Origin of the sequence: Microbacterium sp. cx-55, from assembly GCF_021117345.1 — a bacterium.
Lineage (GTDB): Bacteria > Actinomycetota > Actinomycetes > Actinomycetales > Microbacteriaceae > Microbacterium.
Window position 1 is genome coordinate 3,081,323 of record NZ_CP088261.1, and the last position, 56,860, is coordinate 3,138,182.

Below are 56,860 nucleotides of genomic sequence, written 5' to 3' on the forward strand. Positions count from 1 at the left end.
TCGCGGTTCACCGGCACACCGGTCAGCTGCGTGCCGTAGAAGGAGAAGTTCTCGTCGACGAACTCGTCGGGCAGGAACGCGGCGGCGGCGTGCACCGCCTTGAACCGCAGCCACGCCTTCCAGTCGTCCAGGCGCTCCTCCTGGAGCAGCGCGCCCAGACCCTCGATGAAGCTCGGCTGCGAGACGACGGCCTCGGCGAACGCGCTCTCGTACCCGGGGGCGACGCCCTCGAGCCACGGCTGCAGGTCGATTCCGGAAAGGGCGACGACCTCGTCCCAGCTCTTCAGGTTGTACGTGGCGACAGCGTCGCGGTTTCGGACGTTGTCCCAGTGGTGCGCGGCGAGCTCGGTCTCGAGCGCGATGATCCGATCGGCGGATGCGGCCGCATCCGCTACTCCGGCCAAAGTCAGGATGCGCTCGATGTGCCCGCGGAACGCCGCACGGGTCTCTTCGAACGAGTCGAGCCGGTAGTAGCTCTCGTCGGGCAGCGAGAGTCCGGACTGGGTGAAGAACGGCACGTAGCGCGTGGGGTTGCCCGGGTCGGGCTCGATGTAGAGGTCGATGATGCCGCCGACGCCGTCGCGCTCGAGAGTGCCCACCAGCCGGAGCAGCGAGGGCACGTCGCCGACCGCGTCGATGCGCGCCAGCTGGTCGCGCAGGGGCTCTGCGCCGAGCTCGTTGATCGTCGCGGTGTCGAGGAAGCTGGCGTAGAGGTCGCCGATCTTCCGCGCATCCGTGCCCGACTCGGCACCGAGCGACTCGTCGATGATGGCGCGGACGTCTTTCTCGGCCTGCTCGGCGAGGAGGTGGAACGAGCCCCAGCGGGCCTTGTCCTCGGGGATCTCGGTGCGGTCGATCCAAGCACCGTTCACGTAGCGGAAGAGGTCGTCCTGCGGGCGGATCTCAGCGCTCAGTTCGTCGAGCGCGAGACCGGAACGGGGGGATTCGGTCATGGCGACCAGGATAGGCCTCGGCGCTGGGTACCGTCTCCTCCCACGACGATCAATAGGCTCTGAGAGTGGCAGCGGCACCCGCGACTCTCAACCGGCAGATCCTGGCGCTCGCCGTGCCCGCGCTCGGCGCGCTGATCGCCGAACCGCTGTTCCTGATCGTCGACGCGGCTCTCATCGGACACCTCGGCGTCGTCCCCCTCGCGGCCCTCGGTATCGCTGGCGCGGTGCTGCAGACGATCGTCGGGCTCATGGTGTTCCTCGCGTACTCGACGACACCCGCCGTCGCCCGCCGGTTCGGGGCCGGGCAGCACGGCGGCGCGGTGTCGGCCGGCATCGACGGGATGTGGCTCGCGCTCGGCCTCGGCTTCATCCTGGCGCTCGTCGGCTACCTGACGACGCCCGTGCTCGTCGGCCTGTTCGGGGCGGCGCCGGACGTGACGGCGGATGCGGAGTCCTACCTCGGCATCTCGATGTGGGGGCTGCCGGCGATGCTCATCGTGTTCGCCGCGACCGGGCTCCTCCGCGGGATGCAGAACACGGTCACCCCGCTGTGGATCGCCGGGCTGGGGTTCGCGGCGAACGCCGGCCTGAACGTCCTGTTCATCTACGGCTTCGGCTGGGGGATCGCGGGCTCCGCGGTCGGAACGGTCGTCGCGCAGTGGGGCATGGTCGCGGCCTACGTCGCCGTCGTGGCGCGCCTCGCGCGGCGGCATTCCGCATCCGTCGGCATCCGCCGTGACACGGTCTCGTCGACCGTCCGGGCCGGCGGCTGGATGTTCCTGCGCACGGTGTCGCTGCGCGCCGCGCTGCTGGCGACGGTCGCCGTCGCGACGACTCTCGGCACCGCCGAGCTGGCGGGATGGCAGGTGGCCTTCACCCTCTTCTCGACCACCGCGTTCGCCCTCGACGCGTTGGCCATCGCCGCGCAGGCGCTCGTCGGGCGCGGACTCGGCGAGGGCGACCCGGCGTTCGTGCGGCGGGTGCTCGGTCGCACCGTGGCGTGGGGGGTGTGGTTCGGTGTGATCGTCGGGCTGATCGTGGGGGCGACGTCCGGCGTAATCGGACTCGTCTTCACCTCGGACCCCGACATCGCCGCGCTCGTGCAGCCGGCGCTCATCGTGCTCGCCGTCGCACAGCCGATCTGTGCCGTCGTCTTCGTGCTCGACGGCGTGCTGATCGGTGCCGGAGACGGCCGCTACCTCGCTCTGGCCGGGGTGCTGAACCTCGTGCCGTTCGTGCCGGCGCTGCTGATCCTCGTGTGGATGGGCGCGGCGGGAGCGCCCGGTCTCGCCTGGATCGCCGTGGCCTTCTTCGGCGTCTACATGCTCGCCCGCCTGGCCACTCTGGGGTACCGGGTGCGCGGCGGGAAGTGGATGACCGTCGCCGTCTGACCTGGGCGAGCGGGGTGGGGCCCGGCGTTCGCGGGGTTGCCCGTGCGGGCGGATGCGGGGCGCCCGCGAGCCTCGGATCAGGCCTTTTTCTCGCCCGCATCCAGGAACCGTCCAGAATCGACCGGCAGACTCGACGTTTTGTGTCTGGATTCCCGGCCACCGCACCTCGTCTCCCCCGGCGTAGATTCTTGATACGGAACTGGTTTTATGCTCTCTGATTCATCGTCTTCACCCACCCGCAGAACCCGTCGCCAGGCCGCCCGTCGCAGCCGTCGCCGCCCCGCTTTCCTCACCACCTCGCTGGCGTTCGGGGTCGTCGTCGCCGCGTGCGTCACGGGCATGGCGCCCGCTCAGGCCGGCACCGCCGCCGCCCCCACGTCTTACGCTCTCGCGTCCTACGACACCTCGATCGAATCGATCGGCACGTCCGTCGACACCGCCATCGGCGACGCGCACTCCGACGCCGACGCCGCGATCACCCAGGCAGACACCGCCGTCAGTGCCGCCGCATCCGTGACGGCCGATGTGGCCGCATCCGGACTCGACGTGGGAGACCCGAACCCGACCGTCGACACCACTGCCCTGCAGACCGCGCTGACCGAGCTGCGTGAGGCCGACACCGTCAACGCACCGCTGCTGCCTGCACTCACCGAGCACGTGACCGAACTCGTGGGGCCTGTCGACGAGCGCGCCAACCAGCTGCGCGGCAGCCTCGACGGAGCGAAGGCCAAGGCCGCAGAGGAAGAGGCCGCCCGCGTCGCCGCCGAAGCCGCAGCCGCTGCCGAGGCGGAGAAGGCCGCCGCCGCGGCAGCCGCGAAGCCCGCGTCCTCCGGCTCGTCCGCCCCGCTTCCCGCGCCCTCGGGCGGCGGCAGCGGCGACAACAGCCCGGCCGGCGCCCAGGCGACCGCCCGCGGCATGCTCGCCGGTTACGGCTGGGGCGACGACCAGTTCGGCTGCCTCGTGTCGCTGTGGAACAAGGAGTCGGGCTGGAACTACCGCGCCAGCAACGGCGGCAGCGGTGCGTACGGCATCCCGCAGGCGCTCCCGGGCAGCAAGATGGCCTCGGCCGGCGCCGACTGGCAGACCAACGCCGCCACCCAGATCGCGTGGGGCTTGGGCTACATCTCCGGCCGATACGGCTCGCCGTGCGGCGCGTGGTCGCACTCGCAGTCGGTCGGCTGGTACTGATCTCCCACCGGAACGCCCCGCGGCTCGAGCCGCGGGGCGTTCCGTGCGCGCGGGGTCAGTGGGCCCGGGGTGAGCGGGTACGGGGCGAGCGGGTAAGCGGTTAGTGGGCCCAGCGTGAGCGGTTACGGGGTCAGCGGGCCCAGCGGCGGCACCACTCGTACATCACGACGGCCGCGGCCGCGGCGGCGTTGAGCGAGCGCGTCGAGCCGTATTGCGCGATTTCGACGACGCCGGATGCGGCCGCCAGCGCCTCGGCCGACAGCCCCGGCCCCTCCTGACCGAAGACGAGCACGCAGCGCTCGGGAAGCTCAGCCCGGTCGACCGCGACGGAGCCGGGCACGTTGTCGACCGCGATGAGCGGCATCCGCTCCTCCGACGCCCACGCGGCGAACGCGGTGACGTCCTCATGGTGGAAGACGTGCTGATAGCGATCCGTGACCATGGCGCCGCGGCGGTTCCAGCGTCGGCGCCCGATGATGTGGACCGCCGCCGCACCGAATCCGTTCGCGCTGCGCACGATGGAGCCGATGTTCATGTCGTGCTGCCAGTTCTCGATGGCGACGTGGAACGGGTGCCGGTGGGCGTCGAGGTCGGCGACAATCGCCTCCATGCGCCAGTAGCGGTAATCGTCGACGACATTCCGGGTGTCTCCCGCGGCGAGCAGCTCGGGGTCGTAGTGCGCGTCGGCCGGCCAGGCCGCCGGCCCGCCCGGCCACGGCCCGACGCCGTGCGCGGGTGCCGCATCCGCGCCATCGAGCTCGCCGTCGGGGTCGGCGGGGTAGGCGGGGTGCGGGGCGGGGTGCCCAGCGGGGTCGGCAGGGCGCACGGCTGGGTCGGCAGGGTGTGGAGCGTCCGGATCGGCCATCCGTCCAGGCTAATCGGGCGCACTGTCGCTCCGCGTGGGCGCGCTGCCGCTCGGCGTGGGCGCGTACTGGCCCTGATGGCGCACGAGTCGTCGGATCGAACGCACGCGGGGCGCCTCATCTGCCCCAACCGTGCACATCTGCCCCACCGGTCCGACGACTCACGAACCACCCAGGCAAACTTCGCCCATCTCACGAACCACACGGCCGAATTCGCCCAGCTCACGACCCACACGGCCAGAGCTCCCACAACTCATGACCCCCTCGCCCCCGCCCTGCCGAGACCCGGCACACCCCCGCGCGGCACTTTTCGGCCCACCGAAAACAAGCTAGGTTTTCGGTATGCCGAAATCTCCCCTGGCGCCCCCGGCGAGCCCCCCTGCGACCGGCCGCCGACTGATCTGGCTGCTCGGACCGGCGCTCGTCGCGGGCGTCGCCTACCTCGATCCCGGCAACGTCGCCGCGAACATGACCGCCGGGGCGGCGTTCGGGTACCTCCTGGTCTGGGTCGTCGTCCTCGGCAACCTGATGGCCTGGCTCATCCAGTACCTGTCCGCCAAACTCGGCATCGTCACCGGGCAGAGCCTGCCGCAGGTGCTGGGCGACCGCATCCGGAGTCGTTGGGGCCGGCGCGCGTACTGGTTGCAGGCGGAGCTCGTCGCCATGGCGACGGATGTGGCGGAGGTCATCGGCGGCGCGGTCGCGCTGAACCTGCTCTTCGGCCTCCCGCTCCTGTGGGGTGGTGTGATCACCGGCATCGTGTCGATGATCGTGCTGACGGTCCAGACGCGCCGCGGCGCGCGCGCGTTCGAGTCGGTCGTCGTGACGATGCTGGTGGTCATCGTCGTCGGTTTCTGTGCGGGCATCATCGCTTCGCCGCCGGATGCAGCGGCCACCCTCGGCGGGCTCGTGCCGCGATTCGAGGGCACCGAGTCTGTGCTGCTCGCCGCATCGATCCTCGGCGCGACGGTCATGCCGCACGCGATCTACGCGCACTCCTCGCTCGTCCGCGACCGGTTCCCCCTGACGGCCGCGACGGCGACGGTCGGCGGCGTGCGGGAGCGCCGCCTGCTCCGCGCGACCCGCTGGGACGTCACGATCGCCCTCGCGATCGCCGGCACGGTGAATCTCGTCATGCTGCTGCTGGCGGCGTCGAGCCTGGCGGGAGTGCCGGGCACCGACAGTCTCGAGGGCGCGTACGCGGCGCTCCGTGACGGTCTCGGCCCGGTCATCGCCACGCTCTTCGCCGTGGGCCTGCTCGCGAGCGGGCTGGCCTCGAGCTCCGTCGGAGCGTACGCCGGGTCCGAGATCATGAGCGGGCTGCTCCGCATCCGGGTTCCCCTGCTCGCGCGACGGGCCGTCACCCTCATCCCCGCGCTCGCGATCCTCGGCGCGGGAATCGACCCGACGCTCGCCCTCGTGCTCAGCCAGGTCGTGCTGTCGTTCGGCATTCCGTTCGCGCTGATCCCGCTCGTGTGGCTGACCGCGCGGCGCGAGGTGCTGGGCGATTTCCGCAACCGGATGCTGACGACCCTCGGGGGCGTGGCCGCATCCGTGTTCCTGGTGACGCTGAACATCGTGCTCATCTGGCTGACGGTCACCGGCGGGTAGCCTGGTCGCGTGCCTTCTTCCGCCGCGGTCGACGACTATCTGAAGGTCGTGTATCAGCACACGGAGTGGCAGGACGAGCGCATCACGCCGTCGCAGCTGGCGCAGCAGCTGGGCCTTGCCCCGTCGAGTGTGACCGAGATGGTGCAGAAGCTCGCCGCCGCCGGGCTCGTCGATCACCGCCGGTACGGCCCGATCCGGCTGACCGAGGGCGGCGCGCACCGCGCGGCCGCGATCGTGCGGCGGCACCGACTCGTGGAGACGTGGCTCGTTCGCGAGTACGGCTACACCTGGGACGAGGTGCACGACGAGGCGGAGATCCTCGAGCACGCCCTCAGCGACCGTCTGCTCGATCGGATCGATGCGCAGCTGGGTCGTCCGCGGTTCGATCCGCATGGCGACGCGATTCCGGATGCGGCGGGCCGCACCGAGCGGGTGCCGTTCATCATGCTCGGCGACGCCCCGGCCGGGCATTTCGCGCGGGTGCTGCGGGTCAGCGACCGCGACCCGCAGTTGCTGCGCGAGCTCGACCGCCTCGGTGTCGATGTGGGTCGAGAGCTGACTGTCGTGGATGCGACCGCCCCGGCCCTCGATGTGCGCTTCGCCGGCGACTCGGATGCGGTGGCCCTCCCGCGCGAGGCGTACGACGCGATCTGGCTCTCGGCCTGACCTCCCGCGCGGGCCGACGACTCTCACCCGCGAGACGGGATCTTCGCGCCGAGACAGAGGGGTAACCCCACGGTCTCGGCGCGAAGATCCCGTCTCGCGGTTCGGCAGGGGGCGGGCAAGGGGCGCGGGTCAGCGGCGGGCGGCCTCGAACGGCCACCGCATCCGCGTCGCGTTCTCGCACATGACCCACAGCCGCTCGCCGATGGCGGGATCGCGCGTGAGTTTGGCGGGCTGCGCGCGGCGCGGGGTGCCCCGCGCGATCAGGCGCGGACCCCAGAACTCGCCGCCCTCGATCGCCGGGTCGACGAGCGCGCGCACGAGCGACCACGCGCCGTGCTCCTTGGACTGCGTGACCGGCGCCTGCAGGTTGTCGGTGAAACGTCCGAGCCGCGACGGCTCGTTGATGCCCCGGATGCCGCGCGTGCGCCCGCTCGGTGCGTACCCCGGATGGGCGATCACGCTCGTGACGGGCACGTGGTGCGCGCGAAGCCGCCGATCGGCTTCGAGGCCGACAGCCGTCGTGACGGTCTTCGACTGCACGTACGCGCGCCACGGCGTGTAGCCCTCGGTGAGCTGTACATCCACCGGATCCTTCGCGCCGAGCGATGTCGACATGCTGCCGAGCCACACCATCCGTCCGCGCCGCGCCGCCAGCGTCGACAGCAGCGCCCCCGCGAGCGCGTAGTGGCCGAGGGCGTTGGTGGCGAGCACGAGTTCGTTGCCGTCGCGCGTCGTCTGCCGGGTGGCCGGGGCGTGCACCATCCCCGCGTTCAGCAGCAGCCCGTCGAGCCGGCCGCGCTGTCGCACGGTGGCCGCGGCGGCCCGCACCGAACCCAGGTTGCTGGTGTCGAGCAGCAGTGTCTCGACCGAGCCCGCTGCATCCGGAAGGTCGGCGGCCAACGCCTTCCGCGCGGTCGCGAGGCGGTTGGGGCTTCGGCCCGTCATGATCACGTGAGCGCCGGCGCCGACGAGCTGGCGGCTGGAGAAGAAACCGAGTCCGGCGTTCGCGCCCGTCACGAGGTACGTCCTGCCCCGGAGGTCCGGCAGGCGGCGGGGATCCCAGTCCTCGGCGCTCGAGCTCACGGGTTCGAGACTAGTGCCGCCCGGATGCCCCGCGGCGACCGTGCCGCAACGCCGCGTCGACGCCGTCCGGTGGCGTGCCCCGGGGAGGCGCGAGCGCACGGTGCGCTCTAGGCTGTGGCCATGCGCACGCGTGATGACATCGAGTGCTGGCTCACCGACATGGACGGCGTTCTCGTCCACGAGAACCAGCCCATTCCGGGAGCGGCGGAGCTCCTCCAGCAGTGGCAGTCGCAGGGGGTGCCGTTCCTCGTTCTGACGAACAATTCGATCTTCACGCCTCGCGACCTCAGCGCCCGCCTGCGCGCGTCGGGACTCATCGTGCCGGAGGAGTCGATCTGGACGTCGGCGATGGCGACCGCCGAGTTCCTGCGCGGTCAGCGCTCGGGCGGCTCCGCGTTCGTGATCGGCGAGGCGGGGCTTACGACCGCACTGCACGAGGCCGGTTTCACTCTGACCGAGACCGACCCGGATTATGTCGTCGTCGGCGAGACCCGCAACTACTCGTTCGAGGCGATCACGAAGGCGATCCGCTTCCTGATGACGGGCGCGCGATTCATCTCGACCAACCCCGATCCGACCGGCCCCTCGGCCGACGGCCCCCTGCCGGCGACCGGGGCGATCACGGCGCTCATCACCAAGGCCACCGGCAAGGAGCCGTACGTCGTCGGCAAGCCGAACCCGATGATGTTCCGCTCGGCGCTGAACCGGATCGGCGCGCACTCCGAGACGACCGGCATGATCGGCGACCGCATGGACACCGACATCGTCGCGGGCATCGAGGCGGGCCTCCACACGGTGCTCGTGATGACGGGGATCAGCGACGAGAACGAGATCGTGCGGTACCCGTTCCGCCCCGACGAGATCCTCGCCTCGGTCGCCGATCTGGTCTCTCCCGAGCCGCTCGAATCAGAGATGCCCGAGGGCATCTGACCGTGGACGACCGCACGCTCATCCTGATCGTGTCCGCCGTCATCCTGCTCGGCACGCTCGCCGCGTTCCTCGTGCAGTACTTCCGTCGCGACCGCGACTGAGTTTCCGCCGCGGATGCGGGGGCGTGGCGGGGGCGGCGGATGCGGGGGCTTGCGCGGCCGGCGGATGCGGGGGCTTGCGCGGCCGGCGGATGCTGCGGCCTGCGCGGGCGAACGCTGACGCGCAGCCACCGGCGCCCGAGCCCGCGGCCCTACGGCTGCCGTATTACTGCGGCTGCAGACCCAGGTCGTCGAGGTCGATCGCGGCGAGCCACTGGAGCCCCTCGGCCTCGACCGCGGCCTGCGCACCCGTGCGTCGGTCGACGATGACGGCGACCGCGACGGGCTCTGCTCCCTCGCGGCGGAGGGCTTCCACGGCCTTGAGCGCTGACTGGCCCGTGGTGGACGTGTCTTCGACGACGACGACGCGCTTGCCGGCGACATCCGCGCCCTCGATCTGGCGTCCGCGGCCGTGGTCCTTCGGCTCCTTGCGCACGACGAACGCGTCGAGCGGCGTGCCCGCATGCACGGATTCGTGCATGACCGCGTTCGCGATCGGATCCGCGCCGAGGGTGAGACCGCCGACCGCGACGACGTCGTCGACCCGGTTCACGAGGTCGAGCATGATGCGGCCGATCGCGGGGGCGGCGCGGTGGTCGAGGGTGAGCTTGCGCATGTCGACGTAGTACGTCGCCTTCTTACCGCTCGAGAGCGTGAAGTCGCCGTGGAACACCGCCTCGTCGCGGATCAGGGCGATGAGGGCCTGGCGGTCGGCTTCGATTTCGGGCGTGGATGCGGCGGTCACGACGTCGAGTCTACGGAGCGTTGCGCCGGCGCTCCGCCCGAGCACGGGTGCGGGGCGCGGGTCACGGACGCGGGCGGCAGGTCGCGGGGTCGCGGATGCGGGGTCGCGGGCACGGGCGGCGCGGCGCGGGGTCGCTGCAAGGCGCGGGGTCGCGGCACGGTCGGCGGCGGGGCACGCGCGGCGGTCGCGACGTCGGGTCGCGGCACGGTCGGGGGCGGGACGCGGGCGTCGGTCACGGTCGCGGGCGGAGGCGGCAGCATCCGGTTGCGCGATGCACGTCGCACCCTCGTCTTAGGCTGGTGCCCATGCGCCTGGCCACCTGGAACGTCAACTCCATCCGCGCGCGCGTCGTGCGCACTGTCGAGTTCGCGGTGCGCGAGAACATCGACGTGCTCGCGATGCAGGAGATCAAGTGCAAGCCCGAGCAGTTTCCGTACGCGGCGTTCGAAGAGGCCGGGTACCACGTCGTGGCGCACGGGCTCAACCAGTGGAACGGTGTCGCCATCGCGAGCCGCGCGCCGATCGAAGACGTCGAGTTCGCCTTTCCGCAGATGCCCGGGTTCCTCAAGGGTGCCGAGGGTCCGGATGTGCCACAGGAGGCGCGCGCGATCGGCGCGACCATCGACGGCGTGAAGGTGTGGAGCCTGTACGTGCCGAACGGGCGCGGGCTCGACGACCCTCACTACGTCTACAAACTGGACTGGCTGTCGGCGCTCACCGAATACACCCGCGCGACCCTCGCCGCGCAGCCCGATCTGGCGCTCGCGCTCGTCGGGGACTTCAACATCGCCCCACTCGATGACGACAACGGCGACCCGACGCTCGTTCCGGGTGTCTCGACCCACATCTCTCCGCCGGAGCGTGAGGCGTTCCGCGCGCTGGAGGCCGCCGGGCTGCAGGACGTGGTCCGACCGCTCGTGCCCACCGGTTACACGTACTGGGATTACAAACAGCTGCGCTTCCCGCGCAACCAGGGGCTGCGCATCGACTTCATCCTGGGTTCGCACGCGTTCGCGCAGGCGGTCTCGGGCGCCGCGATCCACCGCGACGAGCGCAAGGGCGAGATCCCGAGCGACCATGTGCCCGTGGTGGTCGACCTCGACCTCACCTCCCCCGAGGACGACGACGACCGCCCGATGATCTTCGGCTGACCCCCGGCCCGCGCCGCCGCTCCCGCCCCGCCACCGCCACCGCCACCGCGAGACTGCACTCGCGCCGCGAGACAGCTGTCCGCGACCGACGTCTCGCCGCCAAACTGCAGTCTCGCGGCCACCCGCGGGCAGCGCCCGCAGCGCCCCGCCCGGGCCGACCGGAGCGGGGGGACCGGATGCGGGCGCTGGCATCGGGACTGGCGGGAGGCGGCCGAAGGCCGCCGGGGGCATGCGTCCGCATCCGGTCACCCCGCGCAGCACCGAACCTCGCGGATACCCGCGGCGCATACTCCCCCGCGCGGGGGATGCCACCGCATCCGCTCGTCCGTAACGTGGAAGGATGCTGCCGCTCACCGCCTCTCAACAGCGCCGCGACGTCGCACTCGCGGCGGTGCTGTTCGTGGGCGCGCTCATCAGCGCGACCCTCTCGTCGGTCTCGGGCATCTACGGGGTCGGGGAGGACGCCGGGATGCTGTCCGCGGTCGTGTACTCCTTCGTGCTCGCCGTGCCGCTCGCGTTCCGGCGCCGCTTTCCCGGGATCGTCGCGATCGTCGTCGCGACGGCCTACTTCGTGGCGGTCACCATCCGGATCCCCGAGGTCTACGCCGGCAGCATCGCGATGTTCATCACGATCTACACCGTCGGGGCGTGGTCGACCGATCGGCGCCGGGCGCACTGGGTGCGGATCGGCATCATCACCGGGATGTTCGTGTGGCTGCTCACCGTGATGTTCATCGACGCGACCCAGCCGACGGATGAAGGATTCTCGCGCGCGGGGGCATTCTCGCCGTACGTCGCCTACACATTCCTGACACTGCTGATCAACGGACTCTTCTTCGGCGGGGCGTACTACTTCGGCGAGCGCACGTACGCGGCGATGCAGCAGCGTCGAGTACTCGAAGAGCGGACGGCCGAACTCGAGCGGGAGCGCGAGCTGACCGCGGCGCAGGCGGTCGCGCTCGAACGGGTACGGATCGCGCGCGAACTGCACGACGTCGTCGCGCATCACGTGTCGCTGATGGGGGTGCAGGCGGGCGCCGCGCGCACGATCATGGCCCAGGATCCGGATGCGGCGAGCGCCACGCTCGCGGCGATCGAGGGATCGGCGCGCTCGGCACTCGCGGAGCTGCGGCACCTGCTGGAAGCGCTCCGAACGTCGCCCGAGGCGCCCGACACGGCCCCGACCACGCTTGGCCTCGAGGCGCTCCCCGGCCTCGTGGCGGAGGCGGAGGGTGCCGGGCTTCCGACGGAGTTCCGCATCGTCGGCGAACCCGGGGTCGTGCCCGAGACGGTGCAGGTCAACCTGTACCGGATCGCGCAGGAGGCGCTGACCAACGCCCGCCGCCACGGCGGCACGAACGCCCGCGCCGACGTGCGGCTGCGCTACACGGACGACTCGGTCGAACTCGAGATCGCCAACACGGGCCGCGCCGTACGCGACCCGAAGCCCGGCATGGGGCACATCGGGATGCGGGAGCGGGCCGCTGCATCCGGGGGCTCGGTCGAACTGCTGCCGCGTTCGAGCGGCGGGTTCCTCGTCCGGGTGCGCGTGCCGCGCCAGGCCGCCCCGGCGGCCGGCGACCGCGTCGAGGCTGGAGCGTGAACGGCCTCGTGGCGACGCCGATCCGCGTGCTGCTCGTCGATGACCACGCGATGATGCGCGCCGGATTCCGGATGATCCTCGAAGCGACCGGGAACATCGCGGTCGTCGGCGAAGCCGCGACCGGCATCGAGGCGGTCGCGCAGGTGCGGGCGCTGCATCCGGATGTCGTCTGCATGGACGTGCAGATGCCCGACATGGACGGCCTCGAGGCCACCCGGCGCATCGTGGCGGATGCTGACACCTCGGCCGCCGTCCTGGTCGTCACAACCTTCGACCGCGACGACTACCTGTTCGCGGCGCTCGAGGCGGGGGCGAGTGGGTTCCTGCTGAAGAACGCCGGCCCCGAGGAGCTCGTGGCCGCTGTGCGGGTCGTCGCGGCCGGTGACGCGCTGCTCGCCCCGGAGGTGACGCGGCGCGTGATCGCCCGCTTCGCGGCCGGTGCGGGGGCGCCGGGGTCGTCCGCTGCCGGAGGGACCGGCGCGTCGCACGTGGGGGTTCCCGGCGATGCGATCGGCGAGCGCGCGGGGCTCACGGAGCGCGAGACCGAGGTGCTCCGCCTGATGGCGGAAGCACTGTCGAACGGCGAGATCGCCCACCGCCTCTTCATCGGCGAGGCCACCGTCAAGACGCACGTGTCGAACGTGCTGCAGAAGCTGGGCGCCCGCGACCGGGTGCAGGCCGTCGTCCTGGCGCACCGCAGCGGCCTCGCGTAGCCCGGGCGCACCGGGGCAGCCGCGCCGAACCCCGGTGCCACCGCCGCCAACTCCTCCAGATCGGCTCGGAACCCCCGTTAGATGCTCCGGGCGCCGGTTTTGGAGGAGTTATCGACGCCCGACCGAGCCGAACAGGGCCCGCGCCCCGCTGGCGGCGGCCTGACTCAGCCCAAGCGCACCGCGTCGCCCTCGCCCCGGGCACACCGCGGCGGCCGCGGCGAAACCCGGCACACCGCCGCCAACTCCTCCAGATCGGCTCGGAACCCGCGCTGGATCGCTCCGGGCGTCGGTTTTGGAGGAGTTATCGACGCCCGACCGAGCCGAACAGGGCCCGCGCCCCGCTGACGATGGTCTGACTCAGCCCGAGGGCACCGCAGCGGCCTCGCCCCGGGCGCACCGCGCCGGCTGCGGCGAACCCCGGCACACCGGCGCCAACTCCTCCAGATCAGCTCGGAACCCCCGCTGGATCGCTCCGGGAGCCGGTTTTGGAGGAGTTATCCACCCCCGACCGACCCGAACGGGGCCCACGCCCGCCCCGCGGCGGGCACAACTGCGGAGTTCCGGGCCGAAACGGCCGATCTCCGGCCCACCCGCACCACCCCACCCGCACCACCTGACCCGCGCCGCGCCACCCCACCACCTGCGGCACGCGGCTCTCCCCCGTCAGGAGGAGCGGCCGCACCTCCCCCGGCGGGGGGAGGTGCGGGCGAGCCCCGATCCGTAGCGTCGAAGCACGGACGAAGGAGGATCCATGCTGCACCTCAGCGGGGTGACCAAGAGCTACGGCGACCGCCGCGTGCTCGACGATGTCGGGTTCACGGTCGGAGACGGCCGGCTCACCGGTTTCGTCGGCGGTAACGGCGCCGGCAAGACCACGACGATGCGCATCGCGCTCGGCGTGCTGGCCGCGGATGCGGGGACCGTCACGCTCGACGGCACGCCCGTGACGCCCGAGGACCGGCGCCGGTTCGGCTACATGCCCGAGGAACGCGGCCTGTACCCGAAGATGAAGGTCGGCGAGCACATCGCCTACCTCGCTCGGCTGCACGGGTACAGCAAGGCGGATGCGACGGCGAAAGCCGAGACGCTCCTCGACCGGCTCGGCTTGGGTGAGCGGCTCGGCGACACGGTCGAGACGCTCTCGCTCGGCAACCAGCAGCGCGCGCAGATCGCCGCAGCGCTCGTGCACGAGCCGGAGATCCTGATCCTCGACGAGCCGTTCTCGGGCCTCGACCCGCTGGCGGTCGAGGTCGTTGCCGGAGTGCTGCAGGAGCGGGCCGCGGCCGGCGTCGCGGTGCTGTTCTCCTCGCATCAGCTCGATGTCGTCGAACGGCTGTGCGATGACCTCGTGATCATCGCGGCCGGCACGATCCGCGCGGCGGGCACCCGCCAGTCGCTCCGCGATCAGTACGCGTCGCCGCGCTACGAGATCGTCACCTCCGGCGACCTCGGATGGCTGCGCGACGAGCCGGGCGTGGAGGTCGTCGAGTTCGCCGGCGGCCAGGCCGTGTTCGATGCGGCCGAGCCCGACGTCGCCCGGCGCGTGTTGACGCGCGCCGTCGCCGGCGGAGACGTCGACTCGTTCGCTCCGCAGCATCCGTCGCTCGCTCAGATCTTCCGGGAGGTCATCCGATGAACGCTCACACCCCCACCGCCCCGTCGGCGGCGCAGAGCGTCTGGCTGGTCGCCGAGCGCGAAATCGGCTCGCGACTGCGCAGCAAGACGTTCATCGTCTCGACGGTGATCCTCTTCCTCATCGCGCTGGCGGCGGTCGTCTGGGGCGGGTTCTCGGCGAGCCAGTCGAATGCCATCACGGTCGCGGTCACCTCCGACACGTCATCCGCGGTCACCGGCGTCGACGGCCTCGAGGTGACGGATGCGGACTCCACCGACGCTGCCCTCGCCCTCGTCGAGGACGGCACGGTCAGCGCGGCGCTGATCCCGAGCGATCAGGTTCCGGATGCGGCGGCGCCCGCATCCGGTCCATTCGATTACACGATCGTCGCGAACGACGAGGTGCCGTCGGGCCTCATGCCGCTGCTCAGCCAGTCGCCCGCCGTGCACCTGCTCGACCCGTCGAGCACGGACTTCCTGCTGCGTTACTTCGTGGCGCTCGGGTTCGGGATCGTCTTCTTGCTGGCCGCGTCGACGTTCGGCGGAACCATTGCGCAGTCGGTCGTGGAGGAGAAGCAGACGCGTGTCGTGGAGCTGCTGATCTCGGCGATCCCGGTGCGGTCGCTGCTGGCCGGAAAGGTGCTCGGCAATACGATCCTCGCGATGGCCCAGATCGTGGTGCTCGCGGCGATCGCGGTGATCGGGCTCTCGGTCACCGGGCAGGATCTCGTGCTCACCGGGCTCGGCGGGCCGGTCGTGTGGTTCGCGGTGTTCTTCCTCTTCGGCTTCATCCTGCTGGCGTCGCTGTTCGCGGCGGCAGGGGCGATGGTGTCTCGTCAGGAGGACATCGGGTCGACCACCGCGCCGATCACGACGCTCGTGATGCTGCCGTATTTCCTCGTGATCTTCTTCAACGACAACTCGCTCGTGCTGACGATCATGTCGTACGTGCCGTTCTCGGCTCCGGTCGGAATGCCGCTTCGGCTCTACCTCGGTGAGGCGATGTGGTGGGAGCCGCTGGTGGCGCTCGTGATCCTGATCGCGACCTGCATCGCGGCGATCGTCCTCGGCGCGCGGATCTACTCGGGTTCGCTGCTCCGGATGGGTGCGCGGGTGAAGCTGTCCGAGGCCCTCTCGCGCCGCTGACCCCCACCCCACCCACAGCCCGCGAGACGGGATCTGGGCGCCGAAACCGAGGGGTAACCCCCCAGGTCTCGGCGCGAAGATCCCGTCTCGCGGGCTTGTGCGGCGCTCAGCGGCGGTGGGCGGCGCGGCCACTGTGGCCGTGCAGGGCGTCGGCCGCGCGGACGAGCGCGAGGTGCGAGAACGCCTGCGGCGTGTTGCCCACCTGGCGACCGGCGACCGGATCGAACTCCTCCGACAGCAACCCGACGTCGTTGTGCGCGAGGCAGGCGAGGTCCATCAGCTTCTCCGCATCCGCCACCCGACCCGAAGACGCGTACTGCTCGACGAGCCAGAACGAGCAGGCGAGGAACGGATGCTCCGTCCCGGCCAGTCCGTCGACGCCCGACGCGGTGCGGTACCGGTCCACGAGTCCGGTGCCCATGAGCTGCCGCTCGATCTCGGCCACGGTCGCGAGCATCCGCGGGTCATCGGGCGCGCAGAACCCGACCTGCGGCAGCACCAGCAAGGACGCGTCGACCTCGTGGGAGTCGTAGTGCTGGATGAAGTAGCCGCCCGTCGCATCGACGCCCCGCGCGAGGATCTCGTCGCGGAGGTGGTCGCGCAGCATCCGCCACCGATCGACCGGGCCGTCGAGCCCGTGCTCCTCGACGGCGCGCACCCCCCGGTCGAACGCGGCCCACATCATCACGCGGGACTGCGTGAACAGGCGCGGTTCGCCGCGGATCTCCCAGATGCCGTTGTCGGGCCGGTCGAGGTTGGCGGCCACGCCGTCGAGCAGGGCGCGCTGCAGCGCCCAGGAGAACGGCTCATCCGGCAGGCCCGCGACGCGGGCGGCTTCGAGCGCGACCATCACCTCGCCGACGACGTCCGCCTGATACTGGTCGACCGCGCCGTTGCCGACCCGCACGGGCGCCGCCCCCTGATATCCGGGCAGGCTGGTGAGCTCGCGTTCGGCGAGGTCGCGTTCCCCGGCGATGCCGTACATGATCTGCATCTCGGCCGGATCCCCCGCGACCGCGCGCAGCAGCCACAGCCGCCACGACTCCGCGACGTCGAGGAACCCGTGATTCACCAGCGCCTCGAGGGTCAGCGCCGCATCCCGGAGCCAGACGTAGCGGTAGTCCCAGTTGCGTGCGCCGCCGAACTGCTCCGGCAGCGACGTCGTCACGGCCGCGACGATTCCGCCGGTGTCCTGGTGCGAGAGGGCGCGCAGCACGAGCAGCGAACGCACGACCTCGTCGCGGTGGGGTCCGTCGTGCGCGATCGACGCGGCCCACTGCGTCCACCAGTCGCGCGTCTCCGCGAGCGCGGCGTCGACATCGAGCGGCTCGGGCGTCGGCGCGTACGACGGAAACCAGGTGGCGGTCAGGTCGCGGGTCTCGCCGGCCGCGACGGTCAGTCGGCCCCGGTGCGCGTGTCCGTGCGGGGCGAGCGCCACGCCGCGCACGACGAGGGCGTCCGGGCCCGCGGTCGCGTGCAGCGCCGGAGCCGTCAGGTCGCCCATCTGCCGCACCCACGGAAGGGCGCGGGCGTAATCGAAACGGATGCGGAGGTGCGTCGTGAACTCGACCTCGCCCGACACCCCGACCACCCGGCGCACGAGATCCACGCGTCCGCCGTCGACCGGGAGCAGGTCGTGCACCTCGGCGACCCCGGACGGAGTCTCCCAGCGCGTGATGAGCACGAAGGTGTCGCCGTCGTACCGACGGGTGGCGCGCGCCGCCTCGTCGTGCGGGCGGAGGCGCCAGCATCCCTGCTCCGCCTCCCCGAGGAGCGCACCGAAGACGGACGCGGAATCGAACCGCGGCGCACAGAACCAGTCGACGCTCCCCTCGCGCGAGACGAGGGCGGCCGTGCGGCAGTTGCTGAGGAGGGCGTAGTCCTCGATCGGGGCACTCACCCCCTGATCATGCCCGTTCGTCAAGCCCGGTGTTCACCTGCTCGACGAGTCGCAGCGAACACTAACGTGGCTGTCGTGACCGATGACACCACGCTCGTGATCTTCGGGGCGACGGGCGACCTGACGTCGCGCCTCGTTCTGCCCGCCCTCGCCCAGCTGCTCGAACGCGAGCCGCAGCGCAACGTGCGGCTGATCGGCTGCGGTCGCCGTTCGCTCACCGACACGGCCTGGCGTGCGCTCGTGCGGAAGGCGTTCGGTGAGGAGCGGTCGGATGCGGCGGCCGCCGTCGCGAAGGCGACCGTGTTCCGTCAGGTCGATCCGACCGACGCGGCCGCGCTGAAGACGCTGCTCGGCGAGGTGGAGGGGCGGGCCGTGCTGTACTTCGCGCTGCCGCCGCAGGTCGCGCAGCAGGCGTGCGAACAGCTCGAGCCCGGCGACCTACCCGAGGGCACGGTGCTGGCGCTGGAGAAGCCGTTCGGTTCCGACCAGGCCAGCGCGCACACCTTGAACGAGGCGCTTCGCCGTCTCGTTCCGGAGAACCAGATCTTCCGGGTCGATCATTTCCTGGGCCGCTCGACGACGTTGAATGTGCTCGGCATCCGGTTCGCGAACCGGATCTTCGAACCGGTGTGGTCGGCCGAACACGTCGAATCGGTCGTCATCCGGTTCGATGAATCGCTCGGTCTCGAGGATCGGGCCGGGTACTACGACGAGGCCGGGGCCCTCGTCGACATGATCCAGAGCCACCTGTTGCAGGTCATGGCCGTTGTGGCGATGCAGCCGCCGGCGACCCTGCACGAAGCCGACCTCCGCGACGCGATCACCGCGGCGCTGCGGGCGACGGTCGTGTGGGACGACAACGCCGTGCGGTCCTCGCGTCGCGCGCGGTACACCGCGGGTGAGGTCGGTGGCGAGGATCTGCCGTCCTACGCCGACGAGCCCGGCGTCGATCCCGCGCGCGAGACCGAGACGCTCGCGGAGGCGACGTTCGAGGTGCGGACCAGCCGATGGGCGGGCGTGCCGTTCACACTGCGCTCGGGGAAGGCGATCGGGCGCCCGCAGGCCGACATCACACTGACGTTCCGGCCGGTGCGGCACCTGCCTGCGGGGTTCACCGGCGCCGCGCCCGGTTCGGTGCTGCGTTTCTCGCTCGGGCCCGACGCGATGGCGCTCGCCCTCAACGTCAACGGCGGCGAGGACCCCTTCACCTTGACCCGCCAGACCATGGAGGCATCGCTCGGTGAGGGCGCGCTGCGCGCGTACGCCGAGGTGCTCTCCAGCATCCTCGACGGCGATGCCGCGCTGGCGGTCCGCGGCGACGCCGCCGAGCAGTGCTGGCGCATCGTGCAGCCGATCCTCGACGCCTGGCACCGCGGCGACGTGCCCCTCGACGAGTATCCCGCCGGCTCGAGCGGCCCGGAGTCCTGGCCCGCACTCCCCTGACCCGGGGTTCGCCCGTGCGCCCCGGGGGTTCGCCCGCGCGCCTCGGGTGCGCGCGCCTCGGATGTGCGCCCGCACTCCCCTGACCCGAGGCTTCCCCCGCGCGCCTCGGGTACGCGCGCCCGCGCTCGCGCGCGCTGATCTCTCGCGCCCTCCGCGCGCGCCGCCCCTCGTGCGCGCCAGAACGCAGGGCCGCAGAAAAATGTGTTGCGAAATCAGATAATGCGCATTAGCATGAGGCGAGCATCGTGATGATGCGCATTATCAGCTTCACCACTCGACGGAGAGCACATGAGCCGCAGCGAAACCGGACGGATCACCCAGCAGCGCATCGCGCAGCTCGCGGGGGTCAGCCAGTCCACGGTCTCCCTGGTCCTGAACGGCCGCAGCGACGGTAGCGTCCGCATCCCGCAAGAGACCCGCGAGCGCATCCTCAAGGTCATCGAGGAGACCGGCTACGTCGCCGATCCGTCAGCACGCCGACTCGCGGGTGGCGACAACCACATCCTGGGCGTCTTCACCTACGAGCCCGCCTTCCCCACCGAGAGCATCGACTTCTACACTCCACTGCTCGCGGGCATCGAGGCCGGCGCCGAGATCGTCGGATCCGACCTGCTGCTCTTCACGAGCGCCCCCGTCGTCGACGGCCGTCGTCAGCTCTTCCACGAGCGCAACCGGCTGCGGCTGGCGGATGGTGTGCTCCTGCTCGGCGTCGAGATGGATCCGGTGGAGCTGCGCCGCCTCACCGAAGACGACTTCCGGGTCGTCGCCGTCGGTCGCCGTGACACCCCCGGCATCCCCTACGTGGGAATCGACTACGCGGCCGCCGCGACCGCCCTCGTGCACCGCGCCGCCGCCCTCGGGCACGAGCGCGCCAGCTTCCTGCACCGCTCCAGCCTCGGAGAGTCCGTGCTCGATCGCCGTCGCGGTGTCGTCGAGGGGGCGGCCACCGCGGGCATCGCCCTCGAGAACCGCACGACGGACGGCGTCGACCCGAAGGCGGACTGGGCCGCGGTGCGTGCCTCCGGAGCCACTCTCCTCATCGCCGAAGAGCCCGCCCTCGCCGCCGCCATCCTCGACCTGGCGGAGCGCGACGGCGTATCCGTGCCCCACGACCTGAGCGTCGTCGCGCTCGGTTCGGTCGCCCGCCCCGGCGCCGCCGCCGTCGAAATCACCCGGCTCGTGCCGCCCCGCGAAGAGCTCGGCGAGCGCGCCGTGGCGCTGCTGGCCCGCATCCTGAGCGAAGGCGCCGAGGTTCCGGCCGCCGACCGCCGCACGCTCATGGAGTGCCCGATCGCCGACGGCGTCACCCTCGCCGCGGCACGGGCCACCCGATGAGCGCGCTCGAGACCGACGTCCTCGTCGTCGGCGGGGGGCTCGGCGGTGTCGCCGCGACGCTCGCCGCGCTCGAGGCCGGGCAACGGGTCGTGCTCGTCGAGCAGTACGCCTGGCTCGGTGGGCAGCTGACGAGCCAGGCCGTGCCGCTCGACGAGCACAGCTGGATCGAGCAGTTCGGTGCGACCTCGCGCTACCGGCGCCTGCGCGACGGCATCCGCGACTACTACCGCGACTGGTATCCACTCACGGCCGCAGCGCGCGCGGACGCCACACTCAACCCGGGCAACGGCCTCGTGAGCCGGATGTGCGCGGAGCCGCGCGCGGGCGTCGCAGTCATCGACGCGATGCTGGCGCCCCACCGTTCGGCCCGCCGGCTCACCCTCATCCAGCCCGCCGTCGCCGTGTCCGCCGACGTCCACCACGATCGGATCCGCGCGGTGACCGTCCGCGGTCTCGACGACGATCGCGAGACCGAGATCGTCGCGCGGTTCGTGGTCGATGCGACCGAGCTCGGCGATCTGCTCCCGCTCACCGGCGCCGAGTACGTGACCGGGTTCGAGGCCCGCGCCGACACGGGCGAACCCAGCGCACCCGAGGAGGCGCAGCCGCACAACCAGCAGGCGTTCAGCTGGTGCTTCGTCGTCGACCACGTCGAGGGCGACCACACGATCGACCGGCCCGTCGACTACGACACCTGGCGCGCCGTGCAGCCGGACTTCTGGGGAGCGCCGATGATCTCGCTCACCGGCCCCGACCCGCGCACCCTCGAAACCCTCACCCGCACCTTCACGCCCGGAGCCTCCCGCGCCGATGCCGTCGCGGATCAAGGCAAAGACCCCGGCGACCGGGAACTCTGGACCTTCCGCCGGATCCTCTCCCGCGACAACCTCCTGCCCGGGGCGATCCCGAGCGACCTCGTGCTCGTCAACTGGCCGATGATCGACTACCTCGGCGGCACGATCGTCGACGTTCCCGCAGACGAGGTCGCCCGCCACGAAGCCGCGGCACGCCAGCAGTCGCTGTCGATGCTCTACTGGCTGCAGACCGAGGCACCTCGCCCCGACGGCGGAACCGGCTTCCCCGGACTGCGACTGCGGGGCGATGTGACCCAGGGCCCGGACGGACTCGCGATGGCCCCCTACATCCGCGAGTCGCGCCGGATCAAGGCGCGCACGACCGTGACCGAGAACGACCTGTCGATCGCGCTCCGCGGCCACGGCGATCCGTTCACGACGCCCGACAGCGTCGGCATCGGGATGTACCGGATCGATCTGCATCCGTCGTCCGGCGGCGACAACTACCTCGACATCGCGAGCGCCCCCTTCGAGATCCCCCTCGGGATCCTGGTGCCGCGTCGCATCGAGAATCTGCTCGCCGGAAGCAAGAACGTCGGCACGACCCACATCACGAACGGGGCGTTCCGACTGCACCCCGTCGAGTGGAACATCGGCGAAGCGGCGGGGGCACTCGCCGCGTTCTGCATCGACCGTGCGGCGCTGCCCGGCGCCGTCCACAGCACTCCCGCGCTCCTGCGGGAATTCCAGACCTCACTCACCCGAGACGGCGTCGAGCTGCACTGGCCAGACGTCCGAGGCTACTAGGGCTATCAGGAGAGACACCTATGAGATCAGCAAAGACGCTGGCCGTCGCGGCGATCACCGCAGCGACCGCCCTCGCCGTCACCGCCTGCGCGGGAGGGTCGGGCAACACCTCCGAGCCGACCGAGAACATCGATCTGCGGATGACGGTGTGGTCATCGAACGAGGACCACCTGGCCCTCTTCGACTCGATCGCCGACGCCTACATGGCCGACCACCCGGAGATCGCCTCCATCACCTTCGATCCGCTCCCGTTCGATGACTACACGAGCACCGTGACCACGCAGATCGCCGGCGGGAACGCCCCCGACCTGGCGTGGATCCTCGAGAACGCGGCGCCCGACTTCGTCTCGAGCGGCGCACTCGTGCCCCTCACCGACGTCTTCGAGGCGACCGACGGGTACGAGTACGACGACCTCGCCCCGAGCGCCACGGAACTCTGGACCGCCGACGACCAGCTCGTCGCGTACCCGTTCAGTACCTCGCCGTTCGTGGTCTTCGCGAACGACGATCTGCTCGCGCAGGCGGGGCAGCCGACGTCGGCCGAGCTGCAGGCATCCGGCGATTGGAACTGGGAGAAGATCGACGAGATCGGTTCCGCCGTTCACTCCAGCACCGGCAAGGCCGGCTTCGTGGTGCGCGACTTCGACTACCTGAACTGGGACTACCTCAGCACCGTGTGGAACGGATGGGGCGCCGCGCCCTGGAACGCCGACGGCACCGAGTGCACGTTCGCCAGCGACGAGATGGTCGACGCCTTCACGTTCCTGCACGACGCGGCGTTCACATCGCAGTCGATGCCCGGACCGGGAACGACGGCCGACTTCTTCGCCGGCGAGGCCGCATTCACGGTCACCCAGATCTCCCGGGCGAACCTGCTCGCCGACGGAGGTTTCACGTGGAACCTGCTGCCGCTTCCGGAGGGACCGGTCGGTGAATACTCGGTGACCGGCCAGGCCGGTATCGGCGCCCTCGCGAACGGCGCGAACACCGCCGCCGCGACGGAGTTCCTGGCGTTCTTCACCAACCCGGAGAATGCCGCGCAGCTCGCGGAGTACTTCCCGCCGCCCCGCACATCCCTCCTGACGGTCGACACGCTCGCCGGAGCGAACCCGCTGCTCACCCCCGAGCAGATCGAGGACGTCGTCATCCCCGGCATCGAGAACGGTGAGGTGCGACCGAGTCACACCGACTCCGCGCAGATCGCGCAGCAGGTGCGTGCCGGACTCGACGCCCTCTGGGTGGCGGATGCCGACATCCCCGCGGTTCTCGAGACCACCTGCGGAAACATCTCCCCCCTCCTCGAAGGCTGATGATGGCTCTCCCCTCCTCCGTCTCCTCGGGTCGCGCCTCCGCGCGGCCCGAGGGGGCACCCCGGAAGCCGTGGCTGACGTACGCCCGCCGCGACGCCCTCGCGGGGTACGTGTTCATCGCCCCGCAGCTGATCGGCATCGTGCTGTTCGTCCTGGTCCCCCTCGGGCTGATCTTCTACTACGCGTTCCACGAGTGGAACGTGCTGGCGGGCACCTTCACGTTCGTCGGCCTCGAGAACGTGGATCGGCTGTTCTCCGATCCCCAACTCGCGCCGGTCCTCACCGCGACGGGTGTCTTCTCCATCGGTCTCGTGATCTTCAACCTGTCGCTGGCGCTTCTGCTCGCGGTGCTCCTGAACCGCCGCTGGCGCGGAGTCACCGCCTTCCGCACGATCTTCTTCTCCCCCGTCGTCGTCTCCCTCGTCGCCTGGACGATCGTCTGGGGCTTCCTCCTGCAAGACAACGGCGGCATCAACGGGCTCCTGGCGGTCGTCGGGATCGACGGTCCGAACTGGCTTCGCGAGGGCGGAACGGCGATGGCGAGCGTCATCGTGGTGCAGGTCTTCAAGAATGTCGGGTTGAACATGGTGCTCTTCCTGGCCGCGTTGCAGGGGGTTCCCCGCGAGCTGCAGGAAGCCGCCCGGGTCGATGGCGCGAGCGACCGCACCGTCTTCACCCGCATCGTCCTCCCGCTCATCTCCCCGACCATCCTCCTGACCCTCGTGATCACGATCGTCGGTTCGCTGCAGGTGTACGCGCAGATCGCCGTGCTCACGCAGGGCGGCCCGGGCATCTCCACCACGGTGCTCGTCTATTACCTCGTGCAGCAGGCGTTCGAGTTCCACCAGTTCGGATACGGGTCGACGCTCGCCATCCTGCTGTTCCTGATCGTCCTCGTCCTCACGGTCGCGCAGTGGCAGTTGCGCAAGAGATGGGTCTTCTATGAGAACTGACGCCCCGCCCGCCCCGGCACCCGCCGCCGCACCGGCACCGCCCGTCGTGCCGGCCGGCCGCCCGCGCCGGCCCGCCCCCGGATCCCCGTGGCGCAAGGTGTTCTTCTACGGAGCACTCAGCATCCTCGCCATCCCGTTCGTCTTCCCGACGTGGTGGATGATCACGTCGTCGCTGAAGCCGGTCTCGGAGATCTTCGCGTTCCCGCCGTCGCTGTGGCCGACCGACCCGACGCTCGACGCCTACGTCGACGCGTTCACGATGCAGCCGTTCGCCCAGCAGTATTTCAACAGCCTGTACATCGCCGTGTTCGTCACGGTGGGCACGATGCTGATCTCGGCGATGGCCGGCTACGCGTTCGCCCGCATCCGCTTCCCCGGGCAGAACGTGCTGTTCCTCGTGGTGCTGACGGGACTGCTCATTCCGAGCGAGGTGACGATCGTTCCGCTGTTCCAGATGTTCAACACGCTCGGACTCGTCAACACGCACTGGCCGATCCTGCTCGTGACGACCTTCGGGGCGCCGAGCGTGCTGGCGACGTTCATCATGCGGCAGTTCTTCCTCACGCTGCCGGTGGAGCTCGAAGAGGCCGCCCGGCTCGACGGACTCGGACGCTGGGCGATCTGGTGGCGGATCGCGCTGCCCCTGTCGCGGACCGCGCTGGCCGCCGTTGCGATCTTCACGTTCCTGCACGTGTGGAACCTCTACCTGGAGCCGACCGTCTACCTGCTCTCCCCCGAACTGTTCACGCTCCCGCAGGCGCTCACGCGATACGCGGATGCATACGGCGGCGAGATGTGGAACGTGCAGATGGCGGCCTCCACGATGACCGCACTGCCCGTGCTGATCGTCTTCGTGTTCGCGCAGAAGCAGTTCGTGGAAGGCCTCGCCCAGACCGGGCTGAAAGGCTAACCGATCCCACGCCGAACCGGCGTCCGATGCCCGCGCGGCGTCGGACGCCGCTTCGCGTTTGCGGGGGGGCACGAATTTGGAGGGGTTAGCGCGCGGGGCGTGCACCGAGGCCGCGCCGCACTGACCCGGGCCGGGCGGTGCCACCTCCGCACGCGCTCCCGCGACCTCCGACGCGCGCTCCCGCGACCTCCGAGCGCGCTCCAACTCCTCCAAAACGCGGGTTTCGGGACGCCCCGGCCGGGCTACGCAGGATTTTGGAGGAGTTAGCACGCGCTCGGGGCGTGCACCGAGGCCGCGCCGCACTGACCCGGACCGGGCGGTGCCACCTCCGCGCGCGCTCCCGCGACCTCCGAGCGCGCTCCAACTCCTCCAAAACGCGGCCTCCGGGGTGCCCCGGCCTGCCGACGCACGATTCTGGAGGAGTTGGCGCGCGATGGGCGTCCGCACCGAGGCCGCGCTGCACTGACCCGGGCGGGCGGCGCGACCTCCGAGCGCGCTCCCGCGACCTCCGAGCGCGCTCCAACTCCTCCAAACCGCGGCGTCCGGGGCACCCAGACCGGCTGACGCACGTTTCTGGAGGAGTTAGCGCGCGCTCGGGGCTTCGGGGGGCGGCTGGCGCGCGAGCAGACAGGCGGAGCGGGTGCAAGCCGGGTGCCGGGCGCCGGGTGGCCGGGTGCCGGGTGGCGGGTGGCCGGGACCTATGAGCCTGCGGGGAATCGCGGCGGGAACATCCGCGGGTCGCATACGGTTGCATGGATCGGGCCGACGGCGTCCCCATAGATCAACTTCAGAGACACCCGGAGACATCATGAGCACGATTTCGTCCCGCACGGCCGTCACCGACCGTCCCGTCCTCGACGTTTTCGCCGAGCGCTGGAGCACCCGCATCTTCGATGCCGCCGCCCCGCTCGACGAAGACGCCTTCCAGAGCGCCCTCGAAGCCGCGCGCTGGGCGCCCTCGGCGAGCAACACGCAGCCCTGGCGCGCCATCGTCGCGCGTCGCGGCACGCCCGAGCACCAGCAGGTGCTCGATGCCCTGATGGGCTTCAACCAGGCCTGGGCGGGCGACGCATCCGTCCTCGTCGTCTTCGTCACCGAGCTGGCGCGCGAAGACAACGAGCCGCTGCCCTGGGCGGTCTACGACACCGGCCAGGCCGCCGCATTCTTCACGATCCAGGCGCACGCGGGCGGTCTCGCGACCCACCAGATGGGCGGATTCCACCGCGACGTGATCGCCTCGACCTTCGGCCTGGAATCCCGCTTCGAAGCCGTCTCGATCATGGCCGTCGGCACGCTCGGCGACCCGGCGACCGCCGACGCGGGAATCGTCGAGCGAGAGGGTGCCCCGCGCACCCGCCGCCCGATCGCCGAGACGCTCATCGTCAACGCCTGATCCGGGTTCCGGATGCTGCCGCCCCGGCGCGCAGCATCCGCCCGGCCCGCGAGGTGATGGCCCGGCTCCGCCCCTGCGCCACCCAAGCCCCGCCCGGCCCACGCCCGACCTGGCCCGAAGCGAGGAGATGTGCCGAAGCGAGGACGGATGCGGATGCTTCGCTCCTCGCTCGAGCAGATCTCCTCGCTTCGGCCGCTGCGGCACCGGAGCGAGGCGCGAATCCCGCGACCCGGAGCGGCGACACTCTAGATCGACCGCAGCGGGTGCACCAGTGCGACCCGCACACCCGCGATGCGTGTTTATGGTGAACCATGAACCCGAGCATCGTGGCGATCGGCACGGCCGTGCCGCCGACCCGCCTCGCCCAGCACGACGTGCGCGAGGTGTTCGCGACGCAACCCGGAATCGGCCGCCTCACGCAGCGTCTCGTCCACGCCGCGTTCGACGCGTCGGCGATCGAGTACCGCCACACCGTGCTGTCGGGGCTGCTCGGCGACCCGGGAGACGGGCTTTCCGTCCGCCACGGCGACGTGCTGCTCTCGCCTCCCACGTCCGCGCGCAACGCCGAGTACCGCCGCCTCGTTCCGGCCCTTTTCGCCGAGGCATCGCGGCAGGCGTTGTCGGATGCGGGACTGGATGCGGCCGCCGTCACCCACGTCATCACGGTCTCGTGCACGGGCCTGTTCGCCCCCGGGCCCGACATGCGGCTCGTCCGCGATCTCGGGCTGAGCCCGAACGTCGAGCGCTACCACCACGGGTTCGTCGGGTGCGCGGCGGCGGTGCCCGCTCTTCGCGCCGCGCACCGGATCGCGGTCGCCCAACCCGGGTCGGTCGTGCTCGTCGCGTCCGCCGAACTGTGCTCGCTGCACCTGCGGGCATCGTCCGACCCCGAGCAGATCGTCGCCGCGTCGCTGTTCGCCGACGGCGCCGCGGCCGCGATCGTCACGTCCGCACCCTCAACCGGGGTGCGCCTCGAGCTCGACACCTTCGCCACCGCCCTCACGAGCGACGGAGAGGACGACATGACCTGGACGATCGGTGACGAGGGCTTCGAGATGCGCCTGTCGGCGGAGGTGCCGCGCATCGTGGGCCGCGAGGTGCGGGCCGCCGCATCCGATCTGCTCGATGTCGACGCGTGGGCGGTGCACCCGGGTGGGCGCAGCGTGCTCGATCGCGTGGCCGCGGGCCTCGAGCTGACCGACGCGCAGATGGCGCCGTCGCGTGAGGTGCTGCGCGACTACGGCAACATGTCGAGCGCGACGATCCTCTTCATCCTGCGCCGCCTGCTGCACGACGATTCCCTCGGAGACGCCGATATCGGCGCGCTCGCCTTCGGCCCGGGCCTCACGGTCGAGTCGGCCCGCCTGCACCGGCGCACGGCCGCGGGCGCGTGAGTAGCGAGCGCGTGCGCGCGACCGACGACAGGCGCGAGTGCGCGCGCGTGCGCGCGACCGACGGCAGACGCGACAGCGACGGCGAGCGCAAGCGCGAGAGCGGCAACCCGCGCGAGAGCCACGGCGGACGCGAGCCGGGCAAACGCAGCGTGAGCGCCAGGCGCGGCCCGCACCACGTGTCGCTCCGCGAGCGGGATCGCGCGCTGCAGGAGCTCATGGACGACCCGGACTGCGACCCGCACCGCCTCGCCGCGACCTGGCAGCGCTTCGACGCGGTCAACCGGCTCATCTCGGGCTGGGACACGATCTATCGCCGCGCTGTCCGCCCGGTCCTCGCGCGCACGGGCGGCTCGGCGCGGGTGCTCGACCTCGGATGCGGCGGCGGCGATGTTCTCGCTCGGCTCGCGCGGCTCGCGCGCGCCGACGGGCTCACGGCGGAGTGGCTCGGTGTCGACCCGGATGCGCGCGCCCTCCCGATCGCCCGGCGGCGCGAGGCGCCGGGGGTGACGTTCCGCACCACCGACTCCGCGACCCTTCGCGCGGAAGGCGAACGGTTCGACCTCGTGCTCTCCAACCACGTGCTGCACCATCTGACGGATGCGGAACTGCACGCTTTCGCCGACGACTCCCTCGCCCTCTCGCGTCAGATCGTGGTGCACGCCGACATCGAACGCAGCCGCACGGCGTACGCGTTGTACGCGGCCGGGATCACGCCCCTCGCGCCCGGCACGTTCCTTCTCACCGATGGGCTGCGTTCCATCCGTCGCAGCTACCGCGAAGCGGAGTTGGCGGCCGCGCTGCCGCCGTCCGAGGGCTGGGTCATCCGGCGTCCTGTGCCGTTCCGGCTCGTGGCCGTGGGGCGCGGTCGTGGCTGACGTCGTCGTCGTGGGAGCCGGCCCCGTGGGGTTGCTGCTCGCGAGCGAACTGCACCGCCGGGGCATCGGTACGCGGCTGCTCGAACGGCGCCCGTCGGCGGGCGGCGGATCCCGCGCGATCGGCGTGCACTCCCCCGTGCTGGCCGCGCTCGAACCGTCCGGCGTCACCGAGCGACTCCTCGCGTCGGCGCTCCGGGTCCACCGCGGCGAGGCGCGGTCGGGCGCGCAGCTTCTGGGAACCGTGCACTTCGACCGGCTCCGCGCACGGTTCCCGTTCGTCGCCACGCTGCCGCAGTCGGCGACCGAAGCAGCCCTCGCACACGGCGGACCGCCGGTTCAGCGCGGCGCCGAGGTCACCCGCATCCGCCGCGTCGGTGACCGGATGCGGATCAGCCTCCGAGGCGGCGACGATCTCGACGCCGGCATCGTCGTGGTGGCGACCGGTGCGGGCGGGCGGGCGGTCGCGTACCGGCCGGGCGCCGTGCGCGTGCACTCCTACGCCGACCGCTATCTGATGAGCGACACAGATGTGGGCTACGACGACCCGACCGCGATCGTGCGGCTCGGGCGCCGCGGAGTGCTCGAGTCGTTTCCGCTCCCCGGTGAGCGTCGCCGCTACGTCGCGTGGGACGACGACCCGGACGACGACCGGCCAGACGCGCGGCTGGAGCGGTTCCGCAGGGCGCTCGCGGCGCACGGGGAGGGCGCGGCGGCGGAGCGGGTGGCGGCCGCATCCGGATTCCGCGTGCGTCGTGTCGTCGTGCCCCGGATGCGGCGCGGCACCCTGTTCGTCATCGGCGACGGAGCGCACGAGGTGAGCCCGATCGGGGGTCAGGGCATGAACCTCGGCCTGCTCGATGCCGCCGGTCTTGCGCCTCTGCTGGCGGAGTGGGTGCGGCGCGGTGAAGAACCCGCCGCCGCTCTTGCGCGCTGGGAGCGCCGCCGGCTGACGTCCGCCCGCACGGCGGCAGCGCTCGCGTCGGCCAACACCGCGCTCGGGCGCCCCCTCGGCCCCCGTGGCGATGCCCTCCGTCGCCGCGCGCTGCGCGCTGTGCTCTCCGGCCCGTCCGGAATGCTCTTCGCCCACGCCTACGCGATGGGCCTCGACCGCGACGCGTAGTCCGCGCCCTCGCTCCCCCGCGCGAGCCTCGCGCCGCCGCTCTTCCCGCGAGACTGCCGTTTCGGCACGAGACGTCGGTCCGCGACCAACGTCTCGCCGCGCAACTGCAGTTTCGCGATCAGCGCGCCCCGAGGGACGGCGGGCGGGGTCAGGCGGCGAGGGCGCCACCGGTCGCGACGAGTTGTGCGGCGAGCAGCAGCGCGGCCAGCATCACCAGGCGGAAGACGATCCGGCCGGGCGCTCCGCGGAGCGCAACGACCGCGGACAGCACCGCGACGACCGACACCGCCACGAAGAACACCCACGAGAGCCCGGACACGTCGCCGACGCGCCCGCCCACCGGGCCGAGCAGCACGGCGAGCGCCCCGGCGATGACGCCCGCGGCCGCGGCCACCGCAGACGCCGGGCCGCCGATGCGATGCGGCAGACCGCGGATGCCGGTAGCCCGGTCATCGTCGAGATCCGGCAGCACGTTCGACAGATGCACGGCCGCCCCGAGCGCGGCGCCGGCGACGAACGCCCACGGCGCGGCGAAGCGGGGTTCGGCGGCCGACAGGGTCGCGAGCGACGGGAACAGGCCGAAGGTCACGAGGAACGGCACGACCGAGAACGCCGTGGCCTTCAGCGGTGCGTTGTACGCCCACCCGGAGATCACGGCGACGGCGTGTGCCACCAGCATCCCGACCCCGAGCGGCGCCGACAGCACGAGAGCGACGATCGCGCAGCCGACCGCCGCGATCCAGGCGGTGCGGATGCGGACGTCCCCGCGCGCGAGAGGCTTGTCGGTGCGCCCCACGGCGCGGTCGCGGGCGGCGTCGATCGCGTCGTTCGAGATGCCGATCGAGAGCTGGCCGGCGAAGACCGCGGCCGCGAGCAGCAGCATCCGCCACAGCTCGAGACCGGCGGCCACCCCGAGTGCGAGCGCCAGCGCCGTGACGACGCACGTCGGGCCGGGATGCGAGGACTGCCACAGTCCGCGGATGACGACGGCGGGCGAGGACATGCTCCGACGTTACGGGGTGCGCGGACCCGCCGGCGCCCCTTGCGCGCCCACGGGGCACCGCTCGCACCCGGCACCCCGCGACGCACGCTCACACCCGGCGAACGCAACCGCCCGCCGCTCCGCTAGTCGTCGAGCAGTTCGGCTACGACGACCTCGTCGTCCTCGTCGTCGGGCCGCCCGGCGCTCGTCAGCACGAGCTGCGAGCCGTCGGCCGCGACGTCGACGCGCACGGTGTCGCCGTCGTGAGCCCCGCCCGACAGGATCGCCATCGCGAGGCGGTCCTGGATTTCGGACTGGATGAGGCGCCGCAGCGGCCGCGCTCCGTACACCGGGTCGTACCCGCGCTCGGCGAGCCAGGCCCGCGCATCGGGGGTGACCGCCAGGGTGAGTCGGCGATCCTTGAGCCGACGCTGGAGCGCGTAGACCGACAGCTCGACGATCTGCGCGAGGTCGTCTTCGGTCAGCGCCTGGAAGATCACGGTGTCATCGAGCCGGTTCACGAACTCGGGCCGGAACGCCTGCCGCACGAGCGCCTGCACCTGATCCCGCTTCTGCAGGGCCGAGAGGGTCGGGTCGATGAGGATCGGGGAGCCGAGGTTCGACGTCAGGATCAGGATGACGTTGGTGAAGTCGACCGTCCGACCCTGGCCGTCGGTCAGGCGACCGTCGTCCATGACCTGCAGCAGCACGTCGAATACTTCCGGATGCGCCTTCTCGACCTCGTCCATGAGCACCACGGAGTACGGACGACGGCGGACGGCCTCGGTGAGCTGACCGCCCTGTTCGTAGCCGACGTACCCCGGAGGGGCACCGACGAGACGTGCGACGGAGTGCTTCTCGCCGTACTCGGACATGTCTATGCGCACGAGCGCGTGCTCGTCGTCGAAGAGGAACTCGGCGAGCGCCTTCGCGAGCTCGGTCTTTCCGACGCCGGTTGGACCGAGGAACAGGAACGAACCCGTCGGACGATTCGGGTCGCTGATGCCGGCGCGGGAGCGGCGCACGGCGTCGGCGACCGCTTTCACGGCCTGCTTCTGGCCGATGAGCCGCTTGCCCAGCTCGGACTCGAGGTGCACGAGCTTCTCGGTCTCACCCTGCAGCAGCCGGCCGACCGGGATGCCCGTCCACGCGGCGATGACAGAGGCGATGTCTTCGTCCGTCACCTGGTCGTTCACCATCCGCTCGCCCGAGGACTCGGCCTGCTCGGCGGCGACGACCTCGCGTTCGAGCGCGGGGATCTCGGCGTACAGCAGCCGCGACGCCTTCTCGAGGTTGCCCTCGCGCTGTGCGCGTTCGGCCTCGACGCGGGCCGCATCCAGACGGGTCTTCAGGTCACCGACACGGTTCAGCGAGGCACGCTCGCGTTCCCAGCGCTCCTGGAGCTCGCCGAGGCGCGCCTGCTCGGAGACGAGGTCTTCGCGCAGCTTCGCGAGACGCTCCTTCGACGCGTCGTCCTTCTCCTTCTTCAGCGCCAGCTCTTCGAGCTTCAGCCGGTCGACGTGGCGGCGCAGTTCGTCGATCTCGAGCGGGGCCGAGTCGATCTCCATGCGCAGCCGAGACGCCGCCTCGTCGATCAGGTCGATCGCCTTGTCGGGCAGCTGCCGCGACGGAATGTAGCGGTTCGACAGGGATGCGGCCGCCACCAGGGCGCCGTCGGCGATGGCGACCTTGTGATGCGCCTCGTAGCGCTCCTTCAGGCCGCGGAGGATCGCGATCGTGTCTTCGACCGACGGCTCGCCGACGTACACCTGCTGGAAGCGGCGTTCGAGCGCCGCATCCTTCTCGATGAACTCGCGGTACTCGTCGAGCGTGGTCGCCCCGATGAGGCGCAGTTCGCCGCGCGCGAGCATCGGCTTCAGCATGTTGGATGCGGCCACCGAACCCTCGCCGCCGCCCGCACCCATGAGCACGTGCAGTTCGTCGATGAAGGTGATGACGCGACCTTCGGATTCGGTGATCTCCTTGAGGACGCTCTTCAGGCGCTCCTCGAACTGGCCGCGGTACATCGCGCCTGCGACGAGCGCGGAGATGTCGAGCGAGATCAGTTCTTTGTTCTTCAGCGACTCCGCGACGTCGCCCGCGACGATGCGCTGGGCGAGTCCTTCGACGACGGCGGTCTTTCCGACGCCGGGCTCACCGATCAGGACGGGGTTGTTCTTCGTACGTCGGGTGAGCACCTGGCTGACGCGACGGATCTCGCTGTCGCGTCCGATGACGGGGTCGAGCTTGCCCATGCGGGCGCGCTCGGTGAGGTTGATCCCGAACTGTTCGAGGGGGCTCTTCGCTTCCTCCTGCCCGGGCTGTGGCGTGGCGTTCATCTGTTCTCCTGAAATCTGTGCGACTCAAACTTGAGTCGATGTAGCTCAAGTTTATCGCATCGCCCGCACGAACGCGAGGGCAGAAGCCGCATCCGACGTCGGACTCGTGAGAGGCGTCAGGCGACGGATGCGGTCATCACCTCGTCGTCGCGATGCTCGCTCGGAGCCTCGTCCCGGTGGTTCGTGTCGTCGACGCAGGCGAACCGCGCACGGTAGGCCGTGGGGGTGATCGCGAGCGTGCGGGCAAAGTTCTGCCGCATCACCGCGGCAGAGCCGAAGCCGCACTCGTAGGCGATCCGGTCGAGTCCGAGGTCGGTCTGCTCGAGCATGCGCTGCGCGTGCAGCACCCGCTGGCGCCCGAGCCACGCGGCGGGCGTCGCGCCGAGGTCCGCCTTGAACCGGCGCGCGAACGTCCGCGGAGACATGTGCGCCTTCGCCGCGAGCTGTTCGACCGTCAGATCGAAGCGCAGATTCTCCAGCATCCACTCGGTGACCGGCGCGAGCGACAGCGACAGGGTCGCGGGAATCGGCCGATCGACGAACTGGGCTTGCCCGCCGTCCCGCTGCGGCGCCACGACCATGCGCCGGGCGATGGTGTTGGTGACCTCCGCACCGAGCTCCTGCCGGAGCAGGTGGAGGCACGCGTCGAGGCCCGCGGCGGTGCCGGCACTCGTGATGATCTTGCCGTCCTGCACGTAGAGCACGTCGGGATCGATCTCGATCTTCGGGTACATCTGCGCCATCCGCGCCGCGTACTTCCAGTGCGTCGTCGCGCGGCGGCCGTTCAGGATGCCGGATTCGCCCAGCACGAAGGACCCGCTGCAGACGCTCAGCACCCATGCGTTGCGCGCCACGGCACGCTGCAGCACGCCGGCGATCCGCTCGTCGAGCGTGCCCCACGTCGCCCGGGGCACCGGAGTGACGACCACGAGATCGGCCTCGTCGGCGAAGGTCAGGTCGTTCTCGACGTTGATCGAGAACCGCATATTCGATTCGATCGCCCCGGGCGTGATCGCGCAGACGCGGAAGTCGAACATCTCGATGCCGTCATCGGTGCGGTCGAGGCCGAACGCCTCGCAGGCGAGACCGAACTCGAAGGGCGAGAAGCCAGGCTGGACGATGACGGCAACGGTCTTCACGTCTACTCCGATCGAAGAGGGGCGGATGCGGACGCGCTTTGGCAGAAAGAACGCGACCGCTGTCCATCCTGCCACTCGTGGCGAGATTCCACCATCCGTAGGTTTACTGCCATGTCCACTTTCCTCCTCACCGTCGTCCTCCTCGTCTCCGTCGCCGCTGTCGCCGCGACCGTCGTGGCCGTCGCGCGAGACGGGTACCGCCCCGTCCGCACCGACCGGTCGCGTCTTCCCGCCCGCGCCGTCGAAGGACGCCGCACCGCCGCTCAGATCGACGCGGATGAGGAAGCTGCCGTTCGCGCGAACACACCGACGGGCACTCCGCTCCCGGCCGAGGGCCACTCACTCCCGGCCGAAGCCGCACCGCGCAGCGCCCCAACGGAGGCGCCGAGCGTCGAGCCCGCGCTCACCAGCATCCCGACCGAGGACGCGGCGCACGCGGCGGTCAGGCGCGGCGGGCGAGCTCGCGGACCGCGTCGAGCAGCGTCTGCGCCGAAGTCGCCCAGGTGAACCGGGCGATGTGCGCGGCGCCCGCATCGATCACCCGGCACCGCTCGGCGTCGTCGTCGAGCGCTCGCACCGCATCCGCCACCGCGGCGGGATCCTGCGGATCGACGTAACGGGCGCCGGGCCCGGCCACCTCGTGGAAGATGTCGAGGTCGCTCGCCACGACCGGCACCCCGAGAGCGAGCGCCTCGGCGAGCGGCAGCCCGTAGCCCTCGTCGAGGCTCGTGCTCGCGAGCACCGCGTGGTCGGCGAGAAGCGCGGCGTACTCCGCATCCGACACCCCGTTGTGGAACACGACCTGGGCACCGGCCGGCGTGAGACCCGCCAGCTCGCGACGCCGCTCCGGGGTGATGCGACTGAGCAGATGCAGCGTGCGCCCGGGAAGCAGGCCCATCGCGCGCACGAGCGTCTCGACGTTCTTGTAGCCCATGAACGACCCCATGTACACGATGTTCCAGGGGGCACCGCCGGGCTCTTCGGCATCGGCGGGCAGCAGGTCCGCGAGGCGCTGCGGGGCGTTCGGCACGACCACGACCGGGCGCTTCGTGAGCCGCACCGCCGCGAACTGCCGCTTGCTGGTCTCACTCACCGTCGCCACGATGTCGGCCGCGTTCAGCGTGACGCGCTGCGGAACGTAGCTCAGGTGGAAGAGTCGCCATCCGACCCGCACCGCCGCCGGGAGGTTTCGGGGCGGTGTGCGGTGGCGGTAGTAGATCGTGTCGTGCAGCGTCAGGATGAGGCGGAATCGTCGCCCCATCGTGCCGATGGTCTGCATCGGCGAGAACACGACATCGGGCGCGAACCGGTTCAGCATGCGCGCGGTGAAGGGCTCCCGCCACGACGTCGGGCGATGGATGCCGAGGGTCGTCGCACCGCTCGGCAGCAAGTCGATCTGCCCCGGCTCCGACACGAGGAAGGTCACCTCGACGCCCGACGCCGACGCCGCATCCTGGACCGCCTCGGCGAGCTCCGCCGAGTAGCGACTGATGCCGTCGTGAAAATCCGTGCGGATGTAGCGCGCGTCGAAGAACAGCCGCACCGGCGCCGCTGCGGTCACGGTGCGACCGGCTCGCCCCGGTAGAGCTTCTCGAACGTGTCGAGTGTGCGGTCGATGTCGTGGATCTCGACGCCCGCCAGCGAACCCTGCTGCAGCGCGCTGTACTCCTCCGGCGAGGCGGTGAGAACGCGGGTGAGCTTCGCGGCGAGGTCGTCGGCGTCCTGCGGGCGGAACAGCCACCCGTTCTCGCCGTCGTGCACGAGGTGGGGCAGCGCGAGCGCGTCGGCCGCGACCACCGGCAGCCCCGACGCCATCGCCTCCATGGTCGCGATCGACTGCAGCTCCGCGATCGACGGCATCGCGAACACGGACGCCCGCGAGTACAGGCTGCGCAGGTCTTCTTCCTCGACACGGCCGTGGAACGTGACGCGGTCGGTGAGGCCGAGCTGCTGGGTGAGCGCGTCGAGCGACTTCCGCTGGTCGCCGCCGCCCACGATGTCGACCGTGACCTGAAGCGCGGGGTCGAGCTTGGCGACCGCGTGCAGCAGGGTATCGATGTGCTTCTCGGTTGTCAGGCGACCGACGAAGAGGATGCGGTTCACGTCGCGCTGCCCCAGCGACGGCGTATACCCCGAGGCGTCGATGCCGCAGCTGATCGGAATGACGCCGTCGATGTCGATCGTGGTCTCGAGGAACTCGGCCGCACGACGGGTCGGCGTCGTCACGGCGCGCGCGATGTGGAACGTGCGCGAGGCGTCGTCCCAGGCGAGCTTCAGCATCAGCTTGTCGAGCACCGGCGGCAGCGTGGTGAAGTCGAGGATGTTCTCGGCCATCACGTGGTTGGTGGCCACGACCGGGATGCCGCGCTTCTTCGCCTCGCGAGCCAGACCGCGCCCGATGACGATGTGCGACTGGATGTGGACGACGTCGGGCAGGACGCTGTCGAGCACCTTGCGGGCGTAGTGCTTGGACCGCCAGGGCCACACGAACCGCAGCCAGTCGTGCGGGGGCCAGCGGACGGCCGGGATGCGGTGCACCGTGACCGGCACGCCCTCGATGAGCTCGGTGGCCGGGGGGAAGCGCCGGTACTTCTGCGCGGGCGCGACGACGTGGACGTCGTGGCCGCGCGCGGCGAGGCCGGCGGCCAGGCGCTCGGCGAAGCGAGCCGCACCGTTCACGTCGGGAGCGAACGTGTCGCAGCCGATCACGATGGTCAGCGGGCGGAAGCTCGCGTCCGAAACGGGAAGGTCGGGGGTCGAGGGGGTAGTCACGGGGTGGTGGCTGCCAATCTCCGAGTAGCGTGCGGGGGTCTGCACATGCCCTTCCAATGTACCCGAGGGCCTCGGCCCGCCCGGCTGCCACCCCGCGGGGCGGCAGCACAGCATCCGCCCCTACCCTGGAGCCATGCTGAGACTGCAGGCCGACGCATCCGCCGATCGCTGGGAACCCGTGACCGAATCGCTGGGCTTTCGCGGGCGCCGTCACCGCAAGACGGCGATCCGGATGCTGCTGACTCAGGCGAGCGGTGCGATGAGCGGCCAGGTGGGTGCCGGCGCAGCGGGGGCCGGCGCGGCGGGCTCCGGCGCGGCTCGCGGCGGGGGCGGTGTGGCCGCGTGGCTGATGAGCCAGGCGACACCGTTTCTCATGCGCCGGGCGGCCGGTCGGGTGCGGGCGTGGATGTGGAAGGCCGACCCCGAGCTTGTCGTCGTGCTCGCGCAGGTGCAGGAGCTCACGCCGCAGCTGCGCACGGCGCGCGCGATGATGCCGATCGAGTACGACGACACCGAGACCTTCCGGAACCCGCATCTCGGGGCGGGTGAGCGGCTGCTGATGGACCTGCCACCGAACCCGCAGACGCCCCCGTTCGTCAGCTACACCTGGGACACCGGCACGCACCTCGTCACGCTCAGCGCGGTCTCGGGAGACCGGGAGCGATTCGGCACCGTGCTCGGCGAGGTGGACGCGCTCGCGCGGACGCTCCGGATCGTCGACGACCTGCCTCTCGGCGAGGGCGCGCAGGTGCTGCGGATCGATCCCGCCTGAGCGCGGGGCGCGTCAGTCGCGGGTCGCGCTGTGGTCCTCGACGTCGGGCTCGGCGCGGAGGGCGTCGGCGATCTCCTCCTCGGGCCGCGGCGGAATGGTCTCGTCCTCCTCGAGCTCGGGGATGGTCGGCTCCCCTTCTTCGGGGATGTGCGGCGCGGCGGGATGCGGGGCGGAGTCGGACACGGCTGTTCCTTCGATCGGCGACACGGCACAGCGTAGCCGCGCCCGGTCGCGCGCGTCCGAACCGCGCGGGGCGCGTTACGGTCGAGCATGCTCTTCCGACGAATGCGGGCGCCGCGGTGCGCGGCTACGACCGCACAACGGGTCGACGTGTGAGCGCCGACGGCTGTCGGACGCGCCGCGTCGAGATCACCCTGCACCGGCCGTGGTTCGCGCTCTGGGCGGGGATCCGCCCGACCCTCGTCGTTGGGGGCCGCGGACAGCCGGCGCAGTGGGGCCGCGGCACATGGCAGTTCCCGTCGGATCAGACGGTGGTGATCGGGGTGTACCTCTTCAACCGGATGTGGCGCTTCGGCCAGGCCGAGGTCGCTCTCGCTCCGGCGGATCCGCCGGAGCTCGTCTATCGTGCGCCGGCGCTGCCGTTCGTGGCCGGGCGCATCGGCCCGCCGCGTTCGCGCTGACCGTCCGTCGCAGGGACCGCGTCAGGATGCGGCGCGCGCGGCGCGCTTCTCCTGCTGGTAGACCCGGATGGCCTCGTACCGTTCCGCCGATCGGGCCTGCCTTTTCGCCGCCTCTTGGTCACGGTTCTTCGGAGCCACGGGCGAGACGAGTCCGTCGATCAGGTCCCGGGTCGCGCGCGTGATCTGGTCGACGGCCGCGTCGAAGGTCGCCTGATTCGCCTGCGACGGCTTGTTCATTCCGGCCACCTTGCGAACGAACTGGAGTGCCGCGTCACGACATTCCTGGTCGGTGGCGGGAGGTTCGAAGTTGTGAAGGGGCACGATGTTCCGGCACATGCCCGTCAGAGTAGGGCGTTGCCGCCCAGTTTCCCAGGGGTCCGCCGAAGAACCCCCGGCCTGAGCGGGCCGGTTCCTGCCGGAGGAGCGAGCCGGTACACCCGACCCGAGCACCCCGGCACGAATCCCTTTCAGCCCGAGGTCGACGCGTCGGTCGTGTTCACCGCGGGGCCGCCGGGCGCCGCCGAGCCTCCCGGCGCGACCGGCGCACCGGGAGCGACCGGCCCGCCGGGCAGCACGCCTCCCCCGGCCTGTTCCCGCGGCGTCGTATCGGCCGCCGTGCCGGGCTGCGCGGCATCCGCCTCGCTCCCATCGGCGACGGCCTGCTCGAACTGCGAGCGGTACAGACGCCAGTAGGCACCCTCGGCGGCAATGAGTTCTTCGTGCGTGCCCTTCTCGACGATGTCGCCGTGCTCCATCACGAGGATGAGGTCGGCGTCGCGGATGGTCGAAAGCCGATGCGCGATGACGAACGATGTGCGCCCCTCGCGGAGCGCGGCCATCGCGTGCTGCAACAGCAGTTCGGTGCGGGTGTCGACCGACGACGTCGCCTCGTCGAGGATCAGCACGCTGGGTTGTGCGACGAACGCGCGCGCGATCGTGATGAGCTGCTTCTCGCCCGCGGAGACGTTCGAGGCATCTTCGTCGAGCACCGTGTCGTAGCCGTCGGGCAGGGAGCGCACGAACCGATCGACCCGTGTCGCGACCGCGGCATCGGCGATCTCCTCGTCGGTCGCCGACGCACGGCCGTACCGGATGTTCTCGCGGATGGTGCCGGCGAACAGCCACGGGTCCTGCAGCACCATGCCGGTGCGGGAGCGGACGTCGTCGCGGGAGAACTCGGCGATGTCTTGCCCGTCGAGCAGAATGCTGCCGCCGTCGAGTTCGTAGAACCGCATGATGAGGTTCACGAGCGTCGTCTTGCCGGCGCCCGTCGGCCCGACGATCGCGACCGTCTGCCCGGGTTCCACGCGGAACGACAGGTCGGTGATGAGGGGATGATCGGGCGCGTAGGCGAAGCGCACGTGATCGAACTCGATGACGCCGGCCCCGCCGCGGGGGCGCGGGGCGTCATCCGCATCCGGCTCCTGCTCTTCGGCGTCGAGCAGCTCGAAGACCCGCTCGGCGGAGGCCGTGCCCGACTGGATCACCGCGGCCATGCCGCCGAGCTCCGACAGCGGCTGCGTGAACTGCTGCGAGTACTGGATGAACGCCTGCACGTCACCGAGGCGCAGCTGACCGCCGGCGACCATGAGGCCGCCGAGGACGGCGATGCCGACGTACGTCAGGTTTCCGATGAACATCATGCCCGGCATGATGATGCCCGACAGGAACTGGGCTCGGAAGCTCGCCTGGAAGAGCTCTTCGTTCTCGGCCTCGAACTTCGCGCGGGAGTCGGCTTCGCGGCCGTAGACCTTCATCAGCGCGTGGCCGGAGAACGATTCCTCGACCCGCGCGTTCAGCCGCCCGACCTTGCGCCACTGCGTACCGAACGCCTTCTGCGAGCGCGGCCCGATGACGCCGAAGATCACGGCCATGAGCGGGAGGGAGATGAGTGCGACGATCGCGAGCTGCCAGGAGATCGAGAACATCATCACGAGCACGCCGACGACCGTCAGCACAGAGGTGACCACGGTCGAGAGCGACTGCTGCATCGTCTGGGTGATGTTGTCGATGTCGTTCGTCACCCGCGAGATGAGTTCACCGCGCTGCACCCGGTCGAAGTACGACAGCGGAAGGCGGTTGATCTTCGCCTCGACCGACTCGCGCAGCCGCCACATGGTGCGCACCATGATGATGTTGATGACGTAGCCCTGGATCCAGGTGAGGAAGGCCGACGCGATGTAGATCGCGAGTGCCGCCATCGTCACCATCCGGAGGCGATCGAAGTCGACGCCGGTGCCGACGGAGAAGTTCGGCATCGCCGAGACCATGTTGGCGAGGTCGTTCTGACCGGCCGACTGCAGGGCGGCGACGACGTCGGCCTGCGGAGTGCCCACGGGGAACTGCCCGCCGAGGGAGGCCGAGACCACGCCCTCGAAGATGATGTTCGTCGCATCGCCCAGCACGCGCGGGGCGATGACGGCCAGCACGACGCCGAGCGCCCCGAGTACCGAGACGAAGACGAACGCGATGGCGTGCGGCCGCAGGAGCCCGATCAGACGGCCGAAGGATGCACCGAAGTTCGCGGCCTTTCCGGGGGCGACCGAGTCCCAGTCGCCCGATGCCTGCCGCGCCTGTTCGGCGAGTTCGAGCTCGAGACGCTCCTCTTCGGTGATCGTGTCGGGGGCGCTCATGCTTCGACTCCCAGCTGCGAGTCGACGATCTCGCGGTACGTCTCGCTCGTCGCGAGGAGCTCGTCGTGGGTGCCGAGCCCGACGGTGCGGCCGCCGTCGAGCACCAGGATGCGGTCGGCTCCGGTGACCGTCGAGATGCGCTGAGCGACCACGACCTTCGTCACGTCGGGAAGCGCCTGCCAGAGCGCCTGACGCAGATTGGCGTCGGTGCGCAGATCGAGCGCCGAGAAGGAGTCGTCGAAGACCAGAACCCGGGGGCGGTGGACGATGGCCCGCGCGATGGCCAGGCGTTGCCGCTGGCCGCCCGAGACGTTCGTGCCGCCCTGCGCGATGCGCGCGTCGAGACCGCCCTCCATCTCTTCGACGAAGTCACGTCCTTGCGCGATCTCGAGCGCTTCCCACAGCTCGTCGTCGGTCGCCTCCTCGCGCCCGAAGCGCAGGTTGGAGGCGATCGTGCCGGTGAACAGGAACGGTCGCTGCGGCACGAGACCGATGCCGCTCCACAGCGCATCGAGGTCGGCCTCGCGAACGTCGACCCCGCCGACCTGCACGGAGCCGCCGGTGACGTCGAACAGGCGCGGGATGAGCGAGACGAGCGTGGTCTTGCCCGAACCGGTCGAGCCGACGATGGCGAGCGTTTCGCCGGGCGCGACGCGGAAGTCGATGCCGTGCAGGACCGGGGATTCGGCCCCGGGGTAGGTGAATTCGACGCCGTCGAAGACGAGCTCGCCCGGTGCCGGGAAGTCGCTCACCGGGTGCTCGGGGCGCACGAGGGTCGATTCGGAGGCGAGCACTTCGCCGATGCGTTCGGCGGAGACCGCGGCGCGCGGGATCATGATCGTCATGAAGCTGGCCATCAGCACCCCCATGAGGATCTGACCGACGTACTGCATGAACGCGAAGAGGGTACCGATCTCGACCTGACCCGCGTCGACCTGGATGCCGCCGAACCAGATCACGCCGACCACGGTGACGTTGAGCACGAGCATGGCGAGCGGGAAGAGCAGCACGAACAGCGACCCGACCTTGCGGCCGACCACCATGATCTCGGTGTTCGCCCCGCGGAAGCGTTCTTCTTCGATGTCTTCACGGACGAACGCGCGCACGACACGCACACCGGTGAGCTGTTCGCGCATGATGCGGTTCACCGCATCGAGCTTCTTCTGGAACTGCCGGAACAGCGGCACCATCCGGCTGATGACGAGGCCCGCGATGAGCAGCAGCGCGGGGACGGCGACACCGATCAGCCAGCTGAGGCCGACGTCTTGCTGGAGCGCCATGACGATGCCGCCGATCGCGAGAAGCGGCGCGGTGACGAGCATCGTCGCGCCCATCATCGCCAGCATCTGCACCTGCTGCACGTCGTTCGTGTTGCGGGTGATGAGCGAACCCGGCCCGAACTGCGACACCTCGCGCTCGGAGAACCCGCTGACCTTCTCGAAGACGTCGCGGCGGATGTCGCGGCCGGCCGACATGGCGGCCCGCGCGGCGAAGTACGTCGCGATGATGGATGCCGTGATCTGGCCGAGCGAGATCACGAGCATGATCGTGCCCTGCGACCAGATGAAGGCGGTATCGCCCTGGGCGACGCCGCGGTCGATGATGTCGGCGTTCAGGCGCGGCAGATAGAGCGAGGCCATCGCCGACGCGAACTGGAAGACCAGCACCGCGAGCAGCAGCCAGCGGTAGGTCGAGAGGTAGCGGATGAGCAGCTTGCCGAGCACGTCGACTCCGGGTTCGTCAGGCAGGAGATTCCTGCGCAGGGCCAGATTAGGCCCACCCTCCGACATCCGCATCCACCCCCGGGAGGAGACGGCGTCAGGTCAGTCGACCGGCGGGTCGGGGCGGTCGCCGCGCAGCTCCGCCTCGAGCCGCTGGATGTCTCCGCGCGTCGCCGGTCGCTGCTCGATGTGCGTACGCGTTGCGCGTTCCATCACCCACGACGAGAACGTCGCGACGATGAGCCCCACCAGAACCACACCGCCGAACATCAGGCCGACCGCGATGATCCGACCGGGCACCGTCACCGGCACGAAGTCGCCGTAGCCGACCGTCGTCACCGTGCAGAAGGCCCACCAGACGGCGTCGCCGAAGGAACGGATGGTGCCGCCCGGCGCCGCCCGCTCGAAACCGAGGACCGTGACCGAGGCCGTCCAGATCAGCAGCAGTGCAGCACCGAAGCCGTAGACGAGCAACCGGCTGCGGAGCGAACCGGCGGCCGTCCGGGTGAACGCGGGGATCCGGGTCAGCGCACCCAGCAGTCGAACCGGTCGAAGCACGGGCAGCGCCGCAACAGCGAGGTCGAACAGATGCGCGCGGAACCAGCGCCCGCGGGGGCGCGACATCGCGAGGCGCGCGAGGTAGTCGGCGATGAACAGCGCCCATGTCACGCCCACGATCGTTCCGGTCACGGCGGCGAGACCGTCGGTGACCTGAGCGAGCACGTGCACGGTCTGCGCGACGATGAAGGCGAGCGCGGCGGCCGTGAGGGGCCAGAAGGTGGCCTTCTCCCAGCGGCGGGTCGCGGCGGTCTCCCCGCGCGGATCGCCGCCACGCCGGTGTGATTCTTCGGACTCGTCGCCGTGCCCGCGGTGCGGGCGGTCTGGCGCGTGCTGCTCGCTCATGGCAGCACTCTAGGGAGCCGGCGTCAGTCTCCGCTCGGCGGCAGCTCGCGCCGCGGGCGCCACACGACCACGTCGGTCGCCCGGCGCACGCGCGTGCCCGAGCGGATCGTGACGACCGAGCCGGTGGCCCCGGCGGCGAACACGCGCGCACCGGGGCGCTTGGCGAGCTCTTCCCGCATCCGGGACTCGAGTCCGACCACGCGCTGGTGGAGTTCGCGCACCTGGTTCTCGAGCTCGATGATCCGCGCGATCGCGGGCAGGCTCATGCCGTCGGCGGAGAGCCGGGAGACTTCGCGCAGCTGCTCGACGTGCCGCACCGAATAGCGGCGCGAGCCGCCCTTCGTGCGGTTGGGTACGACGAGTCCGAGGCGGTCGTACTGGCGGAGGGTCTGCGGATGCATGCCGGCCAGGTCGGCGGCCGTCGCGATGGCGAAGACAGGAGTCTCGGCGTCGATCTCATCATCCATGTGCATCACCTCCTGCGCTCGGTCAGTTGCGGGCGCGACTCATCATGTCGGCCCGGGGGTTCTCTTTGGGCTCGAGTTCCTGGAACCGCTCGAGCGCCGCGCGGGCGGCGTCGTCGAGGTGGGTGGGCACGACGACCTGGACCTCGGCGAGCAGGTCGCCGGTGCCCTTCGGCGTCTGGATGCCACGGCCCTTGACGCGAAGGACGCGTCCGGACGGCGTGCCGGGAGCAACCCGCAGCTTCACGGTCTCACCGCCGAGCGCCGGAACCTCGATCGTCGCGCCGAGCACGGCCTCGGTGAACGTGATGGGCACGGTCAGCCGGAGGTTCAGCCCATCGCGGACGAACACCGGATGCGGACGCACCGAGATCTGCACGACGATGTCGCCGTTCTCACCGCCGTCGGGTGAAGGCCGCCCGCGTCCGCGCAGACGGATCTTCTGCCCGTCCGCGACGCCCGCGGGGATCTTCACCTTGAAGGGCTTGCCGTCCTCGCCCTGGAGCGAGATCGTCTCGCCGCCCGCGGCGGTCACGAAATCGAGGGTGGTACGCGCCGTGACGTCGGCGCCCCGGGTGGGGCCGCCCGCCCCGCGGTAACCGCCGGTGGTCTGCCCGAAGCGCCCGGAGCCGAAGCCGCCGGAGCCCTGGTTGAACATCGTGAAGAAGTCGTCGAAGCCCTCGGGTGCGTCGAAGCGGGTACCGCTTCGGGCACCGCCCTGACCGAACCGCGAGAACACGTCCTCGAACCCGCCGGCGCCCTGGCCGCCCGCCGTGAAGCGGGCACCGGAGCCCATCGCGCGGATCTGGTCGTACTCCTCGCGCTGTTCCTTGTCGCTCAGCACGGCGTACGCCTCGCTGACCTCTTTGAACTTGGCCTCGGCCGTCGCATCGCCCTGATTGGAGTCGGGGTGATACTTGCGGGCGAGTTTGCGGTAGGTCTTCTTCAGATCGGCGTCGGCGACGTCCTTCGAGACGCCGAGCGTCGCGTAGAAGTCCTTATCGAACCAATCCTGACTTGCCACACGCGCCTCCTAGTCCGCCGGAACGGCAACGACGACCTTCGCGGGACGAAGTTCGATCGATCCGAGGCGGTAACCGACCTCGACGACGTCGAGGACGGTCGTCTCGGTCGCACCGGGGGTCGGCTGCTGGAAGATCGCCTCGTGCTGCTGCGGGTCGAACACGTCGCCCACCGCACCGTAGGTCGACAGACCCACGCGCTCCGCGATGCTCCGCATCTTCTCCGCGATCGCCGCGAACGGGGTGCCATCGACCAGGTCGCCGTGCTTGGCCGCGCGGTCGAGGTCATCAAGCACGGGCAGCAGGTTCTTCGCGACCGAGCCCTTGGCGCGCTCGATCTCGACTTCGCGCTGGTCTTCCGTGCGACGCCGGTAGTTCGCGTACTCGGCCTGCAGACGCTTGAGGTCGCCCAGCAGGGCGGACTCGTGGTCGTTCAGCGCCGCGTCCTCCGCCGCCGCATCCACGTTCTGTTCGGCTCCGAGGATGTCGTCGATCGTGAGCTCCGGTTCCGACGGGGTGGGGGCGGAGGCCTGAGCCTCCGCACCCTCCTCGTTCGGCCGAACCTCGTCGTCGCCGCGACCCGCGTCGGAGCCGGCGTTGTCGAAGTTCTTGTCGGTCATGTCGACTCTCTTACTTCTTGTCGTCTTCGTCGTCGACGACCTCGGCGTCGATGACATCCTCGTCGGCGGATGCCGATCCGGTGTCACCGGCGGGAGCGTCGCCGTCTGCCGCGGGAGACGGCTCGGACTGCGAGGAGGCGTAGATGGCCTCGCCGAGCTTGCCCTGGCTCTGGTTGAGCTTGTCGAAGGCCGTCTTCACGGCGTCATCGTCTTCGCCCGCGAGCGCGGTCTTCAGCGCGTCGACATCGGCCTGCACGTCGGTCTTGACGTCTTCGGGCAGCTTGTCGGCGTTGTCTGCGATGAGCTTCTCGATCGAGTACGAGAGCGTCTCGGCCTGGTTGCGCACCTCGGCCGACTCGCGACGCTTCTTGTCTTCGGCCGCGTGCTCTTCGGCCTCGCGCACCATCCGCTCGATGTCTTCCTTCGGCAGCGAAGAGCCGCCGGTGATGGTCATCGACTGCTCCTTGCCGGTGCCCTTGTCCTTGGCGGACACGTGCACGATGCCGTTGGCGTCGAGGTCGAAGGTGACCTCGACCTGCGGGATGCCCCGAGGCGCCGGCGCGATGCCGGTCAGCTCGAAGGTACCGAGCGGCTTGTTATCGCGGGTGAACTCGCGCTCGCCCTGGAAGACCTGGATGGCGACCGACGGCTGGTTGTCGTCGGCGGTCGTGAAGGTCTCGCTGCGCTTGGTCGGGATGGCGGTGTTGCGCTCGATGAGCTTCGTCATGATGCCGCCCTTGGTCTCGATTCCGAGGCTCAGGGGGGTCACGTCGATGAGGAGGACGTCCTTGCGCTCGCCCTTGAGGACACCGGCCTGGAGGGCAGCGCCGACGGCGACGACCTCATCCGGGTTCACGCCCTTGTTGGGCTCCTTGCCGGTGAGCTTCTTCACGAGCTCGGCGACCTGGGGCATACGGGTCGATCCACCGACGAGCACGACGTGGTCGATGTCGTCGACCTTGATGCCGGCCTCGCGGATGACGTCTTCGAAGGGCTTCTTCGTGCGGTCGAGGAGGTCCTTGGTGAGGTCCTCGAACTTCGCGCGGGTGAGCGTCTCGGAGAGCGACACCGGGCCCGAGTCGGTCAGCGACAGGTACGGCAGGTTGATGCTCGTGGACGTGGAGCTGGAGAGCTCCTTCTTCGCCTGCTCCGCAGCCTCCTTGAGGCGCTGGAGGGCGATCTTGTCACCCGAGACGTCGACGCCGGTGGTGTCCTTGAACTGCTTGATCAGGTAGTCGACGACCCGCTGGTCCCAGTCGTCGCCACCGAGACGGTTGTCTCCGGCGGTCGAACGCACCTGGATGGTCGAGAAGTCGTCGTCCTTGCCCACCTCGAGCAGCGACACGTCGAACGTTCCGCCACCGAGGTCGAAGACGAGGATGAGCTCGTCTTCCTTGCCGCGGTCGAGGCCGTAGGCGAGAGCGGCGGCGGTCGGCTCGTTGATGATGCGCAGCACGTTGAGGCCCGCGATCTCACCGGCCTCCTTGGTGGCCTGTCGCTCGGCGTCGTTGAAGTACGCGGGAACCGTGATGACCGCGTCGGTCACCTTGTCGCCCAGGTACTCCTCGGCGTCGCGCTTCAGCTTCTGCAGGATGCGGGCCGAGATCTCCTGGGGCGTGTAGCCCTTGCCGTCGATCGCCTGGGTCTTCCAGTCGGTGCCCATGTGGCGCTTGACGGAGGTGAGGGTGCGGTCGACGTTCGTGACGGCTTGGCGCTTCGCGGTCTCACCGACGAGCACCTCGCCATCCTTCGTGAATGCGACGACCGAGGGGGTGGTGCGGAAACCTTCGGCGTTGGCGATGACCTTCGGCTCGCCACCCTCGAGGACGCTGACCACGGAGTTGGTCGTACCGAGGTCGATTCCTACTGCACGGGGCATGTGCTTCTCCTTCGTATGGATCGGAAATGTCTGGGGGCGACTCAAAGGTGAGCCGCGATGACTCAAGCGTAACTCGGGCTCCCCGCATCCGTCAAATGAACTTGACATGAACCCACTCAACTTTCAGCATGCGGCTCCTATGGCGAGTTCTCGCCCGCGAGACTGCAGTTTCGGCACGAGACGTTGGTCGGGAGCCGACGTCTCGCCGCTCCGTTGCCGTCTCGCGGGCAGGGCGCGGGGGCGAGCGGATGCGGGCGGCGCAGGTAGCCTGAGCGCACGCCGCGAGGATGCGGCGCGGCGGCACTCCCGGAAACCGCCCGTTCACCGAAGGGCCATACCGTGACGCACATGGATCCCGAGTCGCGGTCGTCAGCCGCATCCGCCACACCTCCCGTGCCGCCGCCGACCGCCAACACCGGCGCGATCGGACCGATGGGCGAGTTGTTCCAGGATGCGGACTCCGACCGCGTGGTTCCGCGCACGCAGGTCATCTCGTGGGCGTTCTGGGACTGGGCGACGCAGCCGTTCAACTCGGTGATCCTGACGTTCGTGTTCGCGTCGCTGTACATCGTGTCGGACTCGTTCCTTCCGGCCGACATCGCCGCCCTCCCCGACACGGATGCGGTCAAGGAACGCGCCATCGCCGACCTCGCGAGCGGGTACGGCCTCGCGACGACGCTCGCCGGCATCCTGATCCTGCTGCTCGCCCCGGTTCTGGGGCAGTCCGCCGACCGCGCCGGACGCAAGAAGCGCTGGCTGGGCGTGTTCACCGTGCTGCTCGCACTCCTGCAGTTCGCGCTCTTCTTCACCCTCGCCGACCCGGCCTACTTCTGGTACGGCGCGATCGTGCTGGCGGTGGGAGCCGTCGTGTCGGAGATCGCGGGCGTGAACTACAACGCGATGCTCGTGCAGGTCTCGACGCCCCGCACGATCGGTCGCGTGAGCGGGCTCGGCTGGGGCCTCGGGTACATCGGCGGCATTCTGGCGCTCACACTCGTCGTCGTGCTCACGTTCGCCGACTGGTTCGGCATGGACACGTCCAACGGCCTCGCCTACCGCCTCATCGCGGTCGGATGCGGAATCTGGACGCTCGTCTTCGCCATCCCGCTGTTCAAGAACGTTCCGGAAGCGCCTCCGATCCCCGGCGCGCAGAAGGTGGGATTCTTCGCCGGCTACGTGGTGCTCGTGAAGGACGTCGCACGCCTCTACCGCACGCATCGGCCGACGTTCTGGTTCCTGTTCGCCAGCGCGATCTATCGCGACGGGCTCGCGGGGGTCTTCGCGTTCGGCGGCGTGCTGGCCGCCGCCGGCTTCGGCTTCTCGGATACGGAGGTCATGATCTTCGGGATCGCGGCGAATATCGTCGCGGGCATCTCGACGATCATCGCCGGCCGCTTCGACGACCTGTTCGGCGCGCGCGCCGTGATCATCGGCGCCCTGCTCGGACTCGTCGTGATGGCCGTCGTGCTGTTCGCCCTGCACGATTTGGGGCCTGTCATCTTCTGGATCGGCGGGCTCGCGCTCTCCGTCTGCGTGGGGCCGGCGCAGGCATCGAGCCGGTCGCTTCTCGCGCGCGTGACTCCGAACGGAATGCAGGGCGAGATCTTCGGCCTGTACGCCACGACCGGCCGCGTCGCGAGCTTCCTCGCGCCGGCCGCGTGGACGCTCTCGATCGCGCTGTTCGGCGCAATCATCTACGGCGTGCTGGGGCTCGGCCTCGTGCTGCTGGTCGGCCTCATCATCCTGCTCTTCGTGAAGCTGCCCCCGCACACCCGCCTGCGCTGACCCGCGGCGGGATGCCGCGGCGCGTCCGCTGCCCGACCTCGCGTCCACTGCATCCGCTGCATCCACTGCATCCACTGCATCCAACCGCGAGACGGGATCTTCGCGCCGAGACAGTGGGGTAACCCCTAAGTCTCGGCGCGAAGATCCCGTCTCGGTGGTCGATCGGGGCGCGCGGGTCAGCGCTCGGCGCGGGCCAGGTTCGCCTCGAGCTCGGCCGCATCCTGACGCACGACGTACGCCGGGCGGTCGCGCTCGACGCGCCAGCTGTCGGCGAGCGGTCCGATGTTGACGGTGTCGAAGCCGAACTCGTCGTAGATCGCGGTCACGAATGCGGAACCCTCGGCGGAGTCGCTCGCGGTGGCGAGCGCGCGGCGTCCCGGGGTGCCTGCGGGGGTGCCGTCCGCGAGGATGTCGCCCGACATGATGTGGTTGAAGGCCTTCGCGACGACGGATGCGGGCAGGTGCTCCTGAAGCATCTGCGATGTCGTCGTGCGCTTCTCGTCGAGAGCGGAGATGCGGCCGTCGCGCTCCCAGTAGTAGTTGTTCGTATCGAGCACGATCTTCCCCGCCAGGGGCTCGACGGGCACCGACTCGAGCGCCCGGAGCGGAACCGTGACGATCGCCCAGTCGCCGCGCTCGGCAGCATCCTGAGGCGTTCCGGCGGTCGCCCGCGGACCGAGGTCGGCGACGAGGCCCGCGAGGGTCTCCGGGCCGCGAGAGTTGCTGATCACGACGTCATAGCCGCGGTCGACGAGCCCGCGCGCGAGGGTCGATCCGATGTGTCCTGCTCCGATGATTCCGACAGTAGTCATACTGCGGTCAACGACTCCCGCCGCGCAGAATTCCCGCCCGGCAGGCCGCCTCATCCCCCTCCGACCTCATGAGCACGATCGTGGCGCCGGGTCCCCATCCGACCACGAGACGGGATCAGGGCGCCGAGACCGTGGGGTTACCCCCAAGTCTCGGCGCGAAGATCCCGTCTCGCGGGTGGAGGTCGGCCGGGCTCGCCCCCGCCGGGGTCAGGCGCGGGCGGGGCGGCGCATCGGGACGTGCGGGATTCCATCCTCCGAGAACGGCTCACCGCTGATGACGAAGCCGAAGCGGGCGTACCAGGGGCCGAGATGCTGCTGCGCATCGAGGACGATCGGATGCTGCGGCCACCACTCCTCGCATCGCGCGACACCGCGCTCCATCAGCCGAGCCGCGATCCCCTGCCCCCGAGCCGATGCGGCCGTCGCCACCCGGCCGATGCGCGCGACGTCGCCGTCGTGCAGCACCCGGAGCGTCGCGACCACCTCGGCGCCGTCCTCGGCCCAGAGGAGTTCCGCATCCGGTTCCAGGTCGCGACCGTCGAGCTCGGGGTACGCGGCCTCCTGCTCGACGACGAACACCGTCACCCGCAACCACAGGATGCGGTAGAGCGTCTCGGGCGCGATCTCGCGCAGCGGGGCGCGGTGGTACTCGACGGGCATGTGCTCCACGCTAGCGGCGCGACCCCCGGCAGCGACGTCGGCGGGCTACTGCAAGCCACAACCTCGGCGGGCTACTTCAAGCCACAACCTCGGCGGGCTACTTCAAGCCACAACCTCGGCGGGCTACTGCGGCCAGCTACTGCGTCCGCGACGTCGGCAGGCTACTGCGGCCAGCCGTCGGCGAACTTCGCGAGCAGCCGGGCGAATTCTTGTTGCTCCGTCTCGGTCAGGCCACCGAGCGCCGTGCGGATCGCCTCGCGACGCTCCCCGCGGAACCCATTCGCGATCGCCGACCCGCTCTCGGTGAGCACGATCCGCGTACGCCGCGCGTCGTCGGGGTCTGCCTCCCGGCGCAGCAGTCCGTGCTCGACGCCCTGCTGCACGAGCCGCGATGCGCGGGGCTGGTCGACCCCGATCGCGTCGCCGATCTCGCTGACCGACAGCGGCCCGGATGCGGATGCCAGCGCCACGAGAACCCGCATCTTCGCCGGGCCGTCGGAGGGACGACCGCGCCCACCCGCCCAGGGCGGCATGCGAGGCGGCAGGTGCCCGTCGCCCCGTCCGAACGGTCCGTCGGAGTGCCCATGGTGGTGCGGCCCGTCGTGCGGGCCGGGCATGCCGCGCCATCCGCCGCGTCGTCCGCGCAGACGCCCGAGCGCGTCGGCGATCACCTCTTCGGGGCGGCGGTCGGAGTTCTGCGGGTCGGCCATGCGTCAAATTTACATGCATCTTGACATGCGACGGGATTACATGTCACACTGCATGCACATGCCACATGACAAGTATTTCCGCCGCCGCACAGGCGACACGACGAAAGGACGTCTCATGGAAGACGACACTCAGACCCCCATCACTCCCCCTCGCGAACGGCCGCTCGGCTACTGGCTGCGCGCGCTCGACGCACGCATCTCCGAGCGAGTCGCCGCGGCCTTCGAGGCCGGGGGCATCGGACGCCGCGAATGGATGCTGCTGAACGTGCTCTCCGGCGACGTTCCGGCTCCCGGATTCGCGGAGCGCCTCGCGCGGCGCGGCAAGAAGCTGCGCTCGCTCGCCGACCGCGGCTGGGTGACCGAAACCGACGGCACCTGGACGCTGACCGACGAGGGACGCGCGGCGAAGGATCGCCTCTCCGAGACGATCACCGCCGTTCGCGACGAGATCTCGGGCGCTGTCAGCCCCGAGGACTTCGCCACCACGATGACCTCGCTCGAGACCATGGCCCGCCAGTTGGGCTGGGACGAGCAGAGCACATACGGTCACGGTCGCCGCGGGTTCGGCCCGGGTCGCTTCGGCGGCCACGGCTTCGGCCCGCACCCGGAGCACCGGCACAGCTTCGGCGCCCGCCACGGGTTCGGCCCGGAAGGCGAGCACGGCTTCGATCCGCGCCCGGGCTTCGATCCCCGCGACGGCTTCGGCCCGGACGGCGAGCACGGCTTCGGTCGACACGGGCACGGCATGCACGCTCAGCACGGATGCGGCGGCGGCCACGGCCGGCACGCGCGCAACGATGCCGAGCAGGCGTACGAGCGCGGCTTCCGCGCCGGCTTCGGCGCTCACGCGTCGGACACCTCCGCAGCCTGACGCGACCGCGGCAAGACACGACAGCGGCACGACGCCCCTGTGTCCTGACGCTGCACCGGCCCGGTGCCCCACCATCCGGACAACCGGCCACACGACAAAGCGCGGGAACCTCGACGGTTCCCGCGCTTTCTCGCGCCTACGCCAGCGCCAGCACCGCTCGAGCGATCGGTTCAGTGACCGGGCGAGCCCGCATCCGTCGTGCCGACGTCGGTGACGTGGAAGTTCTGGAACGACCGCGATGCGGTCGGCCCCCGCTGCCCCTGGTACCGGTTGCCGTAGGGACCCGAGCCGTACGGGTTCTCGGCGGGGGAGCTGAGGCGGAAGAAGCAGAGCTGACCGATCTTCATGCCCGGCCAGAGCGTCATCGGCAGCGTCGCGACGTTGGAGAGCTCGAGCGTCACGTGACCGGTGAAGCCGGGGTCGATGAAACCGGCGGTCGAGTGGGTGAGAAGCCCCAATCGCCCGAGCGACGACTTGCCCTCGAGGCGCGCGGCGACATCGTCGGGCAGGCTCACCTGTTCGAAGGTCGATCCGAGCGCGAACTCACCCGGATGCAGAATGAACGGCTCGTCCGGGTCCACCTCGATCAGGCGGGTCAGCTCCGGCTGGTCGACCGCCGGGTCGATGAACGGGTACTTGTGGTTGTCGAACAGCCGGAAGTACCGGTCGAGCCGAACGTCGACGCTGGATGGCTGCACCATGCTCAGATCGGAGGGCTCGAGACCGATGCGTCCGGCGGCCAGTTCCTGCTTGATGTCGCGATCGGAGAGCAGCACGCACTCAGCCTAGCGATCGAAGGGCGCTGCTATGCTGGCCCAGCGCCGCGAGGCGTACGGGGCTGTAGTTCAATGGCAGAACTTCTGCTTCCCAAGCAGATAGCGCGGGTTCGATTCCCGTCAGCCCCTCCATCGCCCTGACGTGCGGCTCCGGCCGCGCGGCAGGGCAATCGTGTTCGAAGTGAAGCGAACCCCTGGGTGGGCCCCGCCGCCCGAGGCTCCGCGCGCCGCGCAGCGGCGGGTGGTGTGGCGGCGGGACGATTCCCGTCAGCCCCTCCACGCCAAGAACGGCTCGGCTCGTCCGGGCCGTTCTTCGCGTTTCGGCAGAGTGACGCGAACCCTGGGTGGGCCGCATCCGCAGATCGCGCCGCATCCGCAGATCGCGTCGCATCCGCAGATCGCGTCGCATCCGCAGATCGCGCCGCTGGTCAGCCCGAAGCGAGGAGATCTGCCGAGCAGAGGACGGATGGTGCGAATCCCGTCCTCGCTCGGGCAGATCTCCTCGCTCCGGGCCGCGCTGAGCCGCCCACACCGCGCCCCCGGACCCGCGCACACGACCCCACCCACACCGCCGCATCCGTAAGCTGCTCCCATGAACGCGCGCGCTGCGGGGCTGCCCGCGTGCCCGACCTGCGGCGATGTGCTGCGGTTCGAGATCCTCGATGACGAGCGCTTCCTCGTGGCGTGGTCGTGCATCACGTGCGGGCTGATCCGCACGACCGAACCGACCTGATCGAGGTCAGATCGTCGCGCGCAGGGCGTCGGAGAGCGGCTGACCGTCGCCGCACGCGGAGGCGCGCAGCGAGCATCCCGACCATCGGATGCGGTCCGCACGACGCCGAGCGGCGTCAGGCGGGGATGAGCCGGTCCGCGCGGTAGCGGTCGAACAGCGCCGTGAACGAGTCGACCGTGCGGTGGTGCACACCGAAACCGGCCAGGCGGGACTTGCTGATGTCGGTCACGACCTCGATGCCGCGACCCAGGTCCGCATCCGTGTGCCACCACGAAGCGATGCGCCCGAGGTCGTCCTCGACGAGGTCGTTCTCGCGCGCGATGCGCGTCCACACGTCCTGCGCACCGGCCATCTGCTGCGCCAGTGGCTGCGGGTCTACCCCGGGCCCGACCGGCTCGACCCCGAAGTACTGGGCGAGGCGCGTCCACATCCACCGCCACCGGAACACGTCCCCGTTGACGACGTTGAAGGCCTCGTTGCGCCCCGCATCCGTTGTCGACGCCCAGAGCATCTGCTCCGCGAGAACCGTGGCATCGGTCATGTCGGTCAGTCCGTTCCACTGCGTGAGCGACCCGGGGAACACGAACGGCGTGCCGAGCTCGCGGCAGATCGACGCGTAGACGGCGAGCGTCGAGCCCATGTTCATGGCGTTGCCGACGGCGTATCCGATCACGGTGTGCGAGCGGTGCACCGACCACGTGAATGCCGCGCGGTCGGCGGCTGCGAACAGTTCGTCCTCTTGCGCGTAGTAGAAGTTCGGGGCGTCGAGGCGCGCTTCCTCCTCATGAAACGGCGTATCGGGCATATCGCCCTGACCGTATGCCTCGAAGGGTCCGAGGTAGTGCTTCAGCCCCGTCACGAGTGCGGCGTGCTGCAGCGGCGCATGAGAGAGCGCGGCGAACAGATCACGCACCATCGCGCCGTTCACCGCGATGTTCTGCTCCTCGGTGTCCTGCCGCGACCACGCGGTGAAGAACACGTGCGTCGGGTGCTCGTCGGCAAGTGCGCGCGAGAGATCATCGGCGGAGCGGAGGTCGGCCGACAGCGCGCGGATGCCCGGGCGCTCGGCGATCGGACGCCGCGAGAGCGCGGTCACCGGCCACCCTTGCGCCGCGAGCAGGTCGACGAGAGCAGAACCTCCGATGCCGGTGGCACCCACGACGAGCGCGCGGCGCTCCGGAGTGTTCGGGCCGATGCGGTTCTCGTCGGCGCGGTTCGGGTCGATGTCGTTCTCGTCGGCGAGGTCCTCGTCGATGTCGAGCGGGCGGGGCGGGGTCTCTGCAGGAGAAGTCATTACCCGGGGCAACGCCGTGGACCCGGCAGCATTCCCCCTCCCCGGTCCGGCGTGCGGTGTCACCGCGCGTCTGCGCGTCGGGTCGCCGCCGCCGTACGGTGGTCTGGTGAGCGAGTCGACCGAGTTCCCCACGGCCCAAGATGCGGCGAACGACCCGCGCATCCTCCTCTTCGGGCGGCTGCTGGGCGCAGCCAACCGCCTCGACTACCTGCTCGGGCGGGCGCTGGAGGAGAACTACGGCATCAGCCACTCGACATTCGAACTGCTGCTTCTCGTCGGGCGTGCCGGCGCGGGCGGCATCCCCATCCGAGACATCGCACAGGGTCGCGTCGTGACCTCGGGCGGCGCCACCCGGCTCGTGCAACGCGCCGTCACGGACGGGCTCGTCGAGCGCCGGCCCTCCCCCGACGATGCGCGGGTGCAGCTCGTGACGCTCACCGCACAGGGCACCCAGACGGTGCTTCGCGCCAGCGAGGCGCACGTCGAGAACATCCAGCGCTATCTGATCGACAACCTTCCCGCCGGCGACGTGGAGACGTTCGCGCGGGCGATCCGGATGCTGAGTCTGCGCGCCGGCGATGCGCTTCCCGTCATGCCCTGACGCACTTTCTCTTCTTCGGGAATAGCTGACTGCTCAGCTATTGTTCTTCTTGACAGCCGCGAGCGACGTTCGCGGCCTCGGCCCCGCCGAGCCTCCTCAGGAAGGATCCCCATGTCTCTCGAATTCCAGGTCTTCGACCTCGACTTCCCCGTCGGCTCCCCCAACAAGTCCGCCGTCCTCGTGACCGGCCCGAACGAGGCCCTCCTGGTCGACGCCGGGTTCACCCGCGCCGACGGGCACCGCCTCGTCGCGGCCATTCTCGACTCCGGCAAGACCCTGCGGACGGTCTTCATCAGCCACGCCGACCCCGACTTCTACTTCGGCCTCGAGGTCATCGCCGACGCCTTCCCGGATGCGGCCATCGTCGCGACGCAGACGGTCATCGACCACATCCGCGCATCGTACGAAGGAAAGCTCAAGGCGTGGGCCGCGCTCGGCGCCAACCTGCCCACCCGTCTTCCCGAGATCACCCCGCTCGAGGGAGCCACGCTCTCGATCGACGGCGGCGCGCTCGAACTGCGCGGCGGATCTCCGGTCCTTCCCGACCGCGCGTACCTCTGGAGCGCTGAGCACCGGGCGATCCTCGGTGGTGTGCTGTTGTTCCAGCAGGAGCACGTCTGGACGGCCGACACGGCGACACCCGAGAAGCGCGCCGCCTGGATCGACCTGCTCGACGAGATGTCGGCGCTCGAACCCGCGCTCGTGATCGCGGGCCACCGCCTGCCCGGTGCCCCGAATGACA

At 70.4% G+C, this 56,860-nt stretch carries 53 protein-coding genes and 1 tRNA gene (2 of these 54 cut by a window edge); 30 read left to right on the forward strand and 24 right to left on the reverse strand.

The window, feature by feature from the left end:
• On the reverse strand, window positions 1-953 hold the 5' portion of the coding sequence (locus LQ938_RS14465) for a M13 family metallopeptidase (protein WP_223723220.1). The gene continues 1,012 nt to the left of window position 1, outside the view; only the first 953 of its 1,965 coding nucleotides appear in the window; the start codon lies at window positions 951-953; its stop codon lies beyond the left edge, outside the window.
• Window positions 954-1,018: 65 nt separating this feature from the next.
• Here LQ938_RS14465 and LQ938_RS14470 point away from each other — a divergent pair, with 65 nt between their 5' ends.
• Both LQ938_RS14470 and LQ938_RS14475 read left to right on the forward strand, forming a co-directional pair.
• Window positions 1,019-2,344, forward strand: coding sequence for an MATE family efflux transporter (locus LQ938_RS14470; RefSeq protein WP_223723221.1), 1,326 nt, complete (start codon window positions 1,019-1,021; stop codon window positions 2,342-2,344).
• A 207-nt stretch (window positions 2,345-2,551) separates the two neighbouring features.
• Window positions 2,552-3,532, forward strand: a complete 981-nt coding sequence (locus tag LQ938_RS14475) for a lytic transglycosylase domain-containing protein (RefSeq protein ID WP_223723222.1) — start codon at window positions 2,552-2,554, stop codon at window positions 3,530-3,532.
• 130 nt (window positions 3,533-3,662) lie between these two features.
• On the opposite strand, the gene LQ938_RS14480 is transcribed toward LQ938_RS14475, so the two are convergent.
• Window positions 3,663-4,397, reverse strand: coding sequence for a TrmH family RNA methyltransferase (locus LQ938_RS14480; RefSeq protein WP_223723223.1), 735 nt, complete (start codon window positions 4,395-4,397; stop codon window positions 3,663-3,665).
• A gap of 340 nt (window positions 4,398-4,737) precedes the next feature.
• Here LQ938_RS14480 and LQ938_RS14485 point away from each other — a divergent pair, with 340 nt between their 5' ends.
• Window positions 4,738-6,006, forward strand: coding sequence for an Nramp family divalent metal transporter (locus LQ938_RS14485; RefSeq protein ID WP_223723224.1), 1,269 nt, complete (start codon window positions 4,738-4,740; stop codon window positions 6,004-6,006).
• A gap of 9 nt (window positions 6,007-6,015) precedes the next feature.
• Window positions 6,016-6,672, forward strand: a complete 657-nt coding sequence (locus tag LQ938_RS14490; protein WP_223723225.1) for a metal-dependent transcriptional regulator — start codon at window positions 6,016-6,018, stop codon at window positions 6,670-6,672.
• Between the two features lie 129 nt (window positions 6,673-6,801).
• On the opposite strand, the gene LQ938_RS14495 is transcribed toward LQ938_RS14490, so the two are convergent.
• Complete coding sequence (locus LQ938_RS14495) at window positions 6,802-7,755, reverse strand: SDR family NAD(P)-dependent oxidoreductase (RefSeq protein ID WP_223723226.1); 954 nt, start codon at window positions 7,753-7,755, stop codon at window positions 6,802-6,804.
• A gap of 120 nt (window positions 7,756-7,875) precedes the next feature.
• Here LQ938_RS14495 and LQ938_RS14500 point away from each other — a divergent pair, with 120 nt between their 5' ends.
• Window positions 7,876-8,685, forward strand: coding sequence for an HAD-IIA family hydrolase (locus LQ938_RS14500; RefSeq protein WP_223723227.1), 810 nt, complete (start codon window positions 7,876-7,878; stop codon window positions 8,683-8,685).
• A 264-nt stretch (window positions 8,686-8,949) separates the two neighbouring features.
• Here LQ938_RS14500 and pyrE read toward each other — a convergent pair whose 3' ends face one another.
• Window positions 8,950-9,528 carry an orotate phosphoribosyltransferase gene (gene pyrE, locus LQ938_RS14505; protein WP_223723228.1) on the reverse strand — a complete coding sequence of 193 codons (579 nt, stop codon included), beginning with the start codon at window positions 9,526-9,528 and terminating at the stop codon, window positions 8,950-8,952.
• Between the two features lie 305 nt (window positions 9,529-9,833).
• On the opposite strand from pyrE, the gene LQ938_RS14510 reads away from it, so the two are divergent.
• The 5 genes from LQ938_RS14510 (at window position 9,834) to LQ938_RS14530 (ending at window position 15,755) form a co-directional block, all read left to right on the forward strand.
• Complete coding sequence (locus tag LQ938_RS14510; protein WP_223723229.1) at window positions 9,834-10,679, forward strand: exodeoxyribonuclease III; 846 nt, start codon at window positions 9,834-9,836, stop codon at window positions 10,677-10,679.
• A gap of 340 nt (window positions 10,680-11,019) precedes the next feature.
• Window positions 11,020-12,282 carry a sensor histidine kinase gene (locus LQ938_RS14515; RefSeq protein WP_223723230.1) on the forward strand — a complete coding sequence of 421 codons (1,263 nt, stop codon included), beginning with the start codon at window positions 11,020-11,022 and terminating at the stop codon, window positions 12,280-12,282.
• Window positions 12,283-12,332: 50 nt separating this feature from the next.
• Window positions 12,333-12,995: a response regulator gene (locus tag LQ938_RS14520; RefSeq protein ID WP_231341385.1), complete on the forward strand. Its 663-nt coding sequence runs from the start codon at window positions 12,333-12,335 to the stop codon at window positions 12,993-12,995.
• 751 nt (window positions 12,996-13,746) lie between these two features.
• A complete protein-coding gene (locus LQ938_RS14525; protein WP_223723231.1) occupies window positions 13,747-14,631 on the forward strand; it encodes an ABC transporter ATP-binding protein in 885 nt (294 codons plus the stop codon).
• Entirely contained in the window at window positions 14,628-15,755 is a 1,128-nt protein-coding gene (locus tag LQ938_RS14530; protein WP_223723232.1) for an ABC transporter permease, read from the forward strand. The genes LQ938_RS14525 and LQ938_RS14530 overlap by 4 nt, the downstream gene beginning before the upstream one ends.
• Window positions 15,756-15,861: 106 nt before the next feature.
• Here the strand turns inward: LQ938_RS14530 and LQ938_RS14535 are convergent, their stop codons facing one another.
• Window positions 15,862-17,655 carry a glycoside hydrolase family 15 protein gene (locus tag LQ938_RS14535; protein WP_223723233.1) on the reverse strand — a complete coding sequence of 598 codons (1,794 nt, stop codon included), beginning with the start codon at window positions 17,653-17,655 and terminating at the stop codon, window positions 15,862-15,864.
• A 75-nt stretch (window positions 17,656-17,730) separates the two neighbouring features.
• Here LQ938_RS14535 and LQ938_RS14540 point away from each other — a divergent pair, with 75 nt between their 5' ends.
• The 10 genes from LQ938_RS14540 (at window position 17,731) to LQ938_RS14585 (ending at window position 29,989) form a co-directional block, all read left to right on the forward strand.
• On the forward strand, window positions 17,731-19,098 hold the full coding sequence (locus tag LQ938_RS14540) for a glucose-6-phosphate dehydrogenase (protein ID WP_223723234.1): 1,368 nt from the start codon (window positions 17,731-17,733) through the stop codon (window positions 19,096-19,098).
• A gap of 288 nt (window positions 19,099-19,386) precedes the next feature.
• Window positions 19,387-20,433 (forward strand): LacI family DNA-binding transcriptional regulator, encoded by a 1,047-nt coding sequence (locus LQ938_RS14545; RefSeq protein WP_223723235.1) that lies wholly within the window; start codon window positions 19,387-19,389, stop codon window positions 20,431-20,433.
• Window positions 20,430-22,034: an FAD-dependent oxidoreductase gene (locus LQ938_RS14550; protein WP_223723236.1), complete on the forward strand. Its 1,605-nt coding sequence runs from the start codon at window positions 20,430-20,432 to the stop codon at window positions 22,032-22,034. The genes LQ938_RS14545 and LQ938_RS14550 overlap by 4 nt, the downstream gene beginning before the upstream one ends.
• Before the next feature lie 20 nt (window positions 22,035-22,054).
• Window positions 22,055-23,344, forward strand: coding sequence for an ABC transporter substrate-binding protein (locus LQ938_RS14555; RefSeq protein WP_223723237.1), 1,290 nt, complete (start codon window positions 22,055-22,057; stop codon window positions 23,342-23,344).
• Window positions 23,345-23,346: 2 nt separating this feature from the next.
• Window positions 23,347-24,297 carry a carbohydrate ABC transporter permease gene (locus LQ938_RS14560; protein ID WP_223723238.1) on the forward strand — a complete coding sequence of 317 codons (951 nt, stop codon included), beginning with the start codon at window positions 23,347-23,349 and terminating at the stop codon, window positions 24,295-24,297.
• A complete protein-coding gene (locus LQ938_RS14565; RefSeq protein WP_223723239.1) occupies window positions 24,287-25,207 on the forward strand; it encodes a carbohydrate ABC transporter permease in 921 nt (306 codons plus the stop codon). Before LQ938_RS14560 ends, LQ938_RS14565 begins: the two co-directional genes overlap by 11 nt.
• Before the next feature lie 808 nt (window positions 25,208-26,015).
• A complete protein-coding gene (locus tag LQ938_RS14570; protein WP_223723240.1) occupies window positions 26,016-26,600 on the forward strand; it encodes a nitroreductase family protein in 585 nt (194 codons plus the stop codon).
• A 311-nt stretch (window positions 26,601-26,911) separates the two neighbouring features.
• Entirely contained in the window at window positions 26,912-27,994 is a 1,083-nt protein-coding gene (locus LQ938_RS14575; RefSeq protein ID WP_223723241.1) for a type III polyketide synthase, read from the forward strand.
• An 11-nt stretch (window positions 27,995-28,005) separates the two neighbouring features.
• Window positions 28,006-28,869 carry a methyltransferase domain-containing protein gene (locus tag LQ938_RS14580; protein WP_374197489.1) on the forward strand — a complete coding sequence of 288 codons (864 nt, stop codon included), beginning with the start codon at window positions 28,006-28,008 and terminating at the stop codon, window positions 28,867-28,869.
• On the forward strand, window positions 28,862-29,989 hold the full coding sequence (locus tag LQ938_RS14585) for an FAD-dependent oxidoreductase (RefSeq protein WP_223723242.1): 1,128 nt from the start codon (window positions 28,862-28,864) through the stop codon (window positions 29,987-29,989). The genes LQ938_RS14580 and LQ938_RS14585 overlap by 8 nt, the downstream gene beginning before the upstream one ends.
• Before the next feature lie 148 nt (window positions 29,990-30,137).
• On the opposite strand, the gene LQ938_RS14590 is transcribed toward LQ938_RS14585, so the two are convergent.
• The 3 genes from LQ938_RS14590 to LQ938_RS14600 all read right to left on the reverse strand — a co-directional run bounded on the left by LQ938_RS14590 (window position 30,138) and on the right by LQ938_RS14600 (window position 34,449).
• Entirely contained in the window at window positions 30,138-30,992 is an 855-nt protein-coding gene (locus LQ938_RS14590) for a UbiA family prenyltransferase (protein WP_223723243.1), read from the reverse strand.
• 122 nt (window positions 30,993-31,114) lie between these two features.
• Window positions 31,115-33,310, reverse strand: a complete 2,196-nt coding sequence (locus LQ938_RS14595; RefSeq protein WP_223723244.1) for an ATP-dependent Clp protease ATP-binding subunit — start codon at window positions 33,308-33,310, stop codon at window positions 31,115-31,117.
• A 116-nt stretch (window positions 33,311-33,426) separates the two neighbouring features.
• Window positions 33,427-34,449, reverse strand: a complete 1,023-nt coding sequence (locus LQ938_RS14600) for a GlxA family transcriptional regulator (protein WP_223723245.1) — start codon at window positions 34,447-34,449, stop codon at window positions 33,427-33,429.
• 111 nt (window positions 34,450-34,560) lie between these two features.
• Between LQ938_RS14600 and LQ938_RS14605 the strand changes: the two genes are divergently transcribed.
• Window positions 34,561-34,956, forward strand: coding sequence for a hypothetical protein (locus LQ938_RS14605; protein WP_223723246.1), 396 nt, complete (start codon window positions 34,561-34,563; stop codon window positions 34,954-34,956).
• Here LQ938_RS14605 and LQ938_RS14610 read toward each other — a convergent pair.
• Both LQ938_RS14610 and LQ938_RS14615 read right to left on the reverse strand, forming a co-directional pair.
• Window positions 34,892-35,992 carry a glycosyltransferase family 4 protein gene (locus tag LQ938_RS14610; RefSeq protein WP_223723324.1) on the reverse strand — a complete coding sequence of 367 codons (1,101 nt, stop codon included), beginning with the start codon at window positions 35,990-35,992 and terminating at the stop codon, window positions 34,892-34,894. The two genes, LQ938_RS14605 and LQ938_RS14610, sit on opposite strands and share 65 nt — an antisense overlap.
• 14 nt (window positions 35,993-36,006) lie before the next feature.
• Window positions 36,007-37,221 carry a glycosyltransferase gene (locus LQ938_RS14615; protein ID WP_223723247.1) on the reverse strand — a complete coding sequence of 405 codons (1,215 nt, stop codon included), beginning with the start codon at window positions 37,219-37,221 and terminating at the stop codon, window positions 36,007-36,009.
• Window positions 37,222-37,354: 133 nt separating this feature from the next.
• Here LQ938_RS14615 and LQ938_RS14620 point away from each other — a divergent pair, with 133 nt between their 5' ends.
• Window positions 37,355-37,993 (forward strand): hypothetical protein, encoded by a 639-nt coding sequence (locus tag LQ938_RS14620; RefSeq protein WP_223723248.1) that lies wholly within the window; start codon window positions 37,355-37,357, stop codon window positions 37,991-37,993.
• Between the two features lie 12 nt (window positions 37,994-38,005).
• Here LQ938_RS14620 and LQ938_RS14625 read toward each other — a convergent pair whose 3' ends face one another.
• Window positions 38,006-38,176 carry a hypothetical protein gene (locus tag LQ938_RS14625; protein ID WP_223723249.1) on the reverse strand — a complete coding sequence of 57 codons (171 nt, stop codon included), beginning with the start codon at window positions 38,174-38,176 and terminating at the stop codon, window positions 38,006-38,008.
• Between the two features lie 149 nt (window positions 38,177-38,325).
• On the opposite strand from LQ938_RS14625, the gene LQ938_RS14630 reads away from it, so the two are divergent.
• Complete coding sequence (locus LQ938_RS14630) at window positions 38,326-38,634, forward strand: hypothetical protein (RefSeq protein WP_223723250.1); 309 nt, start codon at window positions 38,326-38,328, stop codon at window positions 38,632-38,634.
• Window positions 38,635-38,655: 21 nt separating this feature from the next.
• Here LQ938_RS14630 and LQ938_RS14635 read toward each other — a convergent pair whose 3' ends face one another.
• The 8 genes from LQ938_RS14635 to dnaK form a co-directional block, all read right to left on the reverse strand.
• A complete protein-coding gene (locus LQ938_RS14635; protein WP_223723251.1) occupies window positions 38,656-38,970 on the reverse strand; it encodes a DUF2277 domain-containing protein in 315 nt (104 codons plus the stop codon).
• 131 nt (window positions 38,971-39,101) lie between these two features.
• Window positions 39,102-41,267, reverse strand: a complete 2,166-nt coding sequence (locus LQ938_RS14640; RefSeq protein WP_223723252.1) for an ABC transporter ATP-binding protein — start codon at window positions 41,265-41,267, stop codon at window positions 39,102-39,104.
• Window positions 41,264-42,991, reverse strand: a complete 1,728-nt coding sequence (locus tag LQ938_RS14645; RefSeq protein WP_223723325.1) for an ABC transporter ATP-binding protein — start codon at window positions 42,989-42,991, stop codon at window positions 41,264-41,266. The genes LQ938_RS14640 and LQ938_RS14645 overlap by 4 nt, the downstream gene beginning before the upstream one ends.
• A gap of 99 nt (window positions 42,992-43,090) precedes the next feature.
• Window positions 43,091-43,891, reverse strand: a complete 801-nt coding sequence (locus tag LQ938_RS14650; protein WP_223723253.1) for a potassium channel family protein — start codon at window positions 43,889-43,891, stop codon at window positions 43,091-43,093.
• Between the two features lie 23 nt (window positions 43,892-43,914).
• Complete coding sequence (locus tag LQ938_RS14655) at window positions 43,915-44,364, reverse strand: heat shock protein transcriptional repressor HspR (RefSeq protein WP_269216550.1); 450 nt, start codon at window positions 44,362-44,364, stop codon at window positions 43,915-43,917.
• 16 nt (window positions 44,365-44,380) lie between these two features.
• Window positions 44,381-45,379 (reverse strand): DnaJ C-terminal domain-containing protein, encoded by a 999-nt coding sequence (locus LQ938_RS14660; RefSeq protein ID WP_223723255.1) that lies wholly within the window; start codon window positions 45,377-45,379, stop codon window positions 44,381-44,383.
• A gap of 9 nt (window positions 45,380-45,388) precedes the next feature.
• The gene (locus LQ938_RS14665) at window positions 45,389-45,997 is read right to left on the reverse strand and encodes a nucleotide exchange factor GrpE (RefSeq protein ID WP_223723256.1); all 609 of its coding nucleotides are present in this window, start codon (window positions 45,995-45,997) and stop codon (window positions 45,389-45,391) included.
• Window positions 45,998-46,007: 10 nt separating this feature from the next.
• On the reverse strand, window positions 46,008-47,876 hold the full coding sequence (gene dnaK, locus LQ938_RS14670) for a molecular chaperone DnaK (protein ID WP_223723257.1): 1,869 nt from the start codon (window positions 47,874-47,876) through the stop codon (window positions 46,008-46,010).
• Between the two features lie 348 nt (window positions 47,877-48,224).
• On the opposite strand from dnaK, the gene LQ938_RS14675 reads away from it, so the two are divergent.
• On the forward strand, window positions 48,225-49,661 hold the full coding sequence (locus LQ938_RS14675) for an MFS transporter (RefSeq protein WP_223723258.1): 1,437 nt from the start codon (window positions 48,225-48,227) through the stop codon (window positions 49,659-49,661).
• A gap of 176 nt (window positions 49,662-49,837) precedes the next feature.
• Here the strand turns inward: LQ938_RS14675 and LQ938_RS14680 are convergent, their stop codons facing one another.
• From LQ938_RS14680 to LQ938_RS14690, 3 genes are all read right to left on the reverse strand, one after another.
• Window positions 49,838-50,473 carry an NADPH-dependent F420 reductase gene (locus LQ938_RS14680; protein WP_223723259.1) on the reverse strand — a complete coding sequence of 212 codons (636 nt, stop codon included), beginning with the start codon at window positions 50,471-50,473 and terminating at the stop codon, window positions 49,838-49,840.
• A gap of 207 nt (window positions 50,474-50,680) precedes the next feature.
• Window positions 50,681-51,133: a GNAT family N-acetyltransferase gene (locus LQ938_RS14685; protein ID WP_223723260.1), complete on the reverse strand. Its 453-nt coding sequence runs from the start codon at window positions 51,131-51,133 to the stop codon at window positions 50,681-50,683.
• 161 nt (window positions 51,134-51,294) lie between these two features.
• Window positions 51,295-51,843 (reverse strand): MarR family winged helix-turn-helix transcriptional regulator, encoded by a 549-nt coding sequence (locus tag LQ938_RS14690; RefSeq protein WP_223723261.1) that lies wholly within the window; start codon window positions 51,841-51,843, stop codon window positions 51,295-51,297.
• Between the two features lie 115 nt (window positions 51,844-51,958).
• Between LQ938_RS14690 and LQ938_RS14695 the strand changes: the two genes are divergently transcribed.
• Window positions 51,959-52,714, forward strand: coding sequence for a MarR family winged helix-turn-helix transcriptional regulator (locus LQ938_RS14695; RefSeq protein WP_223723262.1), 756 nt, complete (start codon window positions 51,959-51,961; stop codon window positions 52,712-52,714).
• Between the two features lie 170 nt (window positions 52,715-52,884).
• Here LQ938_RS14695 and dcd read toward each other — a convergent pair whose 3' ends face one another.
• Window positions 52,885-53,490 (reverse strand): dCTP deaminase, encoded by a 606-nt coding sequence (gene dcd, locus LQ938_RS14700; RefSeq protein ID WP_223723263.1) that lies wholly within the window; start codon window positions 53,488-53,490, stop codon window positions 52,885-52,887.
• Window positions 53,491-53,548: 58 nt separating this feature from the next.
• Between dcd and LQ938_RS14705 the strand changes: the two genes are divergently transcribed.
• From LQ938_RS14705 to LQ938_RS14715, 3 genes are all read left to right on the forward strand, one after another.
• Window positions 53,549-53,622 (forward strand) — tRNA-Gly (locus LQ938_RS14705).
• 196 nt (window positions 53,623-53,818) lie between these two features.
• A complete protein-coding gene (locus LQ938_RS14710; protein WP_223723264.1) occupies window positions 53,819-54,073 on the forward strand; it encodes a hypothetical protein in 255 nt (84 codons plus the stop codon).
• A gap of 9 nt (window positions 54,074-54,082) precedes the next feature.
• Window positions 54,083-54,223: a hypothetical protein gene (locus tag LQ938_RS14715; protein WP_223723265.1), complete on the forward strand. Its 141-nt coding sequence runs from the start codon at window positions 54,083-54,085 to the stop codon at window positions 54,221-54,223.
• Between the two features lie 115 nt (window positions 54,224-54,338).
• On the opposite strand, the gene LQ938_RS14720 is transcribed toward LQ938_RS14715, so the two are convergent.
• A complete protein-coding gene (locus LQ938_RS14720) occupies window positions 54,339-55,517 on the reverse strand; it encodes an SDR family oxidoreductase (RefSeq protein ID WP_223723266.1) in 1,179 nt (392 codons plus the stop codon).
• A 106-nt stretch (window positions 55,518-55,623) separates the two neighbouring features.
• Between LQ938_RS14720 and LQ938_RS14725 the strand changes: the two genes are divergently transcribed.
• Window positions 55,624-56,118: a MarR family winged helix-turn-helix transcriptional regulator gene (locus LQ938_RS14725; RefSeq protein WP_223723267.1), complete on the forward strand. Its 495-nt coding sequence runs from the start codon at window positions 55,624-55,626 to the stop codon at window positions 56,116-56,118.
• Window positions 56,119-56,229: 111 nt separating this feature from the next.
• Window positions 56,230-56,860, forward strand: partial view of an MBL fold metallo-hydrolase gene (locus LQ938_RS14730; RefSeq protein ID WP_223723268.1) — the 5' portion only. 176 nt of this gene lie beyond the right edge of the window; 631 of the gene's 807 nt are visible here — the first part of the coding sequence; its start codon is at window positions 56,230-56,232; the stop codon falls past the right edge of the window.

Coding starts and splice junctions, on each gene's coding strand:
- LQ938_RS14605 (WP_223723246.1), top strand. CDS start 34,561: ATGTCCACTTTCCTCCTCACCGTCGTCCTCCTCGTCTCCGTCGCCGCT.
- LQ938_RS14655 (WP_269216550.1), bottom strand. CDS start 44,364: ATGCACATGGATGATGAGATCGACGCCGAGACTCCTGTCTTCGCCATC.
- LQ938_RS14620 (WP_223723248.1), top strand. CDS start 37,355: ATGCTGAGACTGCAGGCCGACGCATCCGCCGATCGCTGGGAACCCGTG.
- LQ938_RS14500 (WP_223723227.1), top strand. CDS start 7,876: ATGCGCACGCGTGATGACATCGAGTGCTGGCTCACCGACATGGACGGC.
- LQ938_RS14675 (WP_223723258.1), top strand. CDS start 48,225: ATGGATCCCGAGTCGCGGTCGTCAGCCGCATCCGCCACACCTCCCGTG.
- LQ938_RS14570 (WP_223723240.1), top strand. CDS start 26,016: ATGAGCACGATTTCGTCCCGCACGGCCGTCACCGACCGTCCCGTCCTC.
- LQ938_RS14550 (WP_223723236.1), top strand. CDS start 20,430: ATGAGCGCGCTCGAGACCGACGTCCTCGTCGTCGGCGGGGGGCTCGGC.
- LQ938_RS14575 (WP_223723241.1), top strand. CDS start 26,912: ATGAACCCGAGCATCGTGGCGATCGGCACGGCCGTGCCGCCGACCCGC.
- LQ938_RS14475 (WP_223723222.1), top strand. CDS start 2,552: ATGCTCTCTGATTCATCGTCTTCACCCACCCGCAGAACCCGTCGCCAG.
- LQ938_RS14695 (WP_223723262.1), top strand. CDS start 51,959: ATGGAAGACGACACTCAGACCCCCATCACTCCCCCTCGCGAACGGCCG.
- LQ938_RS14510 (WP_223723229.1), top strand. CDS start 9,834: ATGCGCCTGGCCACCTGGAACGTCAACTCCATCCGCGCGCGCGTCGTG.
- LQ938_RS14530 (WP_223723232.1), top strand. CDS start 14,628: ATGAACGCTCACACCCCCACCGCCCCGTCGGCGGCGCAGAGCGTCTGG.
- LQ938_RS14715 (WP_223723265.1), top strand. CDS start 54,083: ATGAACGCGCGCGCTGCGGGGCTGCCCGCGTGCCCGACCTGCGGCGAT.
- LQ938_RS14555 (WP_223723237.1), top strand. CDS start 22,055: ATGAGATCAGCAAAGACGCTGGCCGTCGCGGCGATCACCGCAGCGACC.
- LQ938_RS14720 (WP_223723266.1), bottom strand. CDS start 55,517: ATGACTTCTCCTGCAGAGACCCCGCCCCGCCCGCTCGACATCGACGAG.
- LQ938_RS14665 (WP_223723256.1), bottom strand. CDS start 45,997: ATGACCGACAAGAACTTCGACAACGCCGGCTCCGACGCGGGTCGCGGC.
- LQ938_RS14640 (WP_223723252.1), bottom strand. CDS start 41,267: ATGAGCGCCCCCGACACGATCACCGAAGAGGAGCGTCTCGAGCTCGAA.
- LQ938_RS14690 (WP_223723261.1), bottom strand. CDS start 51,843: ATGGCCGACCCGCAGAACTCCGACCGCCGCCCCGAAGAGGTGATCGCC.
- LQ938_RS14680 (WP_223723259.1), bottom strand. CDS start 50,473: ATGACTACTGTCGGAATCATCGGAGCAGGACACATCGGATCGACCCTC.
- LQ938_RS14590 (WP_223723243.1), bottom strand. CDS start 30,992: ATGTCCTCGCCCGCCGTCGTCATCCGCGGACTGTGGCAGTCCTCGCAT.
- LQ938_RS14545 (WP_223723235.1), top strand. CDS start 19,387: ATGAGCCGCAGCGAAACCGGACGGATCACCCAGCAGCGCATCGCGCAG.
- dnaK (WP_223723257.1), bottom strand. CDS start 47,876: ATGCCCCGTGCAGTAGGAATCGACCTCGGTACGACCAACTCCGTGGTC.
- LQ938_RS14520 (WP_231341385.1), top strand. CDS start 12,333: ATGATGCGCGCCGGATTCCGGATGATCCTCGAAGCGACCGGGAACATC.
- LQ938_RS14525 (WP_223723231.1), top strand. CDS start 13,747: ATGCTGCACCTCAGCGGGGTGACCAAGAGCTACGGCGACCGCCGCGTG.
- LQ938_RS14565 (WP_223723239.1), top strand. CDS start 24,287: ATGAGAACTGACGCCCCGCCCGCCCCGGCACCCGCCGCCGCACCGGCA.
- LQ938_RS14560 (WP_223723238.1), top strand. CDS start 23,347: ATGGCTCTCCCCTCCTCCGTCTCCTCGGGTCGCGCCTCCGCGCGGCCC.
- LQ938_RS14650 (WP_223723253.1), bottom strand. CDS start 43,891: ATGAGCGAGCAGCACGCGCCAGACCGCCCGCACCGCGGGCACGGCGAC.
- LQ938_RS14685 (WP_223723260.1), bottom strand. CDS start 51,133: ATGCCCGTCGAGTACCACCGCGCCCCGCTGCGCGAGATCGCGCCCGAG.
- LQ938_RS14480 (WP_223723223.1), bottom strand. CDS start 4,397: ATGGCCGATCCGGACGCTCCACACCCTGCCGACCCAGCCGTGCGCCCT.
- LQ938_RS14515 (WP_223723230.1), top strand. CDS start 11,020: ATGCTGCCGCTCACCGCCTCTCAACAGCGCCGCGACGTCGCACTCGCG.
- LQ938_RS14595 (WP_223723244.1), bottom strand. CDS start 33,310: ATGAACGCCACGCCACAGCCCGGGCAGGAGGAAGCGAAGAGCCCCCTC.
- LQ938_RS14635 (WP_223723251.1), bottom strand. CDS start 38,970: ATGTGCCGGAACATCGTGCCCCTTCACAACTTCGAACCTCCCGCCACC.
- LQ938_RS14485 (WP_223723224.1), top strand. CDS start 4,738: ATGCCGAAATCTCCCCTGGCGCCCCCGGCGAGCCCCCCTGCGACCGGC.